Origin of the sequence: Brevundimonas sp. (assembly GCF_044336875.1) — a bacterium.
GTDB lineage: Bacteria > Pseudomonadota > Alphaproteobacteria > Caulobacterales > Caulobacteraceae > Brevundimonas.
Map to the genome: position 1 here is coordinate 1 of NZ_JBIIOP010000014.1, position 53,546 is coordinate 53,546.

A 53,546-nucleotide genomic window follows, 5' to 3' on the forward strand; every position below is an offset into this window, starting at 1 on the left:
CAGCTCAGCGCCATCGCCCGACAGCTCAACGAACGACCCAGAAAGACCTTGCTTTATCGGACGCCAGCAGAGACCTTCGCTGCGTGTGTTGCAGCGATCGGTTGAGCCCACCACCCATAGCCGAAGTTCTGACTGTCCGCTTGAAGCGGTGAAGGAGAGTCGCTTCCGCTCCTAATTCCGAAAGCGAAAGCCCGCATTTTCAGAGGCCTGACCGGCAGGAACGGCAATCGACCGGACGCCCTCCAAAACCGTGCGATAATCCCCGCCGGTCTTTGAAAACGTGAACCCCAACCGATTGCACTCTTTTGCACATCGCACCCGTTTCGACGGTGCAAGTGCAGTTTCGCGCCTGCCTGTTGCGGACATTTCGGACGTTTCGGACGTTTCGGACACTTTTCCCGCCCTCCACTCTCGTCATCCTAGGCCTTGTGCCTAGGATCCATACGCTCGGCGCCTCCGCAGAGTGCGCCGCCGTTGGCCACCGGGATTATGGATCCCAGGCACAAGGCCTGGGATGACGGGTAGAGGGAACGGGCGTCTCGCCCCCCGATTTCGGACATTTCGGACTATTCGGACTCTGTTTTTTCCGGCGCGCCGCGTCCGTCCGCTCCGTCCCGCGACGCAGCCCCAACCGTCAGAGCCGCTCGAACACCGTCTCGATCACCCGCCGATACACCCCCGTCAGCGCCTCCAGCTCATGCGTCGGCACCCGTTCGTCGATCTGGTGCATGGTCTGGCCGACCAGGCCCAGTTCCAGCACCGGGCACAGGGCGCGGATGAAGCGGGCGTCGGAGGTGCCGCCGGTGGTCGAGGCCTCGGGGCGGCGGCCCAGTTCGGCTTCCACCGCGTCCTGAACCGCGCTGACGAAGCCGCCCGGCTCGGTCAGGAAGGCCTCGCCCGAACACATATGCTCCAGCTCGATCCGCAGGCCGGTCTCGGCCTGGACGGCGCCGGCCTCGCGGTTCAGCCAGTCGATCAGGCCGTCGCCGGTGTGGCTGGGATTGAAGCGGATGTTCAGCCGCGCCCTCGCCTCGGCCGGGATGATGTTGGTCGCCGGATTTCCGATGTCGATGGTCGTGATCTCGAGGTTCGACGGCGGGAACTCCGGGTAACCGTCGTCCAGCACATGGGTGCTCAGCCGCGTCATCAGCCGGGCGATCACCGGGGCCGGATTGGCGGCCCGCTCGGGATAGGCGACATGGCCCTGTTTGCCGTGGACGGTGATCCAGCTGTTCAGCGAGCCGCGCCGCCCGACCTTGATCATGTCGCCCAGCTGCTGCGACGACGAGGGCTCGCCGACCACGCAGGCGTCGATGACCTCGCCCTCGGCCGCCAGGGCCTCGACCACCCGCTTGGTGCCGTGCAGGGCCGGGCCTTCCTCGTCGCCGGTGATCAGGAAGGAGAGGGAGCCCTTCGGTTCCCCTTCCGCCAGCACGCGCGACACGGCGGCGACCCAGGCCGCGATCCCGCCCTTCATGTCCACCGCGCCCCGGCCGTACAGGACGCCGTCCCTGACCTCGGCCTCGAACGGCTGGGCCGACCACTGGTCCGACGGGCCGGTCGGGACCACGTCCGTATGGCCGGCGAAACACAGATTGGGCGAGGCGGTCCCGCGCCGGGCGTACAGGTTCTCGATCCGCGCATGGACCCCCTCTCCCCCCGGCCCCTCGAAGGCCAGGCGGCGGCAGGTGAAGCCCAGGGCGGTCAGATGCCGTTCCAGCACGTCCATCGCCCCCTCGTCGGCGGGGGTCACGGACGGACGGCGGATCAGGTCCTGGGTCAGGGCGACGGGATCAACAGGTGCGCGGCTCATGCTGCTATGCTTTAGGGATATCCCGCACCCGCGAGAAGCCCGCGCGTCCCTCCCAGACCAAACGACCGTGACCACAGAAACCATCGACACCGGCCCCGCCGCCCCGCCCGTTCCGCCCGCGCCTCCGGAGGGGCCGTCCAGCCCCTGGGGCATCCGCGACTTCCGCCTGCTGTGGTTCGGCCGCGTCGTGGCGGTGCTGGCCATCCAGATCCAGTCCTCAGCCCTGTTGTGGCAGGTCTATGAGATCGCGCGGCGGGACCATCCGATCGAGGAGGCCAGCCTGTATCTGGGCCTGGTCGGCCTGTGCCAGTTCCTGCCGCTTCTGGCCTTCACCCTGCCGGCCGGGGCCATGGCCGACCGGCGCGACCGCAAGCGCACCGTCTGGATCTCGATCCTGGTCGAGGCCTCCTGCGCGGCCTCCTTCCTGGCCATGGCCCTGCATGGAGCGCCGCCCCTGTGGGGCCTGCTGGCGGTCGCCGCCGTCTTCGGCGCGGCCCGGGCCTTCCTGGCGCCGGCCAGCCAGGCCTTCCTGCCGATGGTGGTGGGGCGCAAGGCTCTGCCGCCGGCCATCGCCGCCCAGTCCATCGCCTTCCAGACCGGGGCCATCGCCGGCCCGGCCCTGGGCGGGGTGATCGTCGGGGTAAACGTGCCCCTGGCCTATGCAGTGTCGCTGGGCATGTTCCTGCTGGCGGTCGCGGCCTTCATCCTGATCCGCACCAGCGGCAAGCCCGCGCCCCAGGCCAATCCCCTGTCGCCGGTCGAGTCGGTCAAGGAAGGCCTGGCCTATGTGTGGAAGACCAAGATCGTGCTCGGCGCCATCTCGCTGGATCTGGTCGTGGTCCTGCTGGCCGGCGTGGCCCTGCTGACCCCGATCTTCGCGCGCGACATCCTGCACGTCGGACCTCAGGGTTTCGGCCTGCTGCGCGCGGCCTTCGGCGTCGGCGCCATGGGCATGGCCATCTATCTGAGCCGCTATCCCATCGTCCGCCACGGCGGGGTCTGGATGTTCGCGGCCGTGGCGGTGTTCGGGATCTGCACCATCACCTTCGGCCTGTCGCGGATCGTCTGGCTGTCGGGCCTGGCCCTGTTCATCGGCGGGGCGGCCGACATGATCAGCGTCAACGTCCGCCAGACCCTGATCCAGCTGGCCACGCCCGATCACATGCGCGGGCGGGTGTCCTCGGTGTCCATGCTGTTCATCGGCGCCTCGAACGAGCTGGGCGAGGCCTATTCGGGCCTGATGGTGCGGCTGCTGGGCGCGGTCGGGGCTGCGGTCTTCGGCGGCTTCGGCGCCCTGGCCGCGACCGGCGCCTGGTCGGCGATGTTCCCGGGACTGAGGAAGGCCGACCGGCTGACGTGAGTTCGGTGAAAAGTGCTAGTGAGCGAGAAGTGAGCGAGGGTTGCGCGGCCAGCCGCTCACCTCTTGCTCACTAGCACTGCTCACTCGGCGTCTCACCACACCTTGAAGTGTTTGCTGAGCTTCAGCCCCTGGCTCTGATAGTGGCTGCCGCTCTCGCCATACAGGCGGCTGGGGCGTTCCGTCAGCGGCTCATAGACCAGCCGCGCGACGATCTGGCCGTGTTCCAGCAGGAAGGGCGTGTCGTGGGTGCGCACCTCCAGCACCCCCTTGGAGCCGGCGCCGTGCGCCTCGTCCGTGCCGAAGCCGGGGTCGAAGAAGCCGGCGTAGTGGACGCGGAACTCGCCCACCGACGGGTCGATCGGGGTCATTTCGGCGGCCTGGTCGACCGGGATCTCGACATCGTCCGACGAGGCCAGGATGTAGAACTCGCCCGGATCCAGCAGCAACTCGCCGCGGCGAAGCGACAGCGGCTCCCAGAAGTCGCGCGGGTCATGGCCGGCGATATGGTCCAGGTCGACCACCCCCGCGTGGCGACGGCCGCGGAAGCCGACGATGTCGCCGCCCTGCAGATCGACGCCGACCGACCGGGTCTCCAGCTTCGGCGGATCGCCGGCCTTGAGCCGCAGCTGGTTCAGCCGGGTGCCGGGGCGGACCAGGATGGAGAAGGTCTGGGGCGCGACCTCCATATAGAGGGGGCCGTCATAGCCTTCGGCCACGTCGTCGAAGCTTGCGCCCTGGTCGGTCAGCAGGCGCACGAAGACGTCGACCCGGCCGGTCGAGCTCTTGGGATTGGCGCGGGCGATCAGGCCGGCGGGCAGTTTCAGCCGCTCCTGCAGGCGCACGATATAGACGCAGCCCTTCTCCAGCACGACGCCGGCGTCGGTGATCTCGATCCGGTGCATGGCCACGTCTGCGATCCGCTCCTCGACCTTGCGCTTGCCGGGCAGGAAGGAGGCGCGGACGCGCCAGGCCTGGTCGGACAGGCGCAGGTCCAGGCTGGCCGGCTGGACCTGATCGTGATCGAAAGCGGTGTCGGATGTGATGGCGCCGGTCGCGATCAGGGTCTCGATCGACTGGGCCGGAAGAATGCCGGGGCGGGGCGCCTGGAAAATGCTCATGCCATCTGTCTCACACGGTTTTCGCGACTTGTCGTCAAGTCGCGCTTGCGGCCCGCGCGCGGCGGGGCGAGCATATAGCCCATGCATGACGGACCTGCCTATACCGCCGAGTCGCACGGCATCCTGATCCGGGTGCGGCCCTCCTATCTGGCGGGCCAGTCCGATCCGGACGAGGGGCGTTGGGTCTGGGCCTATCAGATCGAGATCGTGAACCTGTCGGGATCGACGGTGCAGCTGATGGCGCGGCGCTGGACCATCACCGACGGCCACGGCCATGTCGAGGAGGTGCGCGGTCCGGGCGTGGTCGGCGAACAGCCGGTGATCGAGCCGGGCGGCAGCTATTCCTATGCGTCAGGGTGTCCGCTGGGCACCGACAGCGGCTCTATGGTCGGCGCCTATTACATGACCGACGCCGAGGGGCGCAGTTTCGAGGCGGAGATCCCGGCCTTCTCGCTGGATACGCCGGATGCGCGGCGGGTGTTGAACTGAGCGGAAGGCGGATGGGGCTGCGTCAACCCGGATGAACCGCAGCCCCGCCCCCTGGAGTCTCGCCGGCCGCTTGCGCGAACCGGCGAGGGGGAAGGCGGCTCCATAAGGAGCATCTTTTTGTGCGCTATGTTCGCGACGCGGTCGCTCGCGACTTGAGCGCAAGGCGCCGCGCTCAAGCAGCGCGAAGCGCGATAGCGCCCTTAGATGTAGCGACGCAGGCTGCGGGCCAGGTCGGAGCCGCCGTCCTTGCCACGGCGAACCTGCGGTTGGTAGGCGACGCGGGCGTGTTCGACGCAATAGACGCCTTCCGAGGCGCGGCGGCCGCAGAAGCTGAACTCGCGCGACGACGGGTCGCCGATCGGCCATTTGCACATATGGGCGCCCAGGGTCATCACCGTGGCCGTGCCCGGCAGGTCCGGGATCGGCGCGGGGGCCGGGGCGGCCGGCTGGACCGGCTTGGGCTGAACGGCTTCCAGACGACGCGGGGCCGACGGCTGCGCCGGAGCGGCCGTCGCCGCAGGGGCGGCCGGACGCGGGCGGGTGGTGCGGAAGGTGGTGGCGGCGGTGCGCGCCGGCTGCGACGGCGCGGCGCGGCCCGACAGGCCCAGACGGTGCACCTTGCCGATCACGGCGTTGCGGGTGACCCCGCCGCCCAATTGCTTGGCGATCTGGCTCGCGGACTGGCCTTCCAGCCAGAGCTTCTTCAGCGCGCCTACGCGGTCGTCGGTCCAGCCTGCGGTCATGCCACCCTCCAGCGAGTTTGGATTCAATATCTAGGTCCAGGCTCCCCCTCCGGGGTCTTGACCTACAACTAATCGTAAACCAGCCGTTAAGAGACGCAAGATGTGCGAATCATCCTGTCCACAGAAACCAGATATTGAATCATCGTTAAGGTTAAGGCGGTTTCGAGTGGCGGGAAGGCGGCCTGTCGTCTGCCGCCGCCCGTCACTTGCCACTAACCGCTCGCCACTCCCTTGCGCGGCAAGGCTTCAGAGCGCATCTGGCGGCTCATGACCGAGACCCCCGACCTGATCTCCACCCGCCCGTCCGGACTGCCGCAGCCGCGTCGCTATCCGGGGATCAACTGGATCGGGGTCCAGACCCTGTATCTGCGCGAGGTGCGGCGGTTCTGGAAGGTGGGCGCCCAGACGGTGGCGGCGCCGGTGGTGACGACGCTTCTCTATATGCTGGTCTTCGTGGTGGCGCTGCAGAACGCCCGGCCGCCGCTGCACGGCACGCCCTTTGCCCTGTTCGTCGCGCCCGGCCTGATCATGATGGCCATGTTGAACAACGCCTTCGCCAACGCCTCGTCCAGCCTGATCCAGGCCAAGATCATGGGCACGGCGACCGACTTCCTGACCCCGCCGCTCAGCCCGCTGGAGCTGACCCTGGGCTTTACCCTGGGCGCCGCGACGCGCGGCCTGGTGGTCGGCCTGGTCACGGCCCTGTGCGTCCTGCCGTTTGCGCCTCTGGGGATCGCCAATATCGCCGCCGTGATCTGGTTCGGTCTGGCCGCCTCGTTCGTCATGGGCATGACGGGGGTTCTGGCCGGTCTGTGGAGCGAGAAGTTCGACCATCTGGCGGCGGTGCAGAACTTCCTGGTCATGCCGATGACCTTCCTGTCGGGCACCTTCTATCTGGTCGACAACCTGCCCGAGCCCTTCCGCTCGATCAGCCACTTCAACCCCTTCTTCTATCTGATCGACGGCTTCCGCTACGGCTTCATCGGCCATGCCGAGAGCAATCTGACGGTGGGCGTGGTCGGATCGGCCGTGCTGATGGTCGCCATGGGCGCGGCCTGCTGGCTGGTGTTCCGCTCGGGCTGGCGTCTGAAGAGCTAGATCGCTACGTCTGGCGGATCGCTCCCCCGAGAAGGTCCGCCATGCTGTTCCGTTCGCTCGCCGCCGCCGCCGCCGCCCTGCTGGCCGCCGCGCCCGCTTTCGCCCAGGAAGCCACGCTCCGCCCCGACGACCGGCCCGACATCAACGCCGGCGCGGCCCAGTTCATCAAGCCGACCAACGCCGAGCGGACCCAGGTCCTGGTCGGCTTCCTGACCACCCTGGGCTTCACCCCGGACATCCAGGTCTTCCAGGGCGGCAACAAGTCGACCGGCCCGATGGAAGGCGCCAATGTCGTCGTGACCGTCGGCGAGGGCGACAAGGACATCGTCGTCACAGCCCACTATGACGCGGTGAAGCTGCGCGACGGGACCCTGTCCCAGGGCATCGTCGACAATATCGGCTCCGTCATGGCCCTGATGGAGGCGGCCAAGACCCTGGACATGGCGCTGGAGGGCCAGCCGGTTTCGCACCGGTTCGTCTTCGTCTTCACCGACCAGGAGGAGCTGGGCCTGATCGGCGCCAAGGCCTTCCTCGACAGCCACGGCAAGGACCGGATCGCGGCCGTCATCAACGCCGACGTCGCCGCCTATGGCCAGACCGTCATGTACGGCGAGAACAACGGCGACCAGTCGGACTTCGTGCTGGAGGTCCTGCGGGGCCTGTGCGCCGAGCGCGGCTTCGACTGCATGGCCTACCCGACCTATCCCCCCAGCGACGACCGGGTCTTCTCGGCCGCCGGGGTGCCTGTGGTCTCGCTGGGAACCCAGGACGCCGTCGGCGCCCACCAGATGTGGCTGGCCTTCAACGGCGGCGAGGATAACGGCCTGCGCGAAGGCTTCGTGCCGCCGGTGTTCCAGCGCATCCACTCGACCGACGACAAGCTGTCCTATCTGAAGGGCGGCGACGTGGCCCGGTTCGGCCTGTTCATCGCCGATCTGGGCCTGCTGCTGGACAAGAAGCTGGTCGAGCTTCGGCCCGCGCCGGAATATGTCGAGCCGGCCGAGACGCAGGAGCCGGCGGCCGAACCGGCCGTCGAGCCCGCGCCGGAGACCGACGCCGAAGGCCAATGACCGCAGTCGTCGAGGTTCGCGGCGTCAAGCCGACCCCGAAGGAGGGGCGGTTGGCGCTGAAGGCCTGGCCTGCGCTGGGCCTCTGGGCGCGTCTGCCGCTGCTGTGGCTGATCGTGTGTCTGGCCGGGGCCGGGGGCTTGATCGCCTTCAGCGTCGGCGAGCGGATCGGCTGGATCATCGCCCTGCTGTTGGCGGCCCTCTACGGCTTCGTCGGCCTCAACATCCTGGCCCAGCGCAAGCTCGCCGCCCTGTCGCGGGTCTGCCCGATCTCGCGCCGACCGGTGGACTGGCGCGTGTCCGGCGAAGGGTTCTCGGTCGTCAGCGCGGGGCTGGAGAGCCGGGTGGACTGGCGTCTGGTCGCGACGGCGGTCGAGGACAGGGACCGGTTCATCTTCGCCCTGACGCCCTACAGCAACTTCGTTCTGCCGCTGCGGATGCTGGATGCGGCGCAGTTGGAAACCGTGCGCGATCTGATCGCCGACGCCCGCGCGCGGGGCGTGCTCGGCGCCGGTGTTGACTAAGCCTGTCACTAATCCGACAACGCCAATCCCTATGAAATCGGCTCCGTCGTTCAGCGGCGGGGCCGTATCGCTTTTGGAGGTCTAGTCCCGTGTCCACGAACCATCTGATGGGTGTCTACAATCGCGCGCCGCTGGAAGTGGAACGCGGCCGAGGCGCGCGTCTGTGGTCGACCGACGGGACCGAATATCTCGACTGCGTCGCCGGCATCTCGACCAACGGCCTGGGACACGCCCACCCCGAACTGGTCCAGGCGGTCAAGGATCAGGCCGAGAAGCTGTGGCACGTCTCCAACATCTTCCGCATTCCGGGCCAGGAAGCCCTGGCCGACGCCCTGTGCGACGCCAGTTTCGCCGACGTGGTCTTCTTCACCAACTCGGGCACGGAGGCCGTGGAATGCGCGCTGAAGACCGCGCGCAAGTATCACTCCGCTAACGGCGCGCCCGAGCGGATCGACATCTACGGCTTCGACGGCTCGTTCCACGGCCGGACCTATGGCGCGATCAACGCCGCCGCCAACCCCAGCTACACCGAGGGCTTCGGCCCGCCGATGCAGGGCTTCCACCAGCTGGTCTGGGGCGACAAGGCCGCGCTGGAGGCCGCCTTCCTGAACCCGACCACGGCGGCCGTCATCCTGGAGCCCGTCCAGGGCGAGGGCGGCTGCCGCGAGACCCCGGTCGAGGAACTGCGCTGGATGCGCCAGATGGCCGACGACAACGGCGTGCTGCTGATCTTCGACGAGGTCCAGTGCGGCATGGGCCGGACCGGCAAGCTGTGGGCCCACGAATGGGCCGGCATGGCGCCGGACATCATGGCGGTGGCCAAGGCCTTGGGCGGCGGCTTCCCCATCGGCGCCTGCCTGGCCTCGGCCAAGGCGGCCTCGGGCATGACGGTCGGGGTTCACGGCTCGACCTTCGGCGGCAATCCTCTGGCCATGGCGGTCGGCCAGAAGGCCCTGTCGCTGATCAATACGCCCGAGACCCTGAACAATGTCGCCGAGATCGCCGGCTATCTGAAGCAGCAGCTGGTCGGCCTGCAGGAGCGTTTCCCCGACGTGATCGTGGACGTGCGCGGCAAGGGGCTGCTGATCGGGGTCAAGCTGGTCCCGAACAATCGCGAGTTCATGGCTCTGGCCCGCGACACCCAGCAGCTGCTGATCGCCGGCGGCGGCGACAACTGCGTGCGGATGCTGCCGCCGCTGAACCTGACCCTGGACGAGGCCCGCGAGGCCGTCGCCCGGTTCGAGGCGGCGTGCGAAGTGGCGCGCGAGAAACTGGCGAGCTGATCTAGAAATTTCCCTCCCCGCTCCGGGGAGGGTGGTCGCCGCGCAGCGGCGGCCGGGTGGGGGCGACCCGACTTCAATCCGTTCTCGCATCAGGGCCGTCCCCACCCGGTCCCTGCGGGACCACCCTTCCCGGAGCGGGGAGGGAGAAGAGGCGGCACAATGGTCCGGCACTTCCTCGACATCCACCGGCTCGAAGCGGCCGAGCTGCGCGCCATCCTGGACGACGCCCACGCCCGCAAGGCCGCCCGCAAGGGCTGGCCCCAGGGGCGCGCCGACGCCGACGCCCCGGCCGAGGACCGCGTCCTGGCCATGATCTTCGAGAAGAACTCGACCCGCACCCGGTTCAGCTTCGACGCGGCCATCCGCCAGCTGGGCGGTTCGGCCATCATCGCCACCGCCTCGGACATGCAACTGGGCCGGGGCGAGCCGGTCGAGGACACGGCCCGCGTCCTGTCGCGGATGGTGGATGCGGTGATGATCCGCGCCAATGACCACGAGGACGTCGAACGCTTCGCCCGCGTCTCGACCGTGCCGGTGATCAACGGCCTGACCGACCGCAGCCACCCGTGCCAGATCCTGGCCGATCTGCAGACGATCGAGGAGCATTCGGGCCCGATCGCCGGCAAGACGATCGCCTGGATCGGCGACGGCAACAATGTCTGCCACAGCTTCATGCACGCGGCGCCCAAGTTCGGCTTCCACCTGAACGTCGCCTGCCCGGCCGAATACCACCCCGACCTGCGCGACCTGGCCAAGGGCGGCAACGCCGTCAGCCTGACCAGCGACCCGCGCGAGGCGGTCAAGGGCGCCGACGTCGTCGTCACCGACACCTGGGTGTCGATGGGCGACCAGGACTACGAGGCGCGCCTGGCCGCGTTCGAGAGCTATTCGGTCGACGAGGCCCTGATGGATCTGGCCGATCCCGACGCCGTCTTCCTGCACTGCCTGCCCGCCCACCGCGGCGAGGAGGTGACGGACGCCGTCATCGACGGGCCCAAATCCCTGGTCTGGGACGAGGCCGAGAACCGCATCCACGCCCAGAAGGCCGTCCTGGCCTGGTGTTTCGCGGGCTGATCGCCGCTCAGTCCTCGCCGCCGATGGGCGGCGAGGCGGTCCAGGGGCCGACAGCCAGGATGCCGTCGTAAGCGCCGTCCTCGACGGGCCCCAGCAGGATGCCACGCGACGCGGGATCGTAGCTTTCCATGGACGGAAGCGCCCCGCATGTCTCGGTCGAGCAGCCCCAGTGCGCTCCTCCCTGCTGAGCCACCTTCAGAGTCAGGGTTTCCGCCGTCGGCAGGTGGGCGATCGCCGGCAGGCCGATCTCGGCCCAGCGCGAATAGATCGTCTTGCGGGCGTGGAAGCCGCCGACCAGCACCAGTATCCGCGATCCCGGGCTGTCAGAGACCGCCTGGGCGATGTTCTGAGCCATGGCCAGTTCCGACCAGGATTGTTCAAGTCTGGGCGTGACCGGCCGAGTGGTCGGTTGAAAGGCGTGGAAACTCACGTCTCGCCCGCTTGCCTTCAATTGTCGAACAGTATCCAGCATCGCGAATATGGCCTCGCTGGATCGGCCATCGTCATTGATGCGGGGGTTGGTCATCGGGCTGTCGTTCAACCGCGCACGAGCCTGGATTTCGTCCTGCGCCACGATCAGGTCGTCCAGAACGGGCTGCATTGCTTCGCCCATCTCTAGCGCGACGACGACGGGGCCGCGTTCCGAGGCGGCGCAGACAATCTGCGCGAAGGCGGTGGGGACTTCCGCAGTGCCGTGCAGTTCGCCGACCACGATGATTCGCTCGGAGCGGTCCAGCAGGGCGGCGGTCCCCTCGGGCGGTGAACAGGCCGCGATGGCGGCGGCGGTCAGCAGTCCCAGCATCTTTCATCCCCTCGATTGCCTGGATTGCAGTCAGCGCAACCGAAGGGGGCGAAATTATGATCGCGCTTGAGGCGGCGACCCTACTGCAGGTTCACGTCAGATACGCCGCCGGCGTCCGGCGTGGTCTTGGTCAGATTGGCCTTCAGCACCTCGTAGCCAAAGCCCAGGGCGCCCTTGTCCGACACCCAGACGCGGCCGTCCTCGCCGTCGAAACGGATCAGGGTCAGGTGCGGATCGTCCTTGCCCTCTGGATACCAGGCGGCGACGACCGGGTTCCAGTAGCGGTCGATCCGCTCGCGGTCGTGGTCGATGGCCAGGTCGCCGTGGATACAGGCCTGAACCTTCTGATCCTTGGCCTGGTAGCAGAACATGCCCATCTGGCCGCCGACGGCCACGTCGCGGGCGAAGTCGGTGTCGGTGCGGGTGAAGAACCAGATGGTCCCTGTCTCGGGTTCGCCGAAACCGGTCATGGGTTGGTGGTGATAGCCTGGCTGGTCGAGGCCCAGCATGCCGGTGTTGGATTCCTTCAGGCTCTTCCAGAATTCCTTCTCGGCGTCGGCGGCGGTCAGTTCGTCGGCCATGGTGCGTCTCCTGTTTCGCGTTGCAGGATCAACCGACGGCCCCGGATCGGGTTCCTAAAGCCCAGGTCCGGAAACCCACGGCGCGCGTTCGGCGCCGAACAGGGTGGCCAGATGAATCAGCAGCAGCATGGCGACAGCCGCCGCGCCCAGCATGATGAACCGCCAGGGCATCATGCGCGGCCCCTTGAACGGGTCCGGCGGGCGGGCGCCGCGCCAGCCGCAGAACACCATGACGGCCAGTGCGGCGCCCAGCAGGATCAGGGTGGTGGTCAGGGTCATGGGGCGCAGGTGGAGAAGGCGGGGCCGGGGCGCAAGCCGAACTTATTGCCAAGCTGTTAATCTTCACCGCTCGTTAACCGGATCACTCCCAGAAATCGGCGGTTCGGCGAGATTTCCACAGGCTGGGGAGTCGCCGCAACATCTAGCGGTTAACCACACATTTACACCCTCGATATTGGCGTTATAGCCTCCATCCCATGGGTCGGGAGCCGAATCAGTGAGCGCAGCGGCGCCTTGGAGCGTAAAGGGCATCGACCCGAAAGCCCGCGAGGTCGCCAAGGATCTCGCGCGTCGCTCGGGCATGACCCTGGGCGAATGGCTCAACTCCATGATCATGGAAGACGAGGACGAGGGTTACGCCACCCTGCCGCGTCGCTCCGCCGGTCCGGAGGCCTATGAACGCCGGGGTCGCACCCGTCGCCTCGACGACGCCTATGACACCACCGACGAAGGCTGGCAGCGGATCAGCGCCTCGATCGACGCCATCGCCGGCCGTCTCGAGGCGGCCGAGCGCCGCTCGACGGTCGCCATCCAGGGCGTCGACCAGGCCGTGGCCGGCCTCGTGCGGCGTCTCGACGGTCAGGACGCCCAGACCAAGGGGCACGCCCGCCGCATCGACGACATCGCCGAGGAACTGAAGGAAGGCCACCGCCGCCTGCGGACCTTCGAGCGCGACACCGGCCCGCACACCCAGGAGACCTTCGGCAAGGTCGAACAGTCGTTGGGCGCGCTCGCCGGCCGTCTCTATGACATCGAGGAGCGCCAGCGCGCCGGCGTAGCCGATCTGCGCGAACGCATGGAGGCGGTCGAGAAGGCCGCAGGTCCCGGCGTCGGCACGGATCTGCTGGCCCAGGTCGGCGCCCGTCTGGATCAGGCGCAGAGCCGCACGACCGAGGCCCTAAAGACCCTCGAACGCTCCTTCGCCGAGCTCGATCAGCGCATGCGCGCCGCCGAGGGGCGGATCGAGCCTGAGGGCGTGCGCGACGCCGCCCGTTTCGAGAAGCTGGCGGAGACCCTGTCGCGCCAGATCGAGACCAATCGCGCCGAGATGATGCAGCGTCTGGACGCCGCCGAGACCGGCGCCCGGATCGACCGGATCGAACGCGCGGTCCAGAGCGTCGGCGACCAGCTGAAGGCGTCCGAGCAGAAGGGCGTTCAGGGGCTGGAGGCCATGGGCCGCGAGGTCCTGAAGATCGCCCAGAACCTGAATGCGCGGATGCAGACGGTCGAGAGCGACGCCGCCGGCCGCACCGCGACCATCACCCGCGCCGTCAGCGACGCCGTCGGACGCAAGGTCGAGGCCGACCTGTCGCGCCACTCGGCCCGCCTGGACCAGGAATTCGCCCGCCACGTCGACCGCGTCGACCAGAGGCTGACCGCCAGCGACGACCGACACGCCCTGGCGCTGGAGAAGCTGGGCGGCGAGATCACCCGTATATCGGACCAGTTGAGCGACCGGATCGCCCAGTCGGAGCGCCGCTCGCAGCAGGCGCTGGACGATATCGCGCGCCGCCTCTCGGAAAGCTCGGACAAGATCGAGCAGCGTTACGACCGCGCCTCTGGCGAACTGGCCGAGCGGATGCGGATGAGCGAGGAGCGCACCGCCCGCCTGGTGGCCGAAGCCCGCGAGAGCATGGACGCGCGCAAGCCGTCCGCCATCCGCGACGTGCCGGTCGACAGCCCCGTCTCCGCCCGGGCCGAACCGACCCGGGCCGTCGCCGAACGCACCCCGGTGATCTCGACATCCGCGCCGCTGGAAAGCGACTGGCGCTCGGCCGCCTTCCCCGAGGAATCCTTCGACGCCGACGATGAATGGTCGCTCGATCCGGTGACGCCGGACGCGGCCATGGCCACGCCCTTCCCCTCGACGCCGGCCGCGCCGTCCCAGCCCGAGCAGACCGAATCCGCGCCCGTCGTCGCCCAGGCGGAAACGGCCGAGCCTGAGCCCTTCGTCCAGCCCTTCGGCGGTTTCGGCGGCGCCGACGTCGAGGATGCGCTGGAAGCCACCTCGCCCGGCTTCTCGACCCGGTCGGCGCCGCGCGAGACCCGGTCGGATCCGTCCGTGCTCGATGCGCCTCTGGACGGCGACGACGACTTCGGCGGAGAGACCGAGTTCGTCGATACCCGCCGTCTGCGCGCCAGCATGGGCGCGGGCGCAGCCGCCGGCCGCGCCTCCGCGACCCGCAACACCATAGACGCGGCGCGCGCCGCCATGGCTGCGCCGGCCGAGCCGGAAGAACCGACCCGCCAGGGCTTCGGCCTGATGCCGCGACGGGGCGGCAAGTCCAAGCTGCAGGAGCGGCTGGACAAGCAGGCGGCCAAGGACGGCTCCACCGTCAAGAAGGCCTTCCTGGCCTCGGTCACCGCCGTGGCCCTGACCGGCGGGGCCTTCGCCTCGATGAATCTGGTCGACGGCTCCGGCCTGCCCGACATCGAACTGCCCGGCCTGACGGGCGGGGGCAGGACGGCCGACGGTTCGTCCGCCGGTGTTGACGCCGCGCCCATCGCCATGGCGGTCACGCCGACTGACGCCGTGCCGACCGACGCCGCCGGCGCCGCCGAGTTCGAACGCGCCATGGGGCGGATCGAAAGCGGCGATTCCGAGGGCGTCGATGAACTGAAGCGGGCCGCCAACCTGGGCTATGGCCCGGCCCAGACCTATCTGGGCCAGTTGCTGCTGGTCGGCGAGAAGGGCGTCTCCGCCAATCCGGTCGAGGCGCGCCAGTGGGGTCGCCGTGCGGCTGAGGGCGGCAACGCCCAGGGCATGCACCTGTACGGCATGCAGCTGTATGAGGGCGACGGCGGCGCGGCCAACCAGGCCGAAGGTCTGACCTGGCTGTTGCGCGCGGCCGAACGCGGCGTGCCGGACAGCCAGTACAATGTCGCCCGGATCTACGAGACCGGCGCCGACGGCGTGGCCAAGAATCCGACCGAAGCCCTGAAATGGTACATGATCGCCGCGCGCGGCGGCGACAGCGAGGCCCAGGCGGCGGTGACCCGTCTCCGTCCTGCGGCCAGCGCCACCGCCCAGCGCGCCGCCCGCACCGCCGCTGACGCCTTCGTGGCGCAGCAGCAGACCCAGGCGAACGGCTAAACCTTTCGCTCACGGGTGGCGGCGCGCCGTCCCCGTCGCTAAAGACCACCAGTCGCCGCTCGGCGCCTCCCGTTCCGCTCCAGCCGAAGGCGCGTCCTTTGGATATCTATCTGCCGATCGCCGAGGTTTCGGTGAACTGGCCGACCTTGGTGATCCTGGGGGCGGTGGTCGGATTCGTGTCCGGCCTGTTCGGCATAGGCGGCGGCTTCCTGATGGCGCCGATCCTGGTCTTCCTCGGCATTCCTCCGACCGTGGCCGTCGCCAGCCAGGCCAGCCACGTCGTGGCCTCCTCGACCTCGGGCGTCATCCGCTACGCCGGCCAGGGCGCGGTCGACTTCAAGATGGGCCTGGTCATGGCCGGCGGCGGGGCCATGGGCGCGCTGGCCGGGGTCGAACTGTTCCGCTACCTGCGGCTGCTGGGCCAGGCGGACCTTGTCGTGGCCCTGTCCTATCTGATCTTCCTGGGCGCCATCGGCGTCCTGATGCTGAACGAGAGCCTGACCGAGATCCTGCGCCGACGGCGGGGGACCACTGCGCCGCGCAAGGAGCGTCGCCGCCCCATGTGGCTGTACGGCCTGCCGCTGCGGATGAAGTTTTCAAAGTCGGGCCTCTATATATCGGCCTTGCCGCCGTTCGGCCTGGGCGTTTTCGCCGGCGTCCTGTCAGCCATCATGGGGGTAGGGGGCGGCTTCATCCTGGTGCCGGCCATGCTCTATATCCTGCGCATGCGGGCAGGCGCCGTGGTCGGCACCAGCCTGTTCCAGATCATCATCACCACGGCCATCACCACCGTTCTCCAGGCCGGGCGCAATCAGACGGTCGATATCGTCCTGTCCACCATCCTGCTGCTGGGCGGCGTGGTCGGGGCCCAGATCGGCGCCCGGTTCGCAGGCCGGTTCCGCGCCGAGGAACTGCGCGCGGCCCTGGGCCTGATCGTTCTGCTGGTCGGGATACAGATGGGGCTGGAGCTGTTCGTGCGGCCCAGCGACATCTTCCTGCTCGCGCCGGGGATCTCGGACTGATGCAGGCGCTTCCTCCACCCCCGCCCGCCATCGAGGCGCCCGCGCCGGACCGGTCCGAGGCCACGACGGGCGCCCTGCGCGTCGCCGCCGCCCTGACGGACGCCCAGGTCCATGTCGATTCCAGTTTCCGTGGCGCATCCATCGTCCTGTACGGCGCCGTCTTCAATCCGACCGCCGAGCCAGCCGATGTGGTCGTGGTGGTGCGCGGGCCCGACGCTCCGGTCCGCCTGGTCAAGAAGACCCGCAACATGGGCGTCTGGCTGAACAGCCGCCCGGTCCTGTTCGAGGGGGCGCCCGGCTTCTATATGACCGCCTCGACCCGGCCCCTGTCGGACATCGCCGACTTCGGCCAGTTGCGCCGTCTCGGCGTCGGGGTCGATCACCTGCGTATCGACGCGCCGGAGGAGGCGGGCACCGTCACCCGCTACGGCGTGCGCGACGTGGTCGTCAGCCGGCTCGGCGACGACTATCTGGCCTGGCGGCGAGCCGTGATCCGGCTGAAGGAGGCGGCCGCCCTCTATGACACCGATCCGCAAGGGGTGGAGTTCGTCGACCGGGGGCTGTTCCGCGCGGAGGTCAAACTGCCGACCGTGGCCCCGACGGGCAAATACTACGCCGAGGTCTGGCTGTTCCAGGACGGCGAGCCCCAGTCGGTCTCCAACATGACCCTGACGGTCGAGAAGGTCGGGCTGGAACGCGACATCTACGAGTTCGCCCATCGCCGGCCCTGGCTTTACGGCATCCTCTGCGTGGTGCTGGCGGCCCTGACCGGCTACGGCGCCTCGCGCATCTTCAGCCGACGGAGCTGAAGCCCAGTTCCGCACGCAGCGCCTGGGCGCTCAGCCCGCCCGCGCGCAGTTCGGCCAGTGTCACGGACCGGTCGCGCTTGGCGTAGCGTCGCCCGTCAGGTCCCGTCAGAAGACGATGGTGGCGATAGGCGGGGGCGGGCCAGCCCATCAGGGTCTGGATCAGCCGCTGCACATGGGTGGCCTCGAACAGATCCTGCCCCCGGATCACCTGATCTATCCCCTGCAGGGCGTCGTCGTGGGTCACGGCCAGATGATAGGCCACGCCCGTGTCCTTGCGCGCCAGAACCACATCGCCTGCCGCCTCGGGACGCACCGGCAGGACGCCGGTCTCGCCGCCCGGTCCGGCGCCCTCTTCGACGAAGCTCAGGCCGTTCCACAGGGTCTCGCCCAGGGCATCGCGCGCCCGGTCCAGCGACAGCCGCCAGGCGAAGGGCCTTTCCTCGGCCAGCAGGCGGGCCTCCTCGAGCGCCGGATGGGGGCCGGGACGCACCGCCTCCATCGCGCCGTGAGGGGCGTCGCCAATGCCGTCGAGGATTTCTTTCCGTGTTCGGAAACAGCGGTACAGCAGGTCGCGTCCGTTCAGGTCGTCTATGACGGCGGCATAGCTCGCGAGATGGTCCGACTGCCGCCGCACCGGCGTCTCCCAGTCCAGCCCCAGCCAGGCCAGATCCTCGAGGATGGCGGCCTCGTATTCCGGCTTGCACCGTGTGGGGTCGATATCCTCGATCCGCAGCACGAACCGGCCGCCGGCGGCCTTCGCGGCCGTCCAGGCGGTCAGGGCCGAAAAGGCGTGGCCCTTGTGCAGGCGGCCGGTGGGGGAGGGGGCGAAGCGGGTGGCGAGCATTGCCGTCACCCTAGCGGTTTCCGGACTTGAACGGCGCCCCCGCTCTTTCCGGCGTCGCCCATGCGCCTTAAGCATCGGGAATGCCCGTCGCGCCCACAGTCCAGGACATCGCCGCCGCGCGCGAGGCCTTGGCCGTCGCCGACCCGGCCCTGGCGCGCGCTCATGCCCAGACGCCGGTCTTCGAATGGCGACTGAGACCTGGCGGCTACGAGGGCCTGTTCCGGATGATCGTGGAACAGCAGGTTTCGGTCGCCGCCGCCGCCTCCATCTGGGCGCGGACGGTGGCGGGCCTGGGCGGATCGGTGACGCCAGAGGCGGTGCTGGGCCAGGACGCCGAAGGCCTGCGCGCCTTCGGACTGTCGGGCCAGAAGGTGAAATACGGCCAGGAGATCGCCCGCGCCCAGGTCGAGGGGCGCGTTGATCTGCAACATATGCAGACCCTGTCGGACGAGGACGCCATCACCGCCCTGACCGCCATCAAGGGCGTCGGCAAATGGACGGCCGAGACCTATCTGATGTTCTGCGAGGGGCGGCTGAACGTCTTTCCCGGCGGCGACGTGGCCCTGCAGGAGGCGATGCGCTGGGCCGACCGGGCCGAGCTGCGACCGAACGAGAAACAGGCCTATGTCCGGGCCGAGATCTGGCGGCCGTATCGCGGCGTGGCGGCGCATCTGCTGTGGGGATGGTATGGCGGCGTCCGACGCGGCGAGATCGCCCTGGAGGATATCGGCCTGTGACCCCCATCGATCCCGTCCTGACCGAGCCGCTGCGCGATCCGCGCACGGTGCTGGCCGCCCTCGACTTCGCCGGGGTGGCGGTGTTCGCGGCCACCGGCGCCCTGGCGGCGGCGCGGGAAAAGCACGACGTCATCACCTTCGCCTTCTTCGCCGCCATCACCGGGGTCGGGGGCGGGACGCTGCGCGACCTGTTGCTGGGCCTGCCGGTCTTCTGGGTTCAGGACTGGCGCTATATGGCCGTCTGCCTGCTGGCGGCGGTGGCCATCTGGCTGATCGGCCAGCGCGACTGGCGGTTCCGCGCCCTGCTGTGGCTGGATGCGATCGGCCTGGGCGCCTATGGCGTCATGGGAGCGGCCAAGGCCGAGGCGGCGGGCGCCCCGCCGCTGATCTGCATCGTCATGGGCACCCTGACCGCCTGTTTCGGCGGGGTGGTGCGCGACACCCTGGCGGGCCAGCCGTCGATCCTGCTGCGGCGCGAGATCAATGTCACGGCGGCTATACTGGCGGCGACCCTCTACATCGTCCTGCGCATTCCCGAGGCGCCGATCTGGCCGGCGGCCATCGTGGCCGCCATCGCGGGCTTCATGCTGCGCGCCGGCGCCCTGCGCTGGGGCTGGACCCTGCCTGGCTTTCCCGAACGGAATTGAGCGCGTTCCGTCGCCTCTTCGTCATGGCGGCGTCTTCGAATCGGGCGTAGGCTGAGGGCTCAGATTAGGGAAGGAGACGCGTCTTCAATCCTGTCGCCTCAATAACCCCCGCCGCGAACGGGAGGGCCTGATGCAGGTTCTCCATCGACCGCCGTCGGGCTTTCCCGCCCTCGTCCTGAACGCGGACTTCCGGCCCCTGTCCTATTATCCGCTGTCGCTCTGGCCGTGGGAGGAGGCGGTCAAGGCGGTCTATCAGGACCGGGTGGACGTGGTGTCGCTGTACGACAAGGTGGTCCGCTCTCCGTCGATGGAGATGCAACTGCCCAGCGTCATCGCGCTGAAGAACTACGTCGATCAGGATCGCAGTCCCGCCTTCACCCGCTTCAACGTCTTCCTGCGCGACGGTTTCGCCTGTCAGTATTGCGGGGAATCGACCGAACTGACCTTCGACCATGTCATCCCGCGCTCCCACGGCGGCCGCACGACCTGGGAGAATATCGTCGCCGCCTGCGGGCCGTGTAATCTGACCAAGGGCGGCCGCACGCCGCGTCAGGCCATGATGCCGATCCGCCGCGAGCCCTATCGCCCCAACGCCTGGCAACTGCAGGACGCGGGCCGACGTTTCCCGCCGCATTACCTGCACCAGAGCTGGCTGGACTACCTGTACTGGGACATCGAGCTGGAGCCCTGACGGGCTTCAGGCGCGGCGGACGCGACGGATGGCGGCCGGACGACCGGCGACGGCCGCCTTTTCACGGCGACGACGGCGTCGGCCGATGTTGGCGATCTGGCCGAACGTCAGGTTGGGGTGGCGGCGCGCGGCGTGGCGAAGCTGTTCGACGCGACCGGGCAGCCAGGCCGCGAACACGCCGCCGGCGCCGGCCAGGAAATCGGTCACCGACACGCTCCGGCCGGTGAAATACTGCAGGAGTTCGGCGCCCAGGGCCGCAGCGACGATGAACAGCGCCAGATCGTCGCGACGATGTTTCGGCGCGATGATGAACAGGCCGACCGCCGCCCCGTAGAAGGCGATGGCGTGCGCGGCCTTGTCGTTGAGGCCGAACACCTGTTCCAGACCCTGGAACGGACCCAGCATCAGCACCGCCATGCCGGCGGCCGCGAAGATGAAGAACAGGCGTGCGGCCATGATGATGCGGCGCGGCGTAAGCATTGGGGGAGGGCGTCCGGTAAGCTTGATATGACGCCATCCTGCCTGTTCGCCCCAAAGATGCCGTGAAGCGACATGCTGAACAGTTTACGAACGGCCCCGACGCTCACGGACCTGGCGTCAGGGCAGGCGGTCCCAGGCGATGGCGTGGACCTTGTCCCGGCCGAGGGCCGCGATCAGGGGCTCGGCGGCGAACAGGTCGGTGATTGCGGGGTCGCGGACGCTGAGACCGCCGGTGAAGGCGCCGAAGGCCGGAAGGATCAGGCGCGACCCGTCGGTGATGAAACAGGGACGTCGCACGCCGCGGCCATAGGCGACGACGCGGGCGGCGGGGTGCAGGTGGCCCGCCACCTCGCCGTGGCGGTCGTCGTCGGGCGTCCGGGCTTCGGGTTCGTGGGTCAGACGCAGGCCGCCCAGGGTCATGTCCCCGACGACGCCGCCGGGCAGGCGTGCGGCGCCCTGGGCGTCGTGGGTCAGGGCCTTGCGGTCGTGATTGCCCTCCAGCCACAGCCAGTCCCGGCCCGCGGCCAGACGGTCCAGTCGCGCCCGGTCGTCGTCGGCCATTCGGGCGATGGCCCTGGTGTCGTGAAAACTGTCGCCCAGCAGCACGACCCGGGCCGGATCCAGATCCATGATCTCCGCCTCCAGCCGATCCAGGGTGGCGCGGCTGTCATAGGGCGGCAGAAGCTGGCCGCGCGCGGCGAAGGCCGAGCCCTTTTCCAGGTGCAGGTCGGCGGCGACCAGGGCGCGGAAGGCCGGAAGCCACAGGGCGCCGGAACAGCGCAGGACGCAGGCCTCGCCGGCGATGCGCACGCTGAGCGATCCGCAGGCGCGGCGCGCGGGCGACAGGGTCTGGCGCAGGGCGGCGTTCACGCCTCGTCGTCCATCACTTCGGCGATCAGGGCCTCGGCGCTTTCGTCCAGGATCATCTCGGCGGCGTCCCCGCCGACGCGCTCGCGGCCGATCTGGACGAGGACCGGCACACAGAAGGGGGAGGGACGTTCCAGCGGGACGTGGCGGATCCGCCCTTCGATCCGGGCCAACATCTGGCCCAGCCGCGCTACGTCGAGCAGGCCCGAGGCGGCGTCCGCGCGAGCGGTCTTGAGCAGCAGATGGTCGGGCTGGTGGCGGCGGAGCACGTCGTAGATCAGATCGGTGGAGAAGGTCACCTGCCGGCCGGTCTTCTCGGCGCCGGGCTGGCGGCGTTCGATCAAGCCCGAGATCAGGGCGCAATTGCGGAAGGACCGCTTCATCATGAAGCTTTCCTCCAGCCAGGCCTCCAGATCGTCGCCCAGAATGTCGGGCTGGAACAGGGCGTCCAGATCGATCCCGCCCATCGGCTTGATCGCCCAGATGGCCAGAGAATAGTCGGTGACGACGAAGCCCAGCGGGCCGACGCCCAGCCGGTCCAGCCGTCGGGTCAGCAACATGCACAGGGTGGTGTGGGCCAGGGTTCCTTCGAACGGATAGGCGACCATGAAATGGCGATTGCCGCGCGGAAAGGTCTCCACCAGCATGGATTCCGCATCGGGAATGACCGATCGCGCCGCCTGTAGCTCCAGCCATTCCTGCACATCGGGCGGCAGGACGCGCCAGTGGTCGCGATCCTGGATCATGGTCCGCACCCGGTCGGCCAGAGAGGTGGACAGGGGGAATTTCGACCCGCCCCAGGACGGGATCTTGGGTTCCTTGTTACTGGCGTGGGTGACCAGGGCGTCAGTCCCCGTTATGCCCTGAAAGGCCCAGACCTGACCGGCGAACAGGAAGGTGTCGCCGGGGGTCAGCTGTTCGAAATACCATTCCTCGGCCTCGCCGATCTTGCGACCGGCGATCCAGGCGCGGGTTCCGCCCCCGCCGCGGCGTGAGCCGACGCGGACGTTCAGGGTTCCGGCCGAGACGATGGCGCCGACGTTCATCCGGTGCCGCTGGACCAGATCCTGGTTTCGCACCTTCCATCGCCCGTTCTGTGTACGGACGATCCGCGCGAACCGGTCATAGGTGCGCAGGGCGTATCCGCCGGTGGCGACGAAATCGACCACCTCCTCGAACTGCTCGTATGTCAGGTCGCGATAGGGACCGCAGCCGATGACCTCCTCATGCAGCTCGCCCACATCGAAGCTCTCGGAACAGGCCACGCCCATGACGTGCTGGGCCAGGGCGTCGAGGGCGCCGATATGGACGGGCTCCCAGTCGAAGGCGTTGTCGGCCACCGCCTCGCGCGCCGCCTGGCATTCCAGCATCTCGAACCGGCTGGCGGGCACCAGCAGGGCGCGCGACGGCTCGTCCAGTCGGTGGTTGGCGCGGCCGATGCGTTGCACCAGCCGGCTGGAGCCCTTGGGCGCGGCCATCTGGATGACCAGGTCGACGTCGCCCCAGTCGATGCCGAGATCGAGCGTCGAGGTGCAGACCACGGCCCGCAGGTCTCCGCGCGCCATGGCCGCCTCGATCTTGCGTCGCTGTTCCGCCGCCAGCGAGCCGTGGTGCAGGCCGATCGGTAGATTGTCGTCGTTGATCGACCACAACTGCTGGAAGACGAACTCCGCCTGCCAGCGGGTGTTGACGAAGATCAGAGCCAGACCGGCGCGCTGGATGGCGGCATAGACCTCGGGGATGGCGTGCTGGCCGGTATGGCCGGCCCAGGGGACCCGGCCCTCGGAGATCAGAACGTCGATGACGGCGGGCGCGCCGGGATCGCCGCGGACGAGCGTCACATCGCCCACATGAGGCGTGGGGCTCAGCCATTCCCGGATCAGGTCCGGATCCTCGATCGTGGCGCTGAGGCCCACGCGCCGCATCTGCGGAGCGAAGCTCTGCAGCCGACCTAGTCCGAGCGACAGAAGATCGCCGCGCTTGCCGCTCCAGATGGCGTGGACCTCGTCCAGAATCACGCATTTCAGATCGGCGAAATAGGCCCGCGCGCCCTCCCAGGCGCAGAACAGGGCCAGCTGTTCGGGCGTGGTCAGCAGGATGTCGGGCGGGAAGTCGCGCTGGCGCTGGCGCTTGGATTGTTTGGTGTCGCCGGTGCGGGTCTCGACGTGGATGTTCAGCCCGATCTCGCGGATCGGGGTCGCCAGATTGCGCTCGACGTCGGTGGTCAGGGCCTTCAGCGGCGACAGATACAGGGTGTGCACACCCGATCCCGGGCCGATCGCAGGCTTGGGGCCCCGTTCGGCCAGGTCGATCAGGCTGGGCAGGAAACCGGCCAAAGTCTTGCCGCCGCCGGTCGGAGCGACCAGCAGGGCGTGCGCTCCCGCCTGTCCGGCTGCGACCATCTCCAGCTGATGCCGCCGGGGCGACCAGCCGCGCCCGGCGAACCAGTCGGCGAAGAGCGGGGGAAGATCCGTCATTCGCTCCACGGCGACAGCAGCCGACAGCCGCTGTGTTCGAAATGGCGCGTGTTGCGTGTGATGATTGTAAGTCCGTGGACGTGGGCCGTGGCCGCGATCAATTCGTCCGTCATTTCAGAAGTGCGGCCGGCGGCGCGATGGGACTCAGCCATGGACGCCCAGCGTTCGGTCACATCCAGATCGACGGGCAGAATACGCTGATCGTAACGGAGGATCAGGTCGCTGAGCCAGAAGTCGAGATCGTCACGTCGACGGCCGGGCTCCAGCCGGACGATCCCTCGTCTTAACTCACCCACGGTGATCACGCTGAGATGCAGATCCGACAGAAGTTGGTCGGCGAGCCAACGTATCAGGCCCGGATCTGGACGTGCGCGTTTCGGCTCGCTGATTGCATTGGTGTCCAGCAGGAACATCAGAAGGGGTCGATTTCCCGCGCCGGCCTGCGATCCCGTTCCAGATCGACGCCCTCCAGTGATGGCCCGTTGAGCAGCCAGTCCTTGAAGTCGCGGGACGCACGAGGATCCTTCAATCGTCGGAAGTCCTCGGCGGATACAACGACCGCAGCCGCTTCGCCGTGCAACGAAATTTCCTGCGGGCCTTCTGTGCGGGATCGGCGGATGACTTCCGATAGATTGTCTTTCGCCTTGGCGACGCTCCAGTTCAAGGCGGTCTCCTGAATGGCTATGCTTTATAGCTATACATCTTAGCGTGCAGGGGCGCAATGAGATGTTCCCGTTCCGTTTCGCCGCTCGGCTCGCTATGTTGACGTCGTGTCCGACGAATCCGTCATCGCTGAAACCGTTCCGGCCGGCGCCGTCTTTGCGCCGGTCCTGCCGCCGGCCCTGGCCACGCCGCCGGGGGCGGGGGCGGTGTCCGACGACGCCGGCGCGAGGAAGATCGGACGGGGGGCGGCCGAGGGCTTCTTCTCCACCGGGCCGGTGCTGGTCGCCCACGCCTCGCTGACGGCGCGGCGGCTGGGGCTGACGCCGCCGGGGCGGACCGGCGACCTGATGGATGTACTGGAACTCTACGCCTTCGTGCGGCCGGCGCGGTTCTGCGCCCCGTCGGCGACGGGTCTGGCCCTGGCCCTGGGACAGGCGGAGCCGAAATCGCCGGAGGAACAGGCTGCCGCCCTGCGCGAGGCCGCCGTCCGGCTGCTCAACGAACTTGCGGCGCCGGCCTATCCGGAGCGCGAGACGGCCTATGGTCTGGCCCTGACGCTGCAGCGGGCCGGCTGGGCCTGGGGCGAGGTCGTGGTCCAGGCCCTGGAGGCGGGCGGGATCCGTCAGCGCCAGCATCGCAGCGCCGGTCTGGACGTCTGGTCGCGCCTGACGGAGTGGGAGGACGAGGCCCCGCGCGGCGAGGCCGGTTCGGCCCCCGTCGACAGCGAGAGCGCCCGCATCCGGCTGGAGAAACTGCTGCAGGCCTCGGGCCTGGACGAGACCCGGCCGACTCAGTCGGACTACGCCGCCGAGGCCGCCTTCGCCTTTTCGCCGAGGAACGAGGAGGGGCGGCCCCGCGTCCTGCTGGCCGAGGCGGGGACCGGGACGGGCAAGACCCTGGGCTATCTGGCGCCCGCCTCCCTGTGGGCCGAGCGGAACCAAGGGGCGGCCTGGATCTCGACCTATACCCGCGCCCTGCAGCGCCAGATCGACCGCGAGAGCCACGCCCTGTGGCCCGATCCTGCCGAGCGGAAAAAGAAGGCGGTGATCCGCAAGGGGCGCGAGAACTATCTGTGCGTCCTCAACCTGCAGGACATGGTTCAGGCGGCGCAACTGGGCAATGGCGACCTGATCGGTCTGGCCCTGGCCGGGCGCTGGGCCCTGCATACGCGCGATGGTGACATGACCGGGGGCGATTTCCCCGGCTGGCTGCCCGGCCTGTTCGCCGTGGCGCCTTCGCATCAGGCGGGGGCGGCGAACCTGGTCGACCGGCGGGGCGAATGCGTCCACGCCGCCTGTCCCCACTACCGCACCTGTTTCGTCGAGAAGACCATCCGCGCCAGCCGCAAGGCCGACATCGTCGTGGCCAACCACGCCCTGGTCCTGACCCAGGCCGCCTTCGACGGCGCCCGGTCGGCGCGGGGCCAGAAACAGGACGGCGAAACGGCGGCGCTGAAGCGGATCGTCTTCGACGAGGGCCACCACCTGTTCGACGCCGCCGACAGCGCCTTTTCCGCCTGTCTGTCAGGCCAGGAAGCAGCCGAGCTGCGCCGCTGGATCCGGGGGCCGGAGGGCAAGGGCCGGCGCGGTCGCGGGCTGGAACAGCGGCTGGGCGACATGGTCGGCGACAACCAGGCCGCGCTGAAATCGCTTCAGGACGCCATCCGCGCCTCCGCCGCCCTGCCGGGCGAAGGCGTCTCCGGCCGGGTCGCCCCGGCCTCGGGCGAGGTCAATCCGATCGGGCCGATCGAGGCCTTCCTCGCCGCCGCCCTGAACCAGTTGCGCGCCCGAACCGCCGAGAACAGTTCCTATGGCGGGCCCGAGTTCGGCATGGAGTGCGCCCTGAAGCCGGTGACCGATCCGGTGGCGGAAACGGCCCGCGCGGCGGCTCAGGCTCTGGCGGCCATCGAAGCGCCCCTGCTGGCCCTGTCGCGCCATCTGGAGGACATCCTCGACGACGAGGCGGCGGAACTGGACGGATCGCAGCGGTCGCGAATCGAGGGAGCGCTGCGCGGTCTGGATCGGCGCGCGCGGATGACCCTGCCGGGCTGGCGCTCGATGCTGGCGGCGCTGGAGGACGGGGGCGACCAGCCGGATCCCGACTTCGTCGACTGGCTGTCGGCCGAGACCGCCTTCGGTCGTATTCATGATGTGGCGCTGCGCCGCCATTGGATCGATCCGACCGTACCGCTGGAGGCCGCGGTCATCGTGCCGGCCCATGGAGTGCTGGTGACCTCGGCGACCCTGTCCGATCCCTTGCAGGACGACCCGTTCGATCTGGCGCGCCTGCGCACCGGCTCGGCGCGTCTGATCGAGCCGCCCCGGACCCTGAAGGTCGAGAGCCCCTTCGACTACGCCGCCAACAGCCGGGTCATCGTCGTCAACGACCTGGTCAAGGACGACCCGCGCCAGACCGCGGCGGCGATGCGCGAACTGTTCCTGGCGGCCGGCGGCGGGGGGCTGGGCCTGTTCACCGCCATCCGCAGGCTGAAATCGGTCTATGAGCGGCTGGGGCCGGACCTGGCGAAGTCGGGCGTGCCCCTTTACGCCCAGCATGTCGATCCGCTCGAGGTCGGGGCGCTGGTCGACATGTTCCGGGTCGAGGAGAACTCGTGCCTGCTGGGCACCGACGCCGTGCGCGACGGGGTCGACGTGCCGGGCCGATCGCTGCGCGTCCTCGCCTTCGACCGCGTGCCCTGGCCGCGCCCTGACCTGTTGCACAAGGCGCGACGGGAGCGGTTGGGGGGCAAGGGCTATGACGACGCCATCGCCCGCGCCCGCATCGCCCAGGCCTTCGGCCGCCTGATCCGGCGTGGTGACGACAAGGGGGTCTTCCTGATGTTGGACGCCGCCACCCCGACCCGCCTGTTCGCCAGCCTGCCGCCGGGAACCGAGGTCCAGCGCATGGGGCTGGCCGATGCCGTGGAGACGGTGCGCGAGTTTCTGGGGTAGGAGCACAGACCTTCCCTCGCTTGCGGGGAAAACGTCAGCTCGTCGAGCGAAGCGAGACGCCTGACGATGGGGGAGTTTCACCACCCTGGTCCGGCTGCGTCGGACGCCGCGCCACCTTCCCCGCAAGCGGGGGCCTTGATTCAGCTCTCGAAACTGATCTCGATCCGGTCGGCCGACCGGGCCGCCGGGCCGTGGAAGACAGCCTCGATATTGTTGCCGTCGGGGTCCAGCAGGAAGGCGGCGTAATAGCCGGGATGGTAGGGGCGTTCGCCCGGCCCGCCGTTGTCGGTGCCGCCCGCCGCCAGTCCGGCTGAGTGAAAGGCCTCGACCATGGCGCGGTCCCTGGCCTGAAACGCCAGATGGTGCCGACCGGTCAGGGCGCCCAGGGCCGCCTCGCTGTCGGGAGAGGAGACGAACAGTTCGTCGGCCCAGAAGAAGGTCTCGGCCTCGCCGCCGATCGGCACCTGCAGAGCCCCCAGGACGGCGTCGTAGAAGCGGCGGCTGGCCCGCAGGTCGCGTACAACCAATTGCAGATGGTCGATCAGCCGGCCGCGATACAAGGTCTGGGCGTCCATGGAATCCTCCGGGTCTTGCGGCTGAACGTCGGTGTCGCGGAGGCGTTCCTGACAGTAGCGAGCGCGGCTGCGCATCGTCTAAGGAGAGCGAATGACCGATGTTCCGACCAAGCGACACAGCCGTGTGGGCCTGTACGCCCCCTTCGTCATCGTGCTGATCGCCCTGGCCGGCTGGACAGGCTGGTGGCTCTATCTGACGCGCCAGATCGACCGGGGGCTGGAGGCCCAGGCCGTGACGATGCGGCAGGACGGCTGGGACGTGCGTTACGCCGACAAACGGATCGTCGGCTGGCCCTTCCGCGCCAATGTGAAACTGACCCATGTCACGATCGCCGCCCCGTCGGGGCACGCCATCGCCGCGCCGGAACTGAACGCCGAGGCCAACGCCTATCAGCCGACCAAATGGGTCATCGTCGCGCCCGACGGCCTGACCATCACCCGCGCCGGCAAGGGCAAGGTGGCGGTCAACGGCGACGCCATCCGGATGAGCGCCAGCGGCATCGACCAGCGCTGGCCCACTCTGTCGCTGGAACTGGTCAATCCGATCTTCACCGCCCACCCAGACGGCGAACCCTTCCCCATCGCCCGCGCCGCCCGGATCGAGGTCTACAGCCGGCCGCATCTGGTGGGCTCGACCGTCGCCACTGACGACATCGACGTGATGTTCCGCCTGGTCGACGGCCAGGGCCGCGCCAACGGGCCGGTCGAGGGCTTCGCCCAGGACGGCAAGCTGACGACCCAGTTGGAGGCCACCATCGGCCAGGCCAGCCTGTTGAAGGGCGGCGACGCGGCCGGGGTCTTTTCGATGTGGACGAAGGGCGGCGGGACCTTCCGCAATCTGCGCGGCGATCTGCAGGCCGGGGACAGCCGCGCGACCCTGAGCAGCGACGTGCTTCAGGCCGACGCAGCCGGGCGGCTGACCGGCCAGGTGGCGTTGCAGTCACAGAAGCCTCTGCCGGCCCTGTCCGGCCTTCTGGAGACCCGCCAGGGTCCGGTGAACCGGATCGGCGCAGCGGGGGCCGCCGCAGCGGCGGGCGCCGCCGATGCGGCCGGACGCGAGGACTTGGCCCTGACCCTGATCTTCCGTGACGGCCGCACCTGGCTTGGGCCCTTCCCGCTGGCGCCGGCGCCGAAACTGTTCTGATGTCGCTGTTGCAGGAGGCCCGGGACGACGCGGTTGTGACGGCTCTGGATCGGGCGGTGGTCGAGGCGGTGCGGGCGCGGATCGCCGCCGGGTCGCGGGGCAGGGTCGACGCCTCGGTCCTCGCCCTGCGCGGTCTGATGGCGGATCTTGCGCCCGCCGAAGCCGCCGTGCTGAAGGCGGTGTGGGGGCGGGTCGATGCGACGACCGGGCCGTCCCTGCTGGCCAGCGGCGGCCTGGCCCAGATTCTGGCCGCCGACCGCTACGGCCTGGTCGTACGGCCCCAGCCCGCCGAGGAGGCGCTGAAGGCGGTGGAGGACGGCGCGCGCGCCCTGATCGACCTGTCTTCGAACCGTCCCTGGTGGGGCAGGCTGCTGGCCCGGCCGGAGCTGAGGATTGTCGCAGCCCTGCCGGACGACCGCCTCGCCCGCCCCCAGGCCTTCCTCGTGTCGAAGGAAGCCTCCGGCCCCACGGGCGACGACCGCAGCTTCTGGGTCACCGACAGCGGCTGGTCCGACGCCAGGATCGTCGAGGCCCTGGCCGGCGCAGGCCTGGTCGCCGACGCCCTGGCGGCGGCGGGCGGCTTGAAGCTGTTCGTGCTGACGGGCTATGTGCAGGCCGAGGACGGGCGGCTGAACAGCGCGCCCGGCCGCCTGAACGGCGTCATCGGCGCCGCCCCCCTCTTCTGAGATCAAGGTTTCCTATGACCGACCTGCCGACCCCCAAGCCCGGCATCCTCGACATCGCCCCCTATGTCGGCGGCAAGTCGTCTATCGCCGGCGTCGCCGAGCCGATGAAACTCTCCTCGAACGAGAACATGCTGGGGGCCGGGGAGAAGGCCCGTGCGGCCTATGAGGCGGCGGTCCGCAACATCCACATCTATCCCGACGGCCGCGCGACCAAGCTGCGCGAGGCGGCGGCGCAGAAGCACGGGCTGGAGCCCGAGCGGCTGATCTTCGGCAATGGCTCGGACGAGGTCTTCGCCCTGCTGAACCAGACCTATCTGACGGCCGGCGACAATATCGTCTGCGGCCAGTACGGCTTCCTGGCCTATCGGATCAGCGCCCTGGGCTGCGAGGCCCAGGTCAAGCTGGCGCCCGAGCCGAATTTCAAGGCCGAGGTCGACGCCCTGCTGGCCCAGGTCGATGAGCGGACGAAGATCGTCTATGTCTCCAACCCGTCAAACCCGACGGGCAGCTACAACACCGGCGACGAAATCCGCCGCCTGCACGCCGCCCTGCCCAGCCACATCATCCTGGTGATCGACGAGGCCTATGCCGAATATGTCGTGGAGGCGGACTGGGAGACCGCCTTCCCGCTGGCCAGGGACGCGTCGAACATCGTGGTGACCCGCACCTTCTCCAAGATCCACGGCCTGGGGGGATTACGCATCGGCTTCGGCTATGCGCCGCTGGCGGTGGTCGAGGCGATGGACCGGATCCGCCTGCCGTTCAACGTCTCGGTTCCCGGACTGGAGGCGGCGACGGCGGCCTTGGGCGACGAGGCGCACCAGCTGGCGTCGCGCGACCTGATCACGGCCTGGAAGCCGCGTCTGACCCAGGCCCTGCGCGGCTTCGGTTTCGAGGTCCTGCCTAGCGCCGGCAACTTCGTCCTGGTGCTGTTCGACGGCGCCGAACGGGCCGCCGCCGCCAGCGACTATCTGAACGCCAAGGGGATCATCGTCCGGGGCGTCGGCGGCTATGGCCTGCCGCAGGGGCTGCGGATCACCATCGGCACGGAAGACCAGAACCGCGCCGTGATGGACGCGCTGAGCGAGTTTGCGGCCAGCTAGGGCGTGATTGGCTGGACGCCCAGCGAGCCGGCGGGCCGCACCCGCTTCGACCAGCGCCGCAGCGTCCGGTCCAGCGGACGGTCGATCAGCCAGTAGATGAACAGGCCGCCGGCTACGCCGGCGACAGCCGCCGCCGCCATTCCCGGCACAAGGAATTCGGGGGGCAGCAGTTTGCGCACCGCCACGGTCACTGCGGCGACGGCGAACAGGTGGAACAGGTAGATGGCGTAGCTGGCGTCGCCCGCGACGGTGGCCCAGCTCGGCATGCGCGCCTCCAGAGGACGGGTCCCGAAGGCCAGCAGGCCGACGATGGCCACGCAGGTCGCGATGATCCAGACCTGTATCATCGGATTGGTGTCGTTCCGGTCATAGGTCGCCAGGATCACGGTCAGCACCCCCACGACGAAGGTCACAAGCGTCAGCATCGCCTGACGCGACAGCACGACCGGCCTGCCCTGGGTGGCCACCGCCAGCCATACGCCGGCGACGAAGGCGAGGGAATCGATCCGGGTGTAGAAGATCGCGGCCGCCGAATGGAATTCCATCGTCAGGCCGGCGATGATCAGGACGCCGAAGATCAGGGACAGACCGATCGCGCGCTTCAGGGCGGTCAGGCCCGACAGCAGGGCGAAGAGCACGTAGAAGAACATCTCGTAGTTCAACGTCCAGCCGAGCTTCATCACGGGGTTAATGTCGCCTGACGGCGCATGGGCCGGCACGAACAGCAAAGACAGCACCAGGTGCTTTAGGTCGAAGGTGGTCTGTTTGAACGCCCAGGGCGCGATCAGGACACCCGCCACCGTAACGGCGGTGGCGATATAATAGAGCGGAACGATCCTCAGCAGTCGCCGCCGCATGAAGTCGAGCGGCGAGAAGCTGCCCTGGCTGGTCGTCACCACCATGATGTAGCCGCTGATGACGAAGAACAGGGCGACGCCGACACGTCCAACAAGATGGCTTGCCCCTGGTGCGGAGGCGGAGGGATGGGAAATCGCGTGGGCGACGGCCACGGCAATCGCCGCGAGGGCGCGCCCCCACTGAATGCCCATCACCCGCGACGCGGGATGGGCCTGGCCTTGCAGCATGGACATGTCTCTTCCCCGAAGCACGACGGATGCACCAGCCGCCGTACTCATCTCCCAAGCCGTTCAGTCGGCTCCCTGTGTGTCATCCTGACACACGCCTCTGTTTCACGCAAAGAGGGGGCCGGGAATGACTCAGTCCGCGCTGGAGAAGCGGATCACGCCGATCACGCCGGCGCGCCAGATCCCCTCGTCGTCGACCAGGGGGCTGTCCCTGGTGTCGCCCAGGCGCTGTTCGTAGTTGACGAAGCCGCCGAGGCCGAACCGCTTGCCGACCGGAATGGCCAGGAAGGCTACGGCGCCGGCGCCTGAGAGACCGCCCGAGGCCTCATAGGGCTGGTAGCCGCTGCCCGGGGCCTGTTCGGCGGTGATCCCGTAATAGCGTTGCAGCCGCTCGTCGCTGCCGCCGGTCACATAGCCGCTGACGCGCAGCAGACCGACCGGGGTGACGCGCTGATGGCCGACAGAGGCGTAATACTGGGTTCCGGCGTCGTCGCCCGATACGTCCTGGGCGATGCGGCCGCCGACCACGATTCCGCCGAACCGCTTGTAGGCGTAAAGGGCCGCGTCAGCGCCCAGGTCCGGCCGCTCCAGGCTGGAGCCCTCGATGTCGCCTGCGGCGAAGCGGGGCCGGATCTGCACCCCGGCGCGGAAGTCGTCGGTCTTGAAGGCGTTCCAGCCCAGGCCGTCCAGGCCGTTGGCGTAGACCACGTCCTTGTAGTTGGCCGAACCCCAGGCGGTGAAGTTGACGTCGTCGCCCGTATTGCCCGTGGCGCTGAAGCCGTGGGTCACGCCGCCGCCGAGCTCCACGCGCCAGGTCTTGGGCGCCTCGACCTCCTCATACGGCTGCGACTGGGCCAGGGCGGATCCGGCCACGGCGGCGAAGGCGACGGAGAGGAGGAAGGGGCGAAGCATCGGGCGTTTCCATGATTGCGCCCGAGCGGGGGAACTCAGGCTGGATCAGAATGCACAAGCTGGGCCTTTGGCTCCAGCAGGGCGGCAGAAGCCGTCTCGATGCGGCTTTCGAGCAACGCCATCATGGCTCCGCGCTTCAGTTGGGCGGGGATCGGCTCCAGGAATTCGAACACGACCGTCCCCGGATAGCGGCGGAAGCCGTGGGCCGGCCAGTGGACGCCGGAGTTGGTGGCGACGGGCCAGCAGGGGCCTTCCAGGTCGCGATAGATGGCGGCCACCCCAGGCTTGTAGTCGCCGGGCACGCCCGGATCATTGCGGGTGCCCTCGGGGAAGATGACGATCTGGCGGCCTTCGGACAGGCGGTCGCGGGCCTGGCGGGTCATGTCTTTCAGCGCCTTGGCGTGGCCGGCGCGGTCGACGGCGATCATCTTGGCCTTCCAGGCGAACCAGCCGAAGAAGGGCAGGGGCATCAGCTCCTTCTTCATCACGAAACAGGCGTCGGGCAGGACGGCCAGCAGGGCCACGATGTCCAGCATCCCCTGGTGTTTTGAGGCGATCAGGGCGGCGCCCGACGGGGCATGTTCCAGACCGCGCACCTCGACCTTGACCCCGGCGATCCAGCGCAGGCCGAACAGGACGATCCGCGCCCACAGCTTGCAGACGCCCTGGGCGTAGCGGTGCGGCGCCAGCAGGATGGGCGACAGACCGACGGCGACGAGCGGCATCGACAGATAGAGCCAGGCGGAGAAGAGCAGGGAACGCAGGGTGTTCACTTAGGCGGGAGCCTTTTCGGCGGGGGTTTCGGAGGCGGGCGTGTCGTCGCTAAGACGACGGACGCCCTCGCGGCCCAGGGCGGCGAGATATTTCATATACTCCAAAGTCATCCGTCGCGCCGTCACCGTCGCGCGCCACCAGTGGCGATTGTCCAGCGACGGGGTCGAGACGGCGTAGGGCGTCAGCCTGGCGCCCGGCAACTGGCCCCGGATCTCCACCAGCGAGCGCGGCATATGATAGTCGGAGGTGACGACGATCAGGTCGTCATAGCCCTTGGCCCGCGCCCAGGCGGCGATCTCCTGGGCGTTGCCGACCGTGTCCTCGGCCTCGAAGCCCAGGTCGACGCAGCAGTTGAACAGGCGGCTGGATCCCGGCGTCAGCTCGCGCAGTTCGCGGCGGCGGACCTCGCGGTTGACGCCCGAGATCAGGACTCGCTGGCCCTTGCCCTGTTCCAGCAGGCGAATGGCGGCGTTGACCCGTTCGGACGAGGGGCCGGTCAGGGCCACGATGGCGTCGGCCTGGGCGGGGTCGTCGGCGGGCGTCAGCTCGCGCACCCGGTGTGCGAAGGCGAACAGGCCGACCAGCCAGATCAGGGCGACGATGCCGATGACGACGAGCAGCCTCATCCCTTCCCCCGATCCGAACCCAGCACCTGCATGGCGGCGAATCTGGCCGCGAGAAGCGCTACCGTAGCCGCCAGCAGCGGACATGGCGAGAGCAGCAGCAGGTCGCCCCAGGTGATCGGCAGGGCCTCGGTCAGGCCGCCCGATCCGCCCAGGAAGCGCAGGAAGGCCAGCATCAGACCCGCCAGCCCCGCCCCTATGGCTCCGGCGCCGGCGGCGATCAGGGCGAAGCGGCGCTGGAACAGCCAGGCGATCCGGCCGTCGGTCGCGCCGTTCAGGCTCAGGGTCTCGATCACCCCGCGCCCGGCGGCGAGGCCGGCCCGGGTGGCGTAGGCGATGGCGGCGGCGGCGGCGAAGGCGACAGCCAGGAAGGCGGCGACGGCCAGGGTGGTGATCAGGGCGGCCGAGCGTTCGACCTCGCCCCGCCACAGGCTGTGGTCGTCGACGGTGGCGTCCAGCCCGGCCTCGGCCAGGGCGCGGCTCAGGGTTACGGCGCTGGCGGGGGCGTCGGGCGTCAGGCGCACGGTGACCAGATGGGGCAGGGGCAGGTCGGGCAGGACCGCGTCGCCCAGCCAGGGACGCACCAGATCCTCGGCCGCCTTGCGGTCCAGGGCGGCGGCTTCCTCCACCCCGTCGACGCCGGACAGGGTCTCGGCCGCGCGGGCGGCGGCGGTGTCGCCGGTCTCGCCGACGCGGGGGCGGACCTGGACCGTGGCCTCGGATCCCAGCTGGCGCGCCCAGCCGTGGGCGGCGCGGTCGGCCGCCGAGGCGGCGACGGCGGCGAGACAGGCCAGGAAGCAGAGCACGGCGATGACGGTCATCAACCAGGGCTCGCCGGCGGCGGCGGGCGGCAGCAGGCCGGGGCGGCGTTCCGGCAGGAGCGACGGAATCCTGAAGGCGGGCAGGCGAACGGCAGGGAGGCGGATCATGCGGCGGCTCGCCGGGCTTCGCTCAGCCGTCCCTTGTCCAGCCGCAGCACCCGCGCGCCCGAGCGTTCGGCCAGGGCCTGGTCGTGGCTGGCGATCAGGACGGTGGCCCCCAGTCGGTTCAGCGACTGGAACAGGCGCAGCAACTTCTCGGCCATGATGTTGTCGACGCTGCCGGTCGGTTCGTCGGCGACGATCAGGCCGGGGCGGGTGATGACGGCCCGTGCGATGGCCAGCCGCTGTTTCTCGCCGCCGGACAGGGCCGGGGGGCGGGCGTCCATCCGGTCGCCCAGCCCGACCCATTTCAGCATCTCTTCCACGTCGGCGGCGTAGTCGGCCTCGCGCTGATGCGCCAGACGCAGCGGCAGGGCGGCGTTGTCGAAGGCCGACAGATGGTCCAGCAGACGGAAGTCCTGGAACACCACCCCCATGCGGCGGCGGAAGGCGGGGATGTCGCGGCGGTCGATTTCGGACACCTCGGCTCCGAACAGGCGGATGGTTCCCTTCGTCGGCCGGTCGGTCAGGGTCAGAAGCCGCAGAAGAGAAGACTTTCCGGCGCCGGACGGGCCGGTAAGGAAGTGGAAAGAGCCGCGCGGCAGAATGAGGTTAATGTCACGCAGCACGTCAGGCGCGTCCGCATAGCCGAAACCCACGCCCGACAGGCGGGCGGTCTCGGTCACGGGGGCGGAATCGGCGGCGCTGGGTGGCGAGGACGGCATTCGAGTTTGTTTCAGGGACAAGGCGCGAGATCGCGCCTTACAGGAGGGGGCGACAGCCTCGCAGTCAGCCACATGATACTGACCTGCCCCGCCTGCGCCACCAGCTATTTCATTCGCGACGACGCGATGGGGCCGAACGGCCGCAAGGTCCGTTGCAAGACCTGCGGCGAAGTCTGGCACGCCAGCAACGACGAGCCGCTGGAATTGAGCCTGGAGCCCGAGGCCGCAGCATCCGAGCCGGCGTCGGCGCCCGAGGTCCACAGCCTGGCGGAAACCCCGGCGCCCGAACTGCCCAAGGCCTTCCGCGCCCGCGCCGAACAGCAGCGCCGTGTCCGCCGCGCCGCCACCCACGGGGTGGTCTGGGCCGGTCTGGCCAGCGCCTTCGTCGGCCTGATCGTTTCGGCCTTCCTGTTCCGCGTCGAGGTGGTCGAGGCCTTCCCCCGCGCCGCCGCCGCCTATGCCGCTGTGGGCACGCCGGTCAATCCGATCGGCCTGGACTTCGAGGCCATGAGCGCCAAGGAAGTCCCCAATCATCCGGGCATGGTCCTGGTGTCCGGCGCCCTGCGCAATGTCCGCGACGCCGAGATCGTCGCTCCGCCGGTCCGCGTGGCCCTGCTGGACGAGCATGGCGCCGAGGTCGGCTTCAAGGTGGTCGCCATCGATGCGGCGCCGGTCCTGCCCGGCAAGGTCCAGGGCTTCGCCGTCATGATCCCGGATCCCGGCGGTCACGGCGCCGACATCGGCGTCAACTTCGTCGCCGCGCCCGAGGCTCACGGCTCGGATCACGCCAGACCGGCTGTTCCGGCCGGGTCTGCAGATCACGGCGAAGACCACGCCGCGCCGTCGCATGGTCCCGCGCCTGCGGCCAAGGCGGCGGGCAAGGCCGACCCGCATGGGCCTGCAGCCGCCCCGGCGGCCCACGCCACGACGGTGGCGTCCGCCTCGAATGGGCTGCGTTCGGCCGTTGCGCCGGGCATGGGCGGGCACGCCAGCGACGCCCCGATCGAGGCCAAGCCGATTCCGGTGGTGGACAGGGGCCACGGCGAGGCGGTATCCGCCTCGCATCATGGCTGATCCCTCCCCGAAGCCGACCGTCCTCCTCGCCGAGGCCGACATCGCCCGCGTCGTGGCGGACCTCGCCGCGCGCATCGCTCCCGTCATCGACGACGAGACGGTCGCCGCCGTGCTGCTGACCGGCGGTCTGTGGTTCGCCGCCGACCTGACCCGCGCCCTGTCGCGCGTCGGCAGGAATGTCCGTTTCGACGCCCTGTGGCTGGCCTCTTATGGCGACGACAAGACCAGCCGGGGCAAGATCGACGTCTACGCCCCGTTCCAGCGCCCCATCGCCGGGCGTCGGGTGCTGATCCTCGACGACGTGTTCGACACCGGCCTGTCGCTGGCCGAGGCGGTGCGGATCGCCAAAGAGGCCGGGGCGTCCGAGGTCCTGACCTGCGTCTTCGCCCGCAAGCCCTGGCCCGCCCCTCGTGCACCAGAGCCGGACTTCGTCGGCTGGGAGGCTCCCAACCGGTTCCTGGTCGGCTATGGGCTCGACAACGCTGGCGGATTGCGTGGCCTTCCGGACATCTGCGCGCTGGACTGACGATAAAGCGGCCGGTTCGGCGTTGACTCTCGGACGCCCTTCCGTATATGTCGCCGCTCTTCGCCACCGGGGGTGTCTCCGGGGGGCGTATCTTTTTTTGCGTTTGCGCTGAGGCTTCAACATGTACGCGGTGATCAAGACCGGCGGCAAGCAGTACCGGGTCCAACCGGGCGACACCATCGTCGTCGAAAAGCTCGACGGCGACGCCGGCGCGGAGCTGAAGTTCGACAGCGTCCTGATGCTGGGCGGCGACAAGGGCGTGACCCTGGGCGCCCCGCTGATCGACGGCGCCTTCGTCGGCGCGACCCTGATCGAAACCCGCAAGGGCGAGAAGATCAAGATCTTCAAGAAGACCCGTCGCCAGGGCTATCGCCGTACGAACGGCCATCGCCAGCAGGAATCGGTTCTGCGCATCACCGGCATCGAAGGCGCCGGCGAGACCGCCAAGTGGGACGGCAAGATCGAGCTGACCACCAAGGCCGAGATCAATCTGCGGGCCCGCAACCTGGCCACCCGTGACGCGACCTCCTCGCTGGGTTCGACCGAGACGGTCGTGACCGACGTGGACGGCGCCGAGGTCAAGGGCGTCGTGGTCGAGAGCTCGGCTCCCGCCAAGAAGGCCCCGGCCAAGAAGAAGGCCGCCGCCAAGACCGAAGCTTCGGGCGACGAAGCCTAAGACATTCACCGGCGCCTCACCGCGCCAGACCAGTTATTGTGGCGTCCTCAAGTAGGCCGAAAGGCCGATAGGACACCAAAGAGAGACGGAGCATTACGATGGCTCACAAGAAATCCGGTGGTTCGTCGCGTAACGGTCGCGACTCCCAGTCGAAGCGCCTCGGCGTGAAGAAGTATGGCGGCGAGCGCGTGCTGGCCGGCAACATCATCGTGCGTCAGCGCGGCACCACCTTCCACCCGGGTGAGAACATCGGCATGGGCCGCGACCACACCCTGTTCGCCCTCGCCCAGGGCGCGGTGAAATTCACCAAAAAGGCCAATGGCCGTTGTTACGTTTCGGTCCTCGCGGCCAACGACGACGCCGCTCAGGCGATGGCCGCCGAGTAACGCAGTCTGGATTTCACCGGATCGCGTTGCTCCCGAAGCAGCCGATCCGGACCAGGGAAATATTTCCGCGGGGAGTCTGGATCACCAGGCTCCCCGTTTGCGTTTCCCCGCCTCGAAGACCGCCCGAGCCCTCCAAGGAGGCGGTCGCGACAAGCGAATGACAGCCGAAAGTGGCCACCGGTTTCGGCGCCCGTCATTCGCCAACGTTAGAGAGGCGATTGCTATGTGCGTCATTGAAACCTCCCCCGTCGTCGAGACGCGGCGTCTGGTGCTGCGCGCGCCCATGCCCCAGGACGCCCCGCGCATCGCGGCCCTGGCCAATGATCTCGACATCGCCCGCATGACCAAGCGGATGCCGCACCCGTTCCACATGGGCCACGCCGACGACTTCGTGCTGCAGGTCGCGTCGCAGGACCCGGCGCGGGCCAACACCTTCGTCATCGACCACGAGGACGCCGGCCCCATCGGGGTCATCGGCCTGTTCGAGGGGGAGGATCGGGTGCCGGAGACCGGCTACTGGATCGGGCGGGACTACTGGGGGCGGGGCTTCGCCACCGAGGCCCTGGACGGCGCCCTGGTCTGGGCCAGCCGCAAGTGGAAGCGCCGGGCCCTGATCGCCGGGCATTTCGCCGACAACCCCGCCTCGGGGCGCGTGCTGGAGAAGGCGGGCTTCCTCTATACGGGCGAAACCCGCCGGGCCTGGAGCCAGGCGCGGCGGGCGGAAGCGGATACGCGGATGATGGTGTGGCTGGCCTGATCGGTCAGCCGCTCTAGCCTATCCGGCGAGGCTGGGGCCGTAGATGGCGGCGGCGCCGACCAGGCCCGCGACCAGCATGGCCACGGCGCCGGAGACGAAGGCCATCACGGTCCTGGCCCGGCGACGGCGCATTCCGCCGGCGCGATACTGACGGATCAGCACCGTGGGGCCCCGCGTGAAGGCTTCTGAACCGATGATGTTGTGCTGGGACAAGAACGCGCTCCCCCGGACTGTCGCTCGAAGCGGCGATCAGTCGGGGGCGGACGCGGCCAGAAGATGGCGATCCGCGTTACCGGGGTCGCATCTTCGTGAGAGGTTGAATCCCTTGAGGTTCGCCGTGCGAGCCTAGCCGCAGAATATCAACTGCCCGCTGTAGGCGCGGTAGTAGCCGCTGGCGGGGTCATAGGAGCGGTAGGTCGCGCGGCACCAGTCGATGCGGCGGCCGTCGCGGCCCGGACCATAGGCCTGGCCGTAGCGGGGTCCGTAACCGTAACCCCCGCCGGGATAGATCAGGTCGGGACGGCCGTAGGCGCCGGGATAGACGGCCGCGCCCTGGCTGTAGCCGTAGCGGCCGTAGCTGTGGCCATGGGCGTAGCGGCCGCCGGAGGTGTAATAACCCCGATCCCGATAGGGCCGCTGGTCTCGCCAGGCGGCGCCGCAGTCGGCCCTGTTGGCGTCCCAATAGCGGTCGCAACGATAGTCGCCCGGACGATCCGCCTGGCCGTTGAAGTCGTAGCGACCGCCGTAGCCATAGCTCGCGGGGTGGTCATAGGCGCGCGCATCGCTTCGCCAGCCGTAATTCCGGGCCTGGGCCAGGACGGGCGAAGAGGTGAGGGTCGCAAGGGCGACCGCGATCAGAACGGGTCTCATGGTTAATCCCCAAGGTCGGCCGAAAGGCCGGGGCGGATGGGAACGCTTACTGGAGACTCTAGGGCAGGGCTTACAGGGTGACGTTGACCACGCGGCCGCCGCGGGTGTCGACATGGCGCATCAGGACCAGCGGCCCCTCGGCGCCCGGGGCGGTGACCGGCACGATCAGGAACCAGCCGCCGTCGGGCAGGCCGGTGAAGCGAAAGCCGTTGTCGACGCAGGTCTCGGACCGGACGAAGGTGCTGTAGTTGGCGTTGGCGTCCGGCACGGTGCGGGCGCGAACCACGGCCGCAGGCACGGCGGCTCGCTCGGTCGAGCCGTACAGGGTGCGGAAGCGGGCGCGGGTATAGGGGGTGTCAGGCGTCAGACCGGCGGAGGCGGCGCAGGTCCAGGCCTTGCCGTCCTGGCGATAGGCGATGCGGCCCTCGATGGCGGCCTGGCCCACGCGGTCGGACCAGGCGAAGTCGGCCGTATTGAAGACGGCGGGTCCGCCGACCGGGGTTCCTGTCGGATAGGTGGTCGGGGCGCAGGCGGCCAGGGCCGAGACGGCCAGGGCTGCGGCGGCGAGTTTGCGGATAGACATCAGGGCTTCCTCCGGAAATCCGGGCACCCCCGGGGGAGGGCGTGGGTCCCGGACGGGATCGTGGACAGGTCGCGGGGAGCGACGCCCCGACTATCGCACGACCCATAACGCGACTTCCACGGTCAAGGTTGCGGCCTCTGGACCGGGAACCGACAAAGCGCGAAAGATGCGGGAGATTTTTCGTCGGGCGGCAGGTCCGGCGGCAGTAGGGATTAGCCGGATGACCGTCACCTTCGCCGATATAGAGGCCGCGCGCGGCCGAATCGCCGGTCAGGTCGACCACACCCCGACCCGCTATTCCCGCAAGCTGTCGCAGCTGACCGGGGCCGAGGTCTGGGTCAAGTTCGACAATCTGCACTTCACCGGCAGCTTCAAGGAGCGGGGCGCGCTGAATCGTCTGCTGCTGCTGAGTCCTGAGGAGCGCAAACGCGGAGTGGTGGCGGCCAGCGCGGGGAACCACGCCCAGGCCCTGGCCTATCACGGCGGGCGGCTGGGCGTGCCGGTGACCATCGTCATGCCGGAGGGCACCCCCTTCGCCAAGATCAACGGCACCCGGTCGCATGGGGCGACGGTGGTGATCCACGGCCTGGATTTCACCGGCTCGACCGAGGAAGCCAAGCGGCTGGAGGCCGAGAAGGGCTATGTCTTCGTCTCGGCCTTCGACGACGAGGGGATCGTGGCGGGGCAGGGCGTCTGCGCCATCGAATTCCTGGAGGACGCGCCCGAGATCGAGGCCATGATCGTGCCGATCGGCGGCGGCGGCCTGATCGCCGGCTGCGCCATCGCCGCCAAGGCCATGAAGCCGGGGATCAAGGTGTTCGGGGTCGAGGCGGCGCGCTATCCGTCCTTCACCGCCAAAAGGGCGGGCCTGCCGCCGGTCTGCACCGGCCAGACCATCGCCGAGGGCATAGCCATCAAGGCGGTAGGCGACATTCCCTTCGGCCTGGCCGACGCCCTGATCGACGAGGTCTTCGTGGTGGACGAGGCCGACTTCGAACGCGGCGTCTCCTTCATGGCGACGATGGAGAAGACGGTCTGCGAGGGCGCCGGCGCCGGCGGTCTGGCGACCCTGCTGCGGAACCCCGAGCGGTTTCAGGGCATGAAGGTCGGGATCGAGCTGACCGGCGGAAATATCGACGCGCGGATGCTGGCCGTGGTGCTGAACCGCGAGATGGTCCGTGAACGGAGGTTGATCGTCTATCGCATTCTGGGCGACGACCGGCCGGGAATGCTGTCGGCCATGGCGGCGGTGATCGGCGGCCTGGGCGGAAACATCATCGACGTGGTCCACAACCGGCTGGCGCTCGACGTGCCGGCCAAGGGCGCCGAGTTCGACATCATGGTCGAAACGCGCGATAGCGCCCACGCCGACGAGATCGGCGAAGCCTTGAAGGAACGCGGCTATGAACTTCGGATGGGGTAGGGCGGCGTTGATCGCGGCCTTCTTGCTGGCGGGCTGCGGCCGGTCCGAGCCGGTCGATCCGAATGCGGGCAAGGCCGAAGCCGCCGCCTTCATGGAGAAGAACTCCAAGGAAGACGGCGTCCAGACCCTGCCCAGCGGCCTGCAGTACAAGGTGGTCCAGTCGGGGCCGCCGGGAAGCGTCAGCCCGGACCGCAATGACCTGGTCAAGGTCGATTACGAGGGCAAGCTGGTCGACAACACCGTGTTCGACAGCTCGTTCGCGCGCGGGGCGCCGGCGATCTTCACGCCCGAGACCGTGGTCCCCGGCTGGACCGAGGCGCTGCAGAAGATGCGCGTCGGCGACGAATGGATCCTCTATGTGCCGCCGGCCCTGGGTTATGGCGAAAGAGGCGGCGGAAGCGACATCCCGCCCAATGCGGTGCTGATCTTCCGGCTGAAGCTGCTGGACGTGGCCAAGGCGCCGGGCGGCGGATCGGGTGTTGGGACGGGGATGGGGTGATCCGTTGATCTGGGGCTCTTTCCCGGGACATGGGGAAAAGCCGGTGGGGCGGCGGCCGAGTTGCACTCGGAAAATTCGAGTGCAACGAGTCCAGCTCTAAACAATTCATTGTTCTGAAACGGAAAATATTGGGCGGAGCGATTGTGCTGCGCAACCCGGTGCAATCGCGTGGCGGATGAAGCCTCTCCCGCGTCCGACCAGGCTCGATGGCGATGTCAAAGAATTGACGCCCATTTAGTCCGATCTCGATCCCTGCGGCGTCGATCGTGATTCCGCCTGGACAGGTGTCTGAAAAGACGTCGATCCGTCTTCGAAATTAGGCGCGCCGACGCCATTCGGCCAGGACCTGGGGGTCCGTCTCGACCGCGCCGTCCGACAGGGCGGCGAAGTCCGGCGCCGGCATCAGTCGCGACAGGGCCCAGACGGCCGAGCCGCGCACGAGGGGCGAGGGGTCGTCCAGCAGGGCCTGGGTCGGGGCGATCAGGCCGGCGTCGCCGGAGTTGCCGACGGCATAGAGGACGTTCCTCATGAACCGATCACGGCCGATCCGCTTGACCGGGCTCTTGGTGAACAGGGCGCGGAAGGCGGCGTCGTCGAGCGCCAGCAGGTCGGACAGGCGCGGGCTCTCGAAGGCGGGGCGCGGCGCCAGCCGGATCTCGCGGGCTTCCTGGGCGAACTTGTTCCACGGGCAGGCGGCCAGACAGTCGTCGCAGCCATAGAGGCGCGACCCGGTCATGACCCGGAATTCCTCTGGCCAGGGACCGGCGAATTCGATGGTCAGATAGGAGAGGCAGCGCCGGGCGTCGAGCTGGAACGGGGCCGGGAAGGCGTTCGTGGGACAGGCGTCGAGACAGGCGGTGCAGCGGCCGCAGTGTTCCGTCTCGGCCTCGTCCGGTGCGATGTCGGCGACGGTCAGGATCGTGCCCAGGAACAGCCAGTTGCCGTGGGTGCGGCTGAGCAGATTGGTGTGTTTGCCCTGCCAGCCCAGGCCGGCGCGCTGGGCCAACGGCTTTTCCATTAGGGGGGCGGTGTCGACGAAGACCTTGAGGTCGGCGCCGTTGCGGGCGGCGATCTGGCCCGCCAGCTGTTTCAGCCGACCCTTGATGAGCTCGTGATAGTCGTCGCCGCGGGCATAGACGGAGATATAGCCGGCCGACCGGTCCTGAAGCTGGTCCAGCGGGTTGTCCTCGGGGCCGTAGTTCATGCCCAGGACGATGGCGGTCTTGGCCTGGTCCCACATGGCGGTGGGGTGATGGCGGCGGTCCAGGGTGGTCTGCATCCACTCCATCTCGCCGTGACGGCCTTCATCGACGAATTCGCGCAGTCGCTCGCCGGCCGGCCAGGCGTCGGCCGCCGAGGCGAAACGGCAGACGTCGAAGCCGAGCTCGGCCGCGCGCTGGCGGATGAAGGTTTTCAGGCGGTCGGACACGGGCGGGGGATAGCACACTGTCTCACCCGCACAGAGTGGGGAGCTACTCGCCTTTCCCTCCCCGTTCCGGGGAGGGTGGTCGCGCGGCGACCGGGTGGGGCGGCCCGGCAGGGACGCACTGACTTGATGGGAACAAGGGCTGTGGGGTTTTGCTCTGCCGCCCCCACCCGACCTCGCTACGCTCGGCCATCCTCCCCCGCAGGGGAGGGAGAGGCGCCTATCGCGTATTCAGAAATCCAGGTCCGCGTACCAGGCCGAGGGGGGAACGCCGACAAACCGGTCGCCCAGCAGGGGGCGGAAACAGGGGCGGGACTTGATCTTGGAATACCAGGTCTTCAGCGACAGCCAGTTGGCCCACTGGACCTCGCCGAAATAGTCGAGCACCGACAGGTGGGCGGCGGCGATCAGGTCGGCCTGGGTCAGGCGGCGGCCGGCCAGCCAGTCGCGGGTGGCGGCCAGTTCGTCCAGCATGGCCAGATGGGTCTTCAGGGCGTCGCGGCCGTCGCGCAGGGCGCGGGCCTCGGGCGGGCCGAGCTTGAGCAGGGGCTTCTCCATCCGCTCGTGCAGAAGGACGGCGTCGACCTCGTCGGTGAAACGGCGTTCGAACCAGCCGGTCAGGCGACGCGCCTCGGCCCGTTCGGCGGCGTCCAGCGGCAGCAGCAGGTCGCCCTTCTGATGGTCCTCGATCCAGCCCAGGATCGCCGGCAGTTCGCACAGGGTCAGGGGGCGGCCGCGCTCGGTCGTCTGGAACACCGGCGGCAGGCCCGACGGATTCAGGTCGTGGACGGGGCAGTCGTCTTCCCACGGACGGACCGGGGCGTCTTCCCATTCGATCCGCGCCTCGCCCAGCGCCAGGCGCGCGGCGCGCGAGGCGGGGTGGAAGGGGAAGTGGAAGAGGACGCTGGAACCGGACATCAACACTTGATGCGCCGACACCCGTTAAACTGGCGTTTACCGCGTGGTCTTCCGCGTCAGGACCAGGGGCCTTTGGGGCGCGACGCGGTGAGGGTTTCTGCGGGCGGCTTGTCCGCCGGGGTCTCGGCATAGACGCCGCCATGCGGGAGGGCGCGGCCGCGCGGGTCGGCGTGGATCAGGATGTCTGCGGCCGGATAGTGGCTGAGCACGCGGGTCTCGGCCTCGACGACGATGGCGTGGGCGGCGTCCAGCGTCAGCTCGGGGTCGAGGTCGACGTGCATCTGGATCATCATCACCTGGCCGGCCATGCGGGTGCGCAACTGGTGGACGCCCGAGATGCGGGGGTCGGCCAGAACGGCCTGGGTCACGGCGGCGCGGTCGCCTTCCGGCACGGCGCGGTCCAGCAGATGGTCGGCGGCGGCCTTCAGCATGCCGGTTGCGCCCCAGAACAGCCAGACCGCGACGACCAGGCCGGCGGCGGCGTCCAGACCCGGCGCGCCGAGGAAGGCGCCCGAGACCACGCCGATCAGCACCACCAGATTGGCGGCGAGATCGGCGGCGTAGTGGGCGCGGTCGCCGGCGACGGCGAGAGAGCCGGTCTTCTTCAGGGCGCGGGTCTGCATCCACACCAGCCAGGCGGTGATGGCGATGGAGGCGATCACCACCCCGGTCGCCCACCCGCCCGAGCCGACAGGGCGAGGATCGAAGATGCGCTGGATTCCCTCCCAGCCGATGAAGACGGCCGAGGCGAAGACCAGTCCGGCCTGGACCAGGGCGGCCAGGGCCTCGCCCTTGCCGTGGCCGTAGCGGTGGTCCTCGTCCGGCGGGGCGGCGGCCCAGCGCACGGCGAAGAAGGTGGCGAGCGAGGCGACCAGGTCCAGCACCGAGTCCGCCAGGGTCGCCAGGATCGAGACCGAGCCTGAAGCGCCCAGGGCGAAGGCCTTGAGCGCGATCAGCACCACGGCGACTCCGACAGACAGGCGCGTGATGCGTCGGGTGGCGAGGTGGGCGTCCTCGAGGGGCGCGGGCGTGGGGGCGGAGGGCGTCGTCATTCGTGTCTCTTGTCGCGCAATCGTGGCGGAATGCCAACCGCAGCGCCCCGATTCGACCGGCTTGGCCGTTAGGGTTAAGGACACCAAACGGCGCTATGTCGGTTTCCGTTCACTCGGCTGAGCATTTCGTGGGGACGACATGACTTCTGACGAACGCTGGATCGCAAGAAGCGAGGCCCTGACCCGGCTGGGGGTCAAGGCCCAGACCCTGTACGCCTATGTCAGCCGGGGCCGGATCGCGGCCCGGCCCGATCCGACCGACCCCCGTCGCAGCCTGTACGCCGTCGCTGATGTGGCCCGGCTGTGCGGCGACGATGCGGGCGAGGCAGATCGGCACGAGGTGCGGGCGCCGGTGCTGGGCGCGGCGGCGCGGGGCGAGGCGGACATCCTGTCGTCCGTGTCCCTGATCGCCGACGGGCGGCTGTTCTATCGCGGCCTGGACGCGGCGCAGCTGGCCGAGACCGTCACCATCGAGACGGCGGCCCGCACCCTGTGGGATGCGCGGGAGACCGACCCCTTCGCGGAGTTGAAGCCCCGGATCGACCCCATTGTCGGCGGTGCGACCCAGAGACGGGTGCTGGCCGTGCTGGGGCGACGCGCCATAGAGGACCGGTCGTTGCGGGCGCATGATCCCGTCAGTCTGAGGCGCGAGGCCGCGTCGCTGCTGAGCGAGGTGGTCGACAGTGTCTCGGGACCGGGGCCGCGTCTCTATCTGCATCAGAGGCTGGCGCGCGGCTTCAAGTTGGTGGAGCGCGACAGTTCCCTGATCCGTCGCGCCCTGGTGCTGGGCGCCGACGCCGGGCTGGACGAGGCGGTGCTGGCGACGCGGGCGGCGGCCGGCGGCGGCGCGCCCCTGGCCGGGGCCGTGCTGGCCGGGGCGACGACCCTGGCGGGGCCGCCGCTGTCGGAGCTGGACGACGTGGTCGCCTATGTCGGCGAGGCGCGACGCGATCCAGCCGGCGCGGCGCGACGCTGGATCGGGCTGCGCGGCGGGGCGCCCGGGTTCGGCGATACGGAATTCGGGCGGATCGATCCCCGCGCCCAGGCCCTGCTGACGGCGGCGGATCTGCCCGCCGACCTGACGGCGGTCTGGACCGAGGGCGAGGCGGCCGGGGGGCAGACGGCCGATTTCGGCCTGGCCCTGGCCCTGGTGGCGCGTCGACTGGACCTGGGACCGACGGGGGCGGCGGACCTGCTGATGCTGGGGCGTATGGTCGGTCTGCTGGCCCATGCGCTGGATCAGGCGACGGACGGCTCGCCTATCCGGGCGAGATTGCGCTATGTGGGACCCGAGCCGGGCTCCCACTGACCACACCGGCTGACACGGGGATCACATGTCTGACTGGCTTGCGGCGATCATTCTCGGCCTGGTCGAGGGCTTGACCGAGTTCATACCGGTGTCCTCCACCGGCCATATGCTTTTGCTCGGCCATTTCATGGGCTTCGAAAGTTCGGGCAAGACCTTCGAGATCGTCATCCAGCTGGGCGCCCTGCTCGCCATCATCAGCGTCTATTTTAAGCGACTGTGGACCCTGGCGACGCGCTGGCCCTTCGATCCCGAGGCGCGGCGGTTCCTGATCGGCCTGTTGATCGCCTTCCTGCCCGCCGTGGTCATCGGCTTCCTGGCCTATGATTTCATCAAGACCGTGCTGTTCGAGACGCCGCAGGTGGTGTGCATCGCCCTGATCGTCGGGGGGATCATCCTGCTGGCGCTGGACCGGATGGACAAGCGGCCCAAATGGCTGGACGCCGAGGCCTATCCGATGCGGATCTATTTCCTGATCGGCCTGGCCCAGTGCCTGGCCATGATCCCCGGGGTGTCGCGTTCGGGCGCCACCATCGCCGGCGGCCTGCTGCTGAAGACCGACAAGCGGTCGGCGGCCGAGTTCAGCTTCTTTCTCGCCCTGCCCACCATGGGCGCGGCCGTGGCCTATGATCTGCTGAAGAACCACAAGACGCTGGATTTCAGCGACCTGGGCCTGATCGCCGTCGGCTTCGTCGTGGCCTTCCTGTCGGCCCTGGTGGTGGTGCGGTTCCTGCTGGACTTCGTGTCCAAGCGTGGCTTCGGCGTCTTCGCCTGGTGGCGGATCGTGGTCGGGGTCGTGGGTCTGGTCCTGCTGCAGGCCGGCTTCTGAGACTGGCGGTCCGCTCTGCCTGGGGTTAAGGGCGGGGCATGACCACGCTTCTCTACGGCCGGCCGCCGGTCGTCTTCGACCCGCCCGGCGACGCGACCCAGACCTCGCCCCTGATTCCGGACTCCGCCGCCCTGGAGGCCCAGACGCCCGGTTCAGCCGATTCCGTCATGATCTACGCCCCGCCCGGCGTGCTGGAACGCCGCTATGTCCTGGCCCTGGCGCTGAAGGCGCTGAAGGTCGGCGGTCGGCTGGACGTGATGGCGCCCAAGGACAAGGGCGGGTCGCGCCTGGGCAAGGAGCTGAAGGCCTTCGGGGTCGAGGTCGCCGAGACCGCCAAGGCCCACCATCGCCGCTGCGTCGTCTTCCGGCCCGAGACGGCCGAGGGGCTGGACGAGGCGATCGAGGCGGCCATTGTGGCCGGCGGGCCCCGGATCGTGCCGGGGCTGGAGGCCTGGTCGCAGCCGGGGATCTTCGCCTGGGACCGGATCGATCCGGGCTCGGCCCTGCTGGCCGAACACCTGCCGCCGATGAAGGGCGAGGGGGTCGATCTGGGCTGCGGCTACGGCGCCCTGGCGACGGTGGTGTTGCGCTCGCCGGCGGTGACCAAGCTGAAGCTGGTCGATCTGGACCGCCGCGCCATCCGCGCGGCGCGCGAGAACATCACGGATGACCGGGCCAAGGTCTGGTGGTCGGACGCCCGGACGCTGGAGGCCAAGGGCGATAAGGATTTCGTGGTCAGCAACCCGCCCTTCCACGACGGCGGCGCCGAGGACCGGCGGCTGGGCCAGGCCTTCATCCGCAAGGCGGCCGAACTGCTCAAGAAGGGCGGCGTCGCCTGGATCGTGGCCAACCGCCACCTGCCCTATGAGGCGGAATTGAACGCCGCTTTCAAGCGGGTGCGGCTGGTCGCCGAGGCGGGCGGTTACAAGCTGTTTGAGGCGGTGAAGTGACCGCGCTCAAGCAGCCCGAAGGGCGATAGCGCATGAAAAAAGTTCCGACGTCGAGGGTCGACCGCCTGCTGGGCTCGATGGGCTATGGCTCGCGGGCCGAGATGGCGCGGATGGCCAAGGCGGGCGGGATCGTGCTGGACGGTGCGGATCTGACCGACGTGTCGAAGCGGATCCCGGTGACGCCGGACCTGCCGAGCCGGATGGAAATCGACGGCGAGCCGCTGGACCCGGTTCAGGGCCTGGTGCTGATGCTGAACAAGCCGCTGGGCATGACCTGCTCCCACAAGGAGGAGGGGGCGCTGGTCTATGACATCCTGCCCGACCGGTGGCGCCGGCGGGATCCGGCCATCTCGACCATCGGGCGGCTGGACAAACAGACCACGGGCCTGCTGCTGCTGACCGACGACGGCGACCTGCTGCACCGGGTCATCTCGCCCAAACGCCATGTGGCCAAGGTCTATCGCGCCGGTCTGGCCCGGCCGCTGGACGGGGCCGAGGGCGCCTTGTTCGCCGCCGGGGAGCTGGTGCTGGAGGGGGACGACAAGCCGCTGTCGCCGGCGGTTCTGGAAGTCGTGTCGCCGACCGAGGCCCTGCTGACCGTCACCGAGGGGCGGTATCACCAGGTGCGCCGGATGTTCGCCGCCGTCGGCAACCACGTCGAGACCCTGCACCGCGAGCGGATGGGCGGGCTGGCCCTGCCCGACGACCTGGCGCCCGGACAGCAGCGGCTGCTGACGCCGGACGAAATCGCGTCGATCTTCGCGGAACCGACCGCCGTCTGACGATCTATGGCTCCGCTGAGGCGGAGGCGAGATGACCGGCGCGACGACCAAACGGGACCTGAGAACGGGACGTTCGCTGTGGGCCGACAGCCCCGGCCTGGGCGTGAGGGCCCGGTCCCTGACCGAGGCGATTTCTGTCGATGTGGCCATCGTCGGGGCCGGGATCAGCGGCGCCTTCATGGCGCATGAACTGGCGCGCGATCATTCGGTGGCGGTGCTGGACCGGCGTCCGCCGTTGATGGGTTCGACCCTGGCCTCGACCGCCCTGTTGCAGTGGGAGATCGACCTGCCGTTGACGGCCCTGGCCGGACGGATCGGCATGGCCAAGGCGCATCGGGCCTATCGCCGGTCACGGTCGGCGGTCGACGCCCTGAAGCGGATCGTGGCCCAGGAAGGGATCCGGTGCGGTCTAAAGCCGAAACAAGCCCTGTATCTGGCCGGCGACGAATACGGCCATCGCGCCCTGGAGGCCGAGGCCGAGGCGCGGGCGGCCATGGGGCTGGAGAGCCGTTATCTCGGCCCGGCGGACCTGCGGGCGCGGTTCGGCGTCGAGCGGACCGGCGCCATCCTGTCGGACGGTTCGGCCAGCGCCGATCCCGCACGGCTGGCGGCGGGTCTGCTGCGGCGGGCCATCGAGAACGGGGCGCGGGTGTGGTCGCCGGTAGAGGTGCTGGAGGCGGTCGAGGACCCGGACGGGGTGACCCTGCTGACCGACGCCGGTCACGCGGTGCGGGCGAAGAAGGTCGTCTTCTGCTGCGGCTACGAGTTTCCCAAGGGCGTGCCGACGCCCGGCGCCGAGGTGATCTCGACCTGGGCCATGGCGTCGAAGGCCCGGACGCGATGTCCGGCCTGGCTGCGCGACATGCTGGTCTGGGAGGCGTCGGATCCGTACCTCTATCTGCGCATGGGCGGGGACGGACGGCTGATCGTCGGCGGTGAGGACGAGGCGTCGGCGACCGCGCACGAGGATCCGGCCAAACTGGTCCGCAAATGCGAGACCCTGACCCACAAGCTGCGCCGCCTGTTGCCCGAGGTCGACTTCGAGGTCGATTATGTTTGGGCCGGCGCCTTCGGTGAAAGCGCCACCGGCCTGCCGCAGATCGGGCCGGTCGAAGGGATGAACCACGTCCACGCCGTCATGGGCTTCGGCGGCAACGGCATCACCTATTCGGTCATCGCCTCGCAGGTGGTCGGGCGGGCGGTGCGGGGCGAGGCGGATCCGGACGGGGATCTGTACCGGGCCTGATGGACTCTCGGGCGTCAGATGGCTATCTTGATGGCCATGTCCAGCTATTCCGTCGCCGAGGCCAAGAACAACCTGCCCAAGCTGCTGGATCGCATGCTGGCGGGTGAAGAGGTCGTGATCACGCGTCGTGGCAAGCCGATCGCGCGTTTGACGCCCGAGGTCGAGAAGCCGGTCGGTTTCAAGATCGATGTGGATTGGCTGGAGCAGAACCGGGTGCGGACGCTCAAGCCGACTGATGCGGTCGAGACCATTCGCGAACTGCGCGACGGCTATCGCTATTGATCGCCTATCCCGACACCAGCGTCCTGGTCGCGGCCCTGACGGTCGACGACCAGACCGAGCGCGCCATGCGTTGGCTGAGAAGCGGCCCAATCCTGCTGACCAGCACCTGGACGCTCGCCGAGTTCAGTTCTGCGCTGGCGCTGCAGCAGAGACAGAAGCGGATAGACGCCAAGGGCGCATCTGCGGCCGAGGACATGCTGGACTTCATCATGAGGGCCGAATCGCCGAAGCCTGTCCTGCCCGATGATATGGTCGAGGCGCGAAGAGTCGTGAGGGAACTCGGCTTTCTGCGGGCGCCAGATGCGTTGCACCTGGTCATCTGCCGGCGACTGGGGACCGCGATGGCGTCTCTCGACACGAAGTTGAACGAGGGCGCGCTCGCGGTCGGCGTCGCCTTGGTGGACCTATGACGCCTCTGATCAAGATCTGCGGCCTGACCACGGCCGACACCGTGGACGCCGCCCTGGACGGCGGGGCGGACTTCGTGGGGGCGGTGGTGTTTCCCAGGAGCCCGCGGCACATCGCGCCCGAGGCCGCTGCGACCCTGTTCGAACGGGCGCGTGGGCGGGCCAGGATCGTGGCGGTGACGGTCGATCCCGACGACGCCCTGCTGGCGGAGATCGCGCGGACGCTGAAGCCGGATTTCATCCAGTTGCACGGATCCGAGACGGCGGCGCGGGCCGAGGCGGTGCGGGGGTTGACGGGCGCGGGGGTGATCAAGGCCCTGCCGATCCGGCATGGCGACGACTTCGCCGCCGCCGACGAATGGGACTATCACGCCGACCATCTGATGTTCGACGCCAGGCCGCCCGAGGGTTCGGTCCTGCCGGGCGGGGTGGGGCGCAGTTTCGACTGGACCCTGTTGGCGGACCGGGTGTTCAGACACCCCTGGTTCCTGGCCGGCGGGTTGAACCCGGACAATGTGGCCGAGGCGCTGAGAATCTCGGGCGCGCCGATGGTGGACGTGTCCTCTGGCGTCGAAAGCGCGCCGGGTGTTAAGGACGCCGGCCGGATCGCGGCCTTCATCGAGGCTGTGCGCCGGTCGTAATTCCGACGCCTGCCTGCGTGAAAGCTGACCTCGTGACCGCACCAACGCTTCCCAACACCTACGCCTGGCCTGACGCCGAGGGCCGTTTCGGCCCCTATGGCGGCCGTTTCGTCGCCGAAACCCTGATGCCGCTGATCCACGAACTGGACGCGGCCTATGCGGCGGCCAAGGCGGATCCGAGCTTTCAGGCCGAGTTGGACGGCTATCTGGAACACTATGTCGGCCGTGAGAGCCCGCTGTATTTCGCCGAGCGCCTGACGGAACATTTCGGCGGGGCCAACATCTGGCTGAAGCGCGAGGACCTGAATCACACGGGCGCGCACAAGATCAACAACTGCATGGGCCAGATCCTGCTGGCGCGGCGCATGGGCAAGACCCGGATCATCGCCGAGACCGGCGCCGGCCAGCACGGGGTCGCCTCGGCCACCGTCTCGGCCCGGTTCGGCCTGCCCTGCACCGTTTATATGGGGGCGGTGGACGTGGAGCGGCAGCAGCCCAACGTCTTCCGGATGCGCCTGCTGGGGTCGGAGGTCTTCTCGGTTACGGCCGGCGCGGCGACCCTGAAGGACGCGATGAACGAGGCGATGCGCGATTGGGTCACCAATGTCGCCGATACCTATTACATCATCGGCACCGCCGCCGGCCCGGCCCCCTATCCGGCCATGGTCCGCGACTTCCAGTCGGTGATCGGCAAGGAGATTAAGGTCCAGGCCCAGGCCCAGATGGGCAAACTGCCCGAGGCGGTGGTGGCCTGTATCGGCGGCGGGTCCAACGCCATCGGCGCCTTCCACCCCTTCATCGAGGACGAGGCCGTGCGGCTGATCGGGGTCGAGGCGGCGGGATACGGCCTGGA

Annotated in this window: 58 protein-coding genes (1 of these 58 running past the window's edge); 33 read left to right on the forward strand and 25 right to left on the reverse strand. The window is 69.0% G+C overall.

Going from position 1 to position 53,546, the window contains the following annotated elements; all coding sequences use genetic code 11:
• Positions 1-634: 634 nt before the first annotated feature.
• Positions 635-1,813: a succinyl-diaminopimelate desuccinylase gene (gene dapE / locus ACIQ1T_RS14345; protein ID WP_395945225.1), complete on the reverse strand. Its 1,179-nt coding sequence runs from the start codon at positions 1,811-1,813 to the stop codon at positions 635-637.
• 82 nt (positions 1,814-1,895) lie between these two features.
• Between dapE and ACIQ1T_RS14350 the strand changes: the two genes are divergently transcribed.
• Entirely contained in the window at positions 1,896-3,173 is a 1,278-nt protein-coding gene (locus ACIQ1T_RS14350; protein ID WP_395945311.1) for an MFS transporter, read from the forward strand.
• Between the two features lie 92 nt (positions 3,174-3,265).
• On the opposite strand, the gene ACIQ1T_RS14355 is transcribed toward ACIQ1T_RS14350, so the two are convergent.
• Entirely contained in the window at positions 3,266-4,291 is a 1,026-nt protein-coding gene (locus ACIQ1T_RS14355) for a 2'-deoxycytidine 5'-triphosphate deaminase (protein ID WP_395945226.1), read from the reverse strand.
• 81 nt (positions 4,292-4,372) lie between these two features.
• On the opposite strand from ACIQ1T_RS14355, the gene apaG reads away from it, so the two are divergent.
• On the forward strand, positions 4,373-4,780 hold the full coding sequence (gene apaG / locus ACIQ1T_RS14360) for a Co2+/Mg2+ efflux protein ApaG (RefSeq protein ID WP_395945227.1): 408 nt from the start codon (positions 4,373-4,375) through the stop codon (positions 4,778-4,780).
• 200 nt (positions 4,781-4,980) lie between these two features.
• Here apaG and ACIQ1T_RS14365 read toward each other — a convergent pair whose 3' ends face one another.
• Positions 4,981-5,523, reverse strand: a complete 543-nt coding sequence (locus tag ACIQ1T_RS14365; RefSeq protein WP_395945228.1) for a GcrA family cell cycle regulator — start codon at positions 5,521-5,523, stop codon at positions 4,981-4,983.
• A 267-nt stretch (positions 5,524-5,790) separates the two neighbouring features.
• On the opposite strand from ACIQ1T_RS14365, the gene ACIQ1T_RS14370 reads away from it, so the two are divergent.
• The 5 genes from ACIQ1T_RS14370 to argF all read left to right on the forward strand — a co-directional run bounded on the left by ACIQ1T_RS14370 (position 5,791) and on the right by argF (position 10,569).
• Positions 5,791-6,621, forward strand: coding sequence for an ABC transporter permease (locus ACIQ1T_RS14370; RefSeq protein WP_395945229.1), 831 nt, complete (start codon positions 5,791-5,793; stop codon positions 6,619-6,621).
• A gap of 41 nt (positions 6,622-6,662) precedes the next feature.
• Positions 6,663-7,691, forward strand: coding sequence for a M28 family metallopeptidase (locus ACIQ1T_RS14375; RefSeq protein ID WP_395945230.1), 1,029 nt, complete (start codon positions 6,663-6,665; stop codon positions 7,689-7,691).
• Positions 7,688-8,212: a YcxB family protein gene (locus ACIQ1T_RS14380; RefSeq protein ID WP_395945231.1), complete on the forward strand. Its 525-nt coding sequence runs from the start codon at positions 7,688-7,690 to the stop codon at positions 8,210-8,212. Before ACIQ1T_RS14375 ends, ACIQ1T_RS14380 begins: the two co-directional genes overlap by 4 nt.
• Before the next feature lie 89 nt (positions 8,213-8,301).
• A complete protein-coding gene (locus ACIQ1T_RS14385) occupies positions 8,302-9,495 on the forward strand; it encodes an aspartate aminotransferase family protein (protein ID WP_395945232.1) in 1,194 nt (397 codons plus the stop codon).
• Positions 9,496-9,654: 159 nt separating this feature from the next.
• Positions 9,655-10,569 (forward strand): ornithine carbamoyltransferase, encoded by a 915-nt coding sequence (argF, locus tag ACIQ1T_RS14390; RefSeq protein ID WP_395945233.1) that lies wholly within the window; start codon positions 9,655-9,657, stop codon positions 10,567-10,569.
• Between the two features lie 7 nt (positions 10,570-10,576).
• Here the strand turns inward: argF and ACIQ1T_RS14395 are convergent, their stop codons facing one another.
• The 3 genes from ACIQ1T_RS14395 to ACIQ1T_RS14405 form a co-directional block, all read right to left on the reverse strand.
• Positions 10,577-11,371, reverse strand: a complete 795-nt coding sequence (locus ACIQ1T_RS14395; protein WP_395945234.1) for a hypothetical protein — start codon at positions 11,369-11,371, stop codon at positions 10,577-10,579.
• 80 nt (positions 11,372-11,451) lie between these two features.
• The gene (locus tag ACIQ1T_RS14400) at positions 11,452-11,952 is read right to left on the reverse strand and encodes a pyridoxamine 5'-phosphate oxidase family protein (protein WP_395945235.1); all 501 of its coding nucleotides are present in this window, start codon (positions 11,950-11,952) and stop codon (positions 11,452-11,454) included.
• A gap of 54 nt (positions 11,953-12,006) precedes the next feature.
• Entirely contained in the window at positions 12,007-12,231 is a 225-nt protein-coding gene (locus ACIQ1T_RS14405; protein WP_395945236.1) for a hypothetical protein, read from the reverse strand.
• Between the two features lie 217 nt (positions 12,232-12,448).
• Here ACIQ1T_RS14405 and ACIQ1T_RS14410 point away from each other — a divergent pair, with 217 nt between their 5' ends.
• The 3 genes from ACIQ1T_RS14410 to ACIQ1T_RS14420 all read left to right on the forward strand — a co-directional run bounded on the left by ACIQ1T_RS14410 (position 12,449) and on the right by ACIQ1T_RS14420 (position 17,156).
• Positions 12,449-15,325, forward strand: coding sequence for a hypothetical protein (locus ACIQ1T_RS14410; RefSeq protein WP_395945237.1), 2,877 nt, complete (start codon positions 12,449-12,451; stop codon positions 15,323-15,325).
• A gap of 98 nt (positions 15,326-15,423) precedes the next feature.
• The gene (locus ACIQ1T_RS14415) at positions 15,424-16,347 is read left to right on the forward strand and encodes a sulfite exporter TauE/SafE family protein (RefSeq protein ID WP_395945238.1); all 924 of its coding nucleotides are present in this window, start codon (positions 15,424-15,426) and stop codon (positions 16,345-16,347) included.
• A complete protein-coding gene (locus ACIQ1T_RS14420) occupies positions 16,347-17,156 on the forward strand; it encodes a TIGR02186 family protein (protein WP_395945239.1) in 810 nt (269 codons plus the stop codon). Before ACIQ1T_RS14415 ends, ACIQ1T_RS14420 begins: the two co-directional genes overlap by 1 nt.
• Here ACIQ1T_RS14420 and gluQRS read toward each other — a convergent pair.
• On the reverse strand, positions 17,140-18,000 hold the full coding sequence (gene gluQRS / locus ACIQ1T_RS14425; RefSeq protein WP_395945240.1) for a tRNA glutamyl-Q(34) synthetase GluQRS: 861 nt from the start codon (positions 17,998-18,000) through the stop codon (positions 17,140-17,142). The two genes, ACIQ1T_RS14420 and gluQRS, sit on opposite strands and share 17 nt — an antisense overlap.
• Before the next feature lie 80 nt (positions 18,001-18,080).
• On the opposite strand from gluQRS, the gene ACIQ1T_RS14430 reads away from it, so the two are divergent.
• The 3 genes from ACIQ1T_RS14430 to ACIQ1T_RS14440 all read left to right on the forward strand — a co-directional run bounded on the left by ACIQ1T_RS14430 (position 18,081) and on the right by ACIQ1T_RS14440 (position 20,075).
• Positions 18,081-18,737, forward strand: coding sequence for a DNA-3-methyladenine glycosylase family protein (locus tag ACIQ1T_RS14430; RefSeq protein WP_395945241.1), 657 nt, complete (start codon positions 18,081-18,083; stop codon positions 18,735-18,737).
• Positions 18,734-19,384, forward strand: coding sequence for a trimeric intracellular cation channel family protein (locus tag ACIQ1T_RS14435; protein ID WP_395945242.1), 651 nt, complete (start codon positions 18,734-18,736; stop codon positions 19,382-19,384). The genes ACIQ1T_RS14430 and ACIQ1T_RS14435 overlap by 4 nt, the downstream gene beginning before the upstream one ends.
• Positions 19,385-19,514: 130 nt before the next feature.
• A complete protein-coding gene (locus tag ACIQ1T_RS14440) occupies positions 19,515-20,075 on the forward strand; it encodes an HNH endonuclease (RefSeq protein ID WP_395945243.1) in 561 nt (186 codons plus the stop codon).
• A 6-nt stretch (positions 20,076-20,081) separates the two neighbouring features.
• Here ACIQ1T_RS14440 and ACIQ1T_RS14445 read toward each other — a convergent pair whose 3' ends face one another.
• From ACIQ1T_RS14445 to ACIQ1T_RS14465, 5 genes are all read right to left on the reverse strand, one after another.
• Positions 20,082-20,555: a hypothetical protein gene (locus tag ACIQ1T_RS14445; RefSeq protein ID WP_395945244.1), complete on the reverse strand. Its 474-nt coding sequence runs from the start codon at positions 20,553-20,555 to the stop codon at positions 20,082-20,084.
• A 117-nt stretch (positions 20,556-20,672) separates the two neighbouring features.
• Positions 20,673-21,425, reverse strand: a complete 753-nt coding sequence (pdeM, locus tag ACIQ1T_RS14450; protein WP_395945245.1) for a ligase-associated DNA damage response endonuclease PdeM — start codon at positions 21,423-21,425, stop codon at positions 20,673-20,675.
• Positions 21,422-23,899, reverse strand: a complete 2,478-nt coding sequence (locus tag ACIQ1T_RS14455) for a ligase-associated DNA damage response DEXH box helicase (RefSeq protein WP_395945246.1) — start codon at positions 23,897-23,899, stop codon at positions 21,422-21,424. The genes pdeM and ACIQ1T_RS14455 overlap by 4 nt, the downstream gene beginning before the upstream one ends.
• Entirely contained in the window at positions 23,896-24,312 is a 417-nt protein-coding gene (locus ACIQ1T_RS14460; protein WP_395945247.1) for a type II toxin-antitoxin system VapC family toxin, read from the reverse strand. Before ACIQ1T_RS14460 ends, ACIQ1T_RS14455 begins: the two co-directional genes overlap by 4 nt.
• A complete protein-coding gene (locus ACIQ1T_RS14465; RefSeq protein WP_395945248.1) occupies positions 24,312-24,563 on the reverse strand; it encodes a type II toxin-antitoxin system Phd/YefM family antitoxin in 252 nt (83 codons plus the stop codon). The genes ACIQ1T_RS14460 and ACIQ1T_RS14465 overlap by 1 nt, the downstream gene beginning before the upstream one ends.
• 106 nt (positions 24,564-24,669) lie before the next feature.
• On the opposite strand from ACIQ1T_RS14465, the gene ACIQ1T_RS14470 reads away from it, so the two are divergent.
• Positions 24,670-27,513: an ATP-dependent DNA helicase gene (locus ACIQ1T_RS14470; protein ID WP_395945249.1), complete on the forward strand. Its 2,844-nt coding sequence runs from the start codon at positions 24,670-24,672 to the stop codon at positions 27,511-27,513.
• Positions 27,514-27,653: 140 nt separating this feature from the next.
• On the opposite strand, the gene ACIQ1T_RS14475 is transcribed toward ACIQ1T_RS14470, so the two are convergent.
• Positions 27,654-28,088 (reverse strand): VOC family protein, encoded by a 435-nt coding sequence (locus tag ACIQ1T_RS14475; protein WP_395945250.1) that lies wholly within the window; start codon positions 28,086-28,088, stop codon positions 27,654-27,656.
• 91 nt (positions 28,089-28,179) lie between these two features.
• On the opposite strand from ACIQ1T_RS14475, the gene ACIQ1T_RS14480 reads away from it, so the two are divergent.
• From ACIQ1T_RS14480 to hisC, 3 genes are read left to right on the forward strand one after another with little or no spacing between them, the layout of a single operon-like run.
• The gene (locus tag ACIQ1T_RS14480; RefSeq protein WP_395945251.1) at positions 28,180-29,232 is read left to right on the forward strand and encodes a DUF2125 domain-containing protein; all 1,053 of its coding nucleotides are present in this window, start codon (positions 28,180-28,182) and stop codon (positions 29,230-29,232) included.
• On the forward strand, positions 29,232-29,918 hold the full coding sequence (locus ACIQ1T_RS14485) for a hypothetical protein (RefSeq protein WP_395945252.1): 687 nt from the start codon (positions 29,232-29,234) through the stop codon (positions 29,916-29,918). Before ACIQ1T_RS14480 ends, ACIQ1T_RS14485 begins: the two co-directional genes overlap by 1 nt.
• Positions 29,919-29,932: 14 nt before the next feature.
• Complete coding sequence (gene hisC / locus ACIQ1T_RS14490; RefSeq protein ID WP_395945253.1) at positions 29,933-31,021, forward strand: histidinol-phosphate transaminase; 1,089 nt, start codon at positions 29,933-29,935, stop codon at positions 31,019-31,021.
• Here hisC and ACIQ1T_RS14495 read toward each other — a convergent pair.
• The 6 genes from ACIQ1T_RS14495 to ACIQ1T_RS14520 all read right to left on the reverse strand — a co-directional run bounded on the left by ACIQ1T_RS14495 (position 31,018) and on the right by ACIQ1T_RS14520 (position 36,060).
• Complete coding sequence (locus ACIQ1T_RS14495) at positions 31,018-32,112, reverse strand: acyltransferase family protein (protein ID WP_395945254.1); 1,095 nt, start codon at positions 32,110-32,112, stop codon at positions 31,018-31,020. The two genes, hisC and ACIQ1T_RS14495, sit on opposite strands and share 4 nt — an antisense overlap.
• A gap of 126 nt (positions 32,113-32,238) precedes the next feature.
• Complete coding sequence (locus ACIQ1T_RS14500; protein WP_395945255.1) at positions 32,239-33,018, reverse strand: MipA/OmpV family protein; 780 nt, start codon at positions 33,016-33,018, stop codon at positions 32,239-32,241.
• A gap of 35 nt (positions 33,019-33,053) precedes the next feature.
• Positions 33,054-33,791 carry a lysophospholipid acyltransferase family protein gene (locus ACIQ1T_RS14505; protein ID WP_395945256.1) on the reverse strand — a complete coding sequence of 246 codons (738 nt, stop codon included), beginning with the start codon at positions 33,789-33,791 and terminating at the stop codon, positions 33,054-33,056.
• Positions 33,792-34,418 carry a YdcF family protein gene (locus tag ACIQ1T_RS14510; protein WP_395945257.1) on the reverse strand — a complete coding sequence of 209 codons (627 nt, stop codon included), beginning with the start codon at positions 34,416-34,418 and terminating at the stop codon, positions 33,792-33,794.
• The gene (locus ACIQ1T_RS14515; protein WP_395945258.1) at positions 34,415-35,344 is read right to left on the reverse strand and encodes a cell division protein FtsX; all 930 of its coding nucleotides are present in this window, start codon (positions 35,342-35,344) and stop codon (positions 34,415-34,417) included. The genes ACIQ1T_RS14510 and ACIQ1T_RS14515 overlap by 4 nt, the downstream gene beginning before the upstream one ends.
• Positions 35,341-36,060 (reverse strand): cell division ATP-binding protein FtsE, encoded by a 720-nt coding sequence (locus ACIQ1T_RS14520; protein WP_395945259.1) that lies wholly within the window; start codon positions 36,058-36,060, stop codon positions 35,341-35,343. The genes ACIQ1T_RS14515 and ACIQ1T_RS14520 overlap by 4 nt, the downstream gene beginning before the upstream one ends.
• 72 nt (positions 36,061-36,132) lie before the next feature.
• On the opposite strand from ACIQ1T_RS14520, the gene ACIQ1T_RS14525 reads away from it, so the two are divergent.
• The 5 genes from ACIQ1T_RS14525 to ACIQ1T_RS14545 all read left to right on the forward strand — a co-directional run bounded on the left by ACIQ1T_RS14525 (position 36,133) and on the right by ACIQ1T_RS14545 (position 39,479).
• Positions 36,133-37,134: an MJ0042-type zinc finger domain-containing protein gene (locus tag ACIQ1T_RS14525; RefSeq protein ID WP_395945260.1), complete on the forward strand. Its 1,002-nt coding sequence runs from the start codon at positions 36,133-36,135 to the stop codon at positions 37,132-37,134.
• A complete protein-coding gene (locus ACIQ1T_RS14530; RefSeq protein ID WP_395945261.1) occupies positions 37,127-37,660 on the forward strand; it encodes a phosphoribosyltransferase in 534 nt (177 codons plus the stop codon). Before ACIQ1T_RS14525 ends, ACIQ1T_RS14530 begins: the two co-directional genes overlap by 8 nt.
• A gap of 121 nt (positions 37,661-37,781) precedes the next feature.
• Positions 37,782-38,336: a 50S ribosomal protein L21 gene (gene rplU, locus ACIQ1T_RS14535; RefSeq protein ID WP_395945262.1), complete on the forward strand. Its 555-nt coding sequence runs from the start codon at positions 37,782-37,784 to the stop codon at positions 38,334-38,336.
• Positions 38,337-38,434: 98 nt separating this feature from the next.
• Positions 38,435-38,722, forward strand: a complete 288-nt coding sequence (gene rpmA, locus ACIQ1T_RS14540) for a 50S ribosomal protein L27 (protein ID WP_395945263.1) — start codon at positions 38,435-38,437, stop codon at positions 38,720-38,722.
• Positions 38,723-38,945: 223 nt separating this feature from the next.
• On the forward strand, positions 38,946-39,479 hold the full coding sequence (locus ACIQ1T_RS14545; protein WP_395945264.1) for a GNAT family N-acetyltransferase: 534 nt from the start codon (positions 38,946-38,948) through the stop codon (positions 39,477-39,479).
• Between the two features lie 18 nt (positions 39,480-39,497).
• Here the strand turns inward: ACIQ1T_RS14545 and ACIQ1T_RS14550 are convergent, their stop codons facing one another.
• The 3 genes from ACIQ1T_RS14550 to ACIQ1T_RS14560 form a co-directional block, all read right to left on the reverse strand.
• Positions 39,498-39,692, reverse strand: a complete 195-nt coding sequence (locus tag ACIQ1T_RS14550; RefSeq protein WP_395945265.1) for a hypothetical protein — start codon at positions 39,690-39,692, stop codon at positions 39,498-39,500.
• 132 nt (positions 39,693-39,824) lie between these two features.
• A complete protein-coding gene (locus tag ACIQ1T_RS14555) occupies positions 39,825-40,349 on the reverse strand; it encodes a BA14K family protein (protein WP_395945266.1) in 525 nt (174 codons plus the stop codon).
• Positions 40,350-40,419: 70 nt separating this feature from the next.
• On the reverse strand, positions 40,420-40,932 hold the full coding sequence (locus ACIQ1T_RS14560) for a hypothetical protein (RefSeq protein WP_395945267.1): 513 nt from the start codon (positions 40,930-40,932) through the stop codon (positions 40,420-40,422).
• Between the two features lie 220 nt (positions 40,933-41,152).
• On the opposite strand from ACIQ1T_RS14560, the gene ACIQ1T_RS14565 reads away from it, so the two are divergent.
• Positions 41,153-42,355, forward strand: coding sequence for a threonine ammonia-lyase (locus tag ACIQ1T_RS14565; protein ID WP_395945268.1), 1,203 nt, complete (start codon positions 41,153-41,155; stop codon positions 42,353-42,355).
• On the forward strand, positions 42,336-42,854 hold the full coding sequence (locus tag ACIQ1T_RS14570) for an FKBP-type peptidyl-prolyl cis-trans isomerase (protein ID WP_395945269.1): 519 nt from the start codon (positions 42,336-42,338) through the stop codon (positions 42,852-42,854). Before ACIQ1T_RS14565 ends, ACIQ1T_RS14570 begins: the two co-directional genes overlap by 20 nt.
• 316 nt (positions 42,855-43,170) lie before the next feature.
• On the opposite strand, the gene queG is transcribed toward ACIQ1T_RS14570, so the two are convergent.
• From queG to ACIQ1T_RS14585, 3 genes are all read right to left on the reverse strand, one after another.
• Positions 43,171-44,301 carry a tRNA epoxyqueuosine(34) reductase QueG gene (gene queG / locus ACIQ1T_RS14575; protein WP_395945270.1) on the reverse strand — a complete coding sequence of 377 codons (1,131 nt, stop codon included), beginning with the start codon at positions 44,299-44,301 and terminating at the stop codon, positions 43,171-43,173.
• A 210-nt stretch (positions 44,302-44,511) separates the two neighbouring features.
• The gene (locus ACIQ1T_RS14580; RefSeq protein ID WP_395945271.1) at positions 44,512-45,198 is read right to left on the reverse strand and encodes a glutathione S-transferase family protein; all 687 of its coding nucleotides are present in this window, start codon (positions 45,196-45,198) and stop codon (positions 44,512-44,514) included.
• 56 nt (positions 45,199-45,254) lie between these two features.
• Positions 45,255-46,250 carry a cation diffusion facilitator family transporter gene (locus tag ACIQ1T_RS14585; protein WP_395945272.1) on the reverse strand — a complete coding sequence of 332 codons (996 nt, stop codon included), beginning with the start codon at positions 46,248-46,250 and terminating at the stop codon, positions 45,255-45,257.
• A 139-nt stretch (positions 46,251-46,389) separates the two neighbouring features.
• Here ACIQ1T_RS14585 and ACIQ1T_RS14590 point away from each other — a divergent pair, with 139 nt between their 5' ends.
• The 9 genes in view from ACIQ1T_RS14590 to trpB are tightly spaced (at most 38 nt apart) and all read left to right on the forward strand, a layout consistent with a single transcriptional unit that may run on beyond the window.
• Complete coding sequence (locus ACIQ1T_RS14590; protein WP_395945273.1) at positions 46,390-47,559, forward strand: citrate/2-methylcitrate synthase; 1,170 nt, start codon at positions 46,390-46,392, stop codon at positions 47,557-47,559.
• 25 nt (positions 47,560-47,584) lie between these two features.
• The gene (locus ACIQ1T_RS14595) at positions 47,585-48,385 is read left to right on the forward strand and encodes an undecaprenyl-diphosphate phosphatase (RefSeq protein ID WP_395945274.1); all 801 of its coding nucleotides are present in this window, start codon (positions 47,585-47,587) and stop codon (positions 48,383-48,385) included.
• A gap of 38 nt (positions 48,386-48,423) precedes the next feature.
• Positions 48,424-49,335 carry a class I SAM-dependent methyltransferase gene (locus tag ACIQ1T_RS14600; RefSeq protein WP_395945275.1) on the forward strand — a complete coding sequence of 304 codons (912 nt, stop codon included), beginning with the start codon at positions 48,424-48,426 and terminating at the stop codon, positions 49,333-49,335.
• A gap of 32 nt (positions 49,336-49,367) precedes the next feature.
• On the forward strand, positions 49,368-50,117 hold the full coding sequence (locus tag ACIQ1T_RS14605) for a pseudouridine synthase (protein ID WP_395945276.1): 750 nt from the start codon (positions 49,368-49,370) through the stop codon (positions 50,115-50,117).
• A 31-nt stretch (positions 50,118-50,148) separates the two neighbouring features.
• A complete protein-coding gene (locus ACIQ1T_RS14610; protein ID WP_395945277.1) occupies positions 50,149-51,363 on the forward strand; it encodes an NAD(P)/FAD-dependent oxidoreductase in 1,215 nt (404 codons plus the stop codon).
• 18 nt (positions 51,364-51,381) lie between these two features.
• On the forward strand, positions 51,382-51,645 hold the full coding sequence (locus tag ACIQ1T_RS14615) for a type II toxin-antitoxin system Phd/YefM family antitoxin (protein ID WP_395945278.1): 264 nt from the start codon (positions 51,382-51,384) through the stop codon (positions 51,643-51,645).
• Positions 51,642-52,055 carry a type II toxin-antitoxin system VapC family toxin gene (locus ACIQ1T_RS14620; RefSeq protein WP_395945279.1) on the forward strand — a complete coding sequence of 138 codons (414 nt, stop codon included), beginning with the start codon at positions 51,642-51,644 and terminating at the stop codon, positions 52,053-52,055. The genes ACIQ1T_RS14615 and ACIQ1T_RS14620 overlap by 4 nt, the downstream gene beginning before the upstream one ends.
• Positions 52,052-52,693, forward strand: a complete 642-nt coding sequence (locus ACIQ1T_RS14625; RefSeq protein ID WP_395945280.1) for a phosphoribosylanthranilate isomerase — start codon at positions 52,052-52,054, stop codon at positions 52,691-52,693. Before ACIQ1T_RS14620 ends, ACIQ1T_RS14625 begins: the two co-directional genes overlap by 4 nt.
• Before the next feature lie 32 nt (positions 52,694-52,725).
• On the forward strand, positions 52,726-53,546 hold the 5' portion of the coding sequence (trpB, locus tag ACIQ1T_RS14630; RefSeq protein WP_395945281.1) for a tryptophan synthase subunit beta. It continues 397 nt past the right edge of the window; the window shows 821 of its 1,218 coding nt (coding positions 1-821); its start codon is at positions 52,726-52,728; its stop codon lies off the right edge, out of view.

Bases quoted from the DNA above. Each gene is read 5' to 3' on its own strand.
- dapE (WP_395945225.1), bottom strand. From the start codon at position 1,813: ATGAGCCGCGCACCTGTTGATCCCGTCGCCCTGACCCAGGACCTGATC.
- ACIQ1T_RS14355 (WP_395945226.1), bottom strand. From the start codon at position 4,291: ATGAGCATTTTCCAGGCGCCCCGCCCCGGCATTCTTCCGGCCCAGTCG.
- apaG (WP_395945227.1), top strand. From the start codon at position 4,373: ATGCATGACGGACCTGCCTATACCGCCGAGTCGCACGGCATCCTGATC.
- ACIQ1T_RS14365 (WP_395945228.1), bottom strand. From the start codon at position 5,523: ATGACCGCAGGCTGGACCGACGACCGCGTAGGCGCGCTGAAGAAGCTC.
- ACIQ1T_RS14370 (WP_395945229.1), top strand. From the start codon at position 5,791: ATGACCGAGACCCCCGACCTGATCTCCACCCGCCCGTCCGGACTGCCG.
- ACIQ1T_RS14375 (WP_395945230.1), top strand. From the start codon at position 6,663: ATGCTGTTCCGTTCGCTCGCCGCCGCCGCCGCCGCCCTGCTGGCCGCC.
- ACIQ1T_RS14380 (WP_395945231.1), top strand. From the start codon at position 7,688: ATGACCGCAGTCGTCGAGGTTCGCGGCGTCAAGCCGACCCCGAAGGAG.
- argF (WP_395945233.1), top strand. From the start codon at position 9,655: ATGGTCCGGCACTTCCTCGACATCCACCGGCTCGAAGCGGCCGAGCTG.
- ACIQ1T_RS14395 (WP_395945234.1), bottom strand. From the start codon at position 11,371: ATGCTGGGACTGCTGACCGCCGCCGCCATCGCGGCCTGTTCACCGCCC.
- ACIQ1T_RS14400 (WP_395945235.1), bottom strand. From the start codon at position 11,952: ATGGCCGACGAACTGACCGCCGCCGACGCCGAGAAGGAATTCTGGAAG.
- ACIQ1T_RS14405 (WP_395945236.1), bottom strand. From the start codon at position 12,231: ATGACCCTGACCACCACCCTGATCCTGCTGGGCGCCGCACTGGCCGTC.
- ACIQ1T_RS14420 (WP_395945239.1), top strand. From the start codon at position 16,347: ATGCAGGCGCTTCCTCCACCCCCGCCCGCCATCGAGGCGCCCGCGCCG.
- gluQRS (WP_395945240.1), bottom strand. From the start codon at position 18,000: ATGCTCGCCACCCGCTTCGCCCCCTCCCCCACCGGCCGCCTGCACAAG.
- ACIQ1T_RS14430 (WP_395945241.1), top strand. From the start codon at position 18,081: ATGCCCGTCGCGCCCACAGTCCAGGACATCGCCGCCGCGCGCGAGGCC.
- ACIQ1T_RS14440 (WP_395945243.1), top strand. From the start codon at position 19,515: ATGCAGGTTCTCCATCGACCGCCGTCGGGCTTTCCCGCCCTCGTCCTG.
- ACIQ1T_RS14445 (WP_395945244.1), bottom strand. From the start codon at position 20,555: ATGCTTACGCCGCGCCGCATCATCATGGCCGCACGCCTGTTCTTCATC.
- ACIQ1T_RS14455 (WP_395945246.1), bottom strand. From the start codon at position 23,899: ATGACGGATCTTCCCCCGCTCTTCGCCGACTGGTTCGCCGGGCGCGGC.
- ACIQ1T_RS14460 (WP_395945247.1), bottom strand. From the start codon at position 24,312: ATGTTCCTGCTGGACACCAATGCAATCAGCGAGCCGAAACGCGCACGT.
- ACIQ1T_RS14475 (WP_395945250.1), bottom strand. From the start codon at position 28,088: ATGGACGCCCAGACCTTGTATCGCGGCCGGCTGATCGACCATCTGCAA.
- ACIQ1T_RS14480 (WP_395945251.1), top strand. From the start codon at position 28,180: ATGACCGATGTTCCGACCAAGCGACACAGCCGTGTGGGCCTGTACGCC.
- ACIQ1T_RS14485 (WP_395945252.1), top strand. From the start codon at position 29,232: ATGTCGCTGTTGCAGGAGGCCCGGGACGACGCGGTTGTGACGGCTCTG.
- hisC (WP_395945253.1), top strand. From the start codon at position 29,933: ATGACCGACCTGCCGACCCCCAAGCCCGGCATCCTCGACATCGCCCCC.
- ACIQ1T_RS14495 (WP_395945254.1), bottom strand. From the start codon at position 32,112: ATGTCCATGCTGCAAGGCCAGGCCCATCCCGCGTCGCGGGTGATGGGC.
- ACIQ1T_RS14500 (WP_395945255.1), bottom strand. From the start codon at position 33,018: ATGCTTCGCCCCTTCCTCCTCTCCGTCGCCTTCGCCGCCGTGGCCGGA.
- ACIQ1T_RS14510 (WP_395945257.1), bottom strand. From the start codon at position 34,418: ATGAGGCTGCTCGTCGTCATCGGCATCGTCGCCCTGATCTGGCTGGTC.
- ACIQ1T_RS14515 (WP_395945258.1), bottom strand. From the start codon at position 35,344: ATGATCCGCCTCCCTGCCGTTCGCCTGCCCGCCTTCAGGATTCCGTCG.
- ACIQ1T_RS14520 (WP_395945259.1), bottom strand. From the start codon at position 36,060: ATGCCGTCCTCGCCACCCAGCGCCGCCGATTCCGCCCCCGTGACCGAG.
- ACIQ1T_RS14525 (WP_395945260.1), top strand. From the start codon at position 36,133: ATGATACTGACCTGCCCCGCCTGCGCCACCAGCTATTTCATTCGCGAC.
- ACIQ1T_RS14530 (WP_395945261.1), top strand. From the start codon at position 37,127: ATGGCTGATCCCTCCCCGAAGCCGACCGTCCTCCTCGCCGAGGCCGAC.
- rplU (WP_395945262.1), top strand. From the start codon at position 37,782: ATGTACGCGGTGATCAAGACCGGCGGCAAGCAGTACCGGGTCCAACCG.
- rpmA (WP_395945263.1), top strand. From the start codon at position 38,435: ATGGCTCACAAGAAATCCGGTGGTTCGTCGCGTAACGGTCGCGACTCC.
- ACIQ1T_RS14545 (WP_395945264.1), top strand. From the start codon at position 38,946: ATGTGCGTCATTGAAACCTCCCCCGTCGTCGAGACGCGGCGTCTGGTG.
- ACIQ1T_RS14555 (WP_395945266.1), bottom strand. From the start codon at position 40,349: ATGAGACCCGTTCTGATCGCGGTCGCCCTTGCGACCCTCACCTCTTCG.
- ACIQ1T_RS14560 (WP_395945267.1), bottom strand. From the start codon at position 40,932: ATGTCTATCCGCAAACTCGCCGCCGCAGCCCTGGCCGTCTCGGCCCTG.
- ACIQ1T_RS14565 (WP_395945268.1), top strand. From the start codon at position 41,153: ATGACCGTCACCTTCGCCGATATAGAGGCCGCGCGCGGCCGAATCGCC.
- ACIQ1T_RS14570 (WP_395945269.1), top strand. From the start codon at position 42,336: ATGAACTTCGGATGGGGTAGGGCGGCGTTGATCGCGGCCTTCTTGCTG.
- ACIQ1T_RS14580 (WP_395945271.1), bottom strand. From the start codon at position 45,198: ATGTCCGGTTCCAGCGTCCTCTTCCACTTCCCCTTCCACCCCGCCTCG.
- ACIQ1T_RS14585 (WP_395945272.1), bottom strand. From the start codon at position 46,250: ATGACGACGCCCTCCGCCCCCACGCCCGCGCCCCTCGAGGACGCCCAC.
- ACIQ1T_RS14590 (WP_395945273.1), top strand. From the start codon at position 46,390: ATGACTTCTGACGAACGCTGGATCGCAAGAAGCGAGGCCCTGACCCGG.
- ACIQ1T_RS14595 (WP_395945274.1), top strand. From the start codon at position 47,585: ATGTCTGACTGGCTTGCGGCGATCATTCTCGGCCTGGTCGAGGGCTTG.
- ACIQ1T_RS14600 (WP_395945275.1), top strand. From the start codon at position 48,424: ATGACCACGCTTCTCTACGGCCGGCCGCCGGTCGTCTTCGACCCGCCC.
- ACIQ1T_RS14605 (WP_395945276.1), top strand. From the start codon at position 49,368: ATGAAAAAAGTTCCGACGTCGAGGGTCGACCGCCTGCTGGGCTCGATG.
- ACIQ1T_RS14610 (WP_395945277.1), top strand. From the start codon at position 50,149: ATGACCGGCGCGACGACCAAACGGGACCTGAGAACGGGACGTTCGCTG.
- ACIQ1T_RS14615 (WP_395945278.1), top strand. From the start codon at position 51,382: ATGGCTATCTTGATGGCCATGTCCAGCTATTCCGTCGCCGAGGCCAAG.
- ACIQ1T_RS14625 (WP_395945280.1), top strand. From the start codon at position 52,052: ATGACGCCTCTGATCAAGATCTGCGGCCTGACCACGGCCGACACCGTG.